General features: G+C 72.1%; 50 protein-coding genes and 2 pseudogenes (1 of these 52 only partly in view). 25 read left to right on the top strand and 27 right to left on the bottom strand.

Annotated features, from left to right (window positions below):
* On the bottom strand, positions 1-571 hold the 5' portion of the coding sequence (locus ACZ63H_RS06225; RefSeq protein ID WP_469862638.1) for a glycoside hydrolase family 27 protein. The gene continues 1,076 nt to the left of window position 1, outside the view; 571 of the gene's 1,647 nt are visible here — the first part of the coding sequence; it begins with the start codon at positions 569-571; its stop codon lies beyond the left edge, outside the window.
* A gap of 178 nt (positions 572-749) precedes the next feature.
* Between ACZ63H_RS06225 and ACZ63H_RS06220 the strand changes: the two are divergent.
* A pseudogene (locus ACZ63H_RS06220) lies at positions 750-1,091 on the top strand (DUF1996 domain-containing protein); the annotation flags it as partial.
* Positions 1,092-1,211: 120 nt separating this feature from the next.
* Here ACZ63H_RS06220 and ACZ63H_RS06215 read toward each other — a convergent pair.
* A complete protein-coding gene (locus ACZ63H_RS06215; RefSeq protein WP_469862636.1) occupies positions 1,212-2,405 on the bottom strand; it encodes a phospholipase D-like domain-containing protein in 1,194 nt (397 codons plus the stop codon).
* A 462-nt stretch (positions 2,406-2,867) separates the two neighbouring features.
* On the opposite strand from ACZ63H_RS06215, the gene ACZ63H_RS06210 reads away from it, so the two are divergent.
* Entirely contained in the window at positions 2,868-3,821 is a 954-nt protein-coding gene (locus ACZ63H_RS06210) for a YihY/virulence factor BrkB family protein (RefSeq protein WP_469862634.1), read from the top strand.
* Between the two features lie 90 nt (positions 3,822-3,911).
* On the opposite strand, the gene ACZ63H_RS06205 is transcribed toward ACZ63H_RS06210, so the two are convergent.
* Together ACZ63H_RS06205 and ACZ63H_RS06200 are read right to left on the bottom strand one after the other, a co-directional pair.
* Complete coding sequence (locus ACZ63H_RS06205; RefSeq protein WP_469862632.1) at positions 3,912-4,193, bottom strand: hypothetical protein; 282 nt, start codon at positions 4,191-4,193, stop codon at positions 3,912-3,914.
* Positions 4,194-4,499: 306 nt separating this feature from the next.
* Entirely contained in the window at positions 4,500-5,342 is an 843-nt protein-coding gene (locus ACZ63H_RS06200) for an RNA polymerase sigma factor SigF (protein WP_469862630.1), read from the bottom strand.
* A gap of 308 nt (positions 5,343-5,650) precedes the next feature.
* On the opposite strand from ACZ63H_RS06200, the gene ACZ63H_RS06195 reads away from it, so the two are divergent.
* Positions 5,651-5,920, top strand: coding sequence for a DUF4190 domain-containing protein (locus ACZ63H_RS06195; RefSeq protein ID WP_469862628.1), 270 nt, complete (start codon positions 5,651-5,653; stop codon positions 5,918-5,920).
* 340 nt (positions 5,921-6,260) lie between these two features.
* On the opposite strand, the gene ACZ63H_RS06190 is transcribed toward ACZ63H_RS06195, so the two are convergent.
* The 5 genes from ACZ63H_RS06190 to ACZ63H_RS06170 form a co-directional block, all read right to left on the bottom strand.
* Positions 6,261-7,853, bottom strand: coding sequence for an amidase family protein (locus tag ACZ63H_RS06190; protein ID WP_469862626.1), 1,593 nt, complete (start codon positions 7,851-7,853; stop codon positions 6,261-6,263).
* 157 nt (positions 7,854-8,010) lie between these two features.
* Positions 8,011-8,499: a DUF3291 domain-containing protein gene (locus ACZ63H_RS06185; protein ID WP_469862624.1), complete on the bottom strand. Its 489-nt coding sequence runs from the start codon at positions 8,497-8,499 to the stop codon at positions 8,011-8,013.
* A 32-nt stretch (positions 8,500-8,531) separates the two neighbouring features.
* Positions 8,532-9,170, bottom strand: coding sequence for a helix-turn-helix transcriptional regulator (locus ACZ63H_RS06180; protein WP_469862622.1), 639 nt, complete (start codon positions 9,168-9,170; stop codon positions 8,532-8,534).
* A 179-nt stretch (positions 9,171-9,349) separates the two neighbouring features.
* On the bottom strand, positions 9,350-9,982 hold the full coding sequence (locus ACZ63H_RS06175; RefSeq protein ID WP_469862620.1) for a TetR/AcrR family transcriptional regulator: 633 nt from the start codon (positions 9,980-9,982) through the stop codon (positions 9,350-9,352).
* 36 nt (positions 9,983-10,018) lie between these two features.
* Positions 10,019-10,894, bottom strand: coding sequence for a 3-hydroxyacyl-CoA dehydrogenase family protein (locus ACZ63H_RS06170; protein WP_469862618.1), 876 nt, complete (start codon positions 10,892-10,894; stop codon positions 10,019-10,021).
* A 135-nt stretch (positions 10,895-11,029) separates the two neighbouring features.
* On the opposite strand from ACZ63H_RS06170, the gene ACZ63H_RS06165 reads away from it, so the two are divergent.
* On the top strand, positions 11,030-11,761 hold the full coding sequence (locus tag ACZ63H_RS06165) for an acetoacetate decarboxylase (RefSeq protein WP_469862616.1): 732 nt from the start codon (positions 11,030-11,032) through the stop codon (positions 11,759-11,761).
* Positions 11,762-12,280: 519 nt separating this feature from the next.
* Here the strand turns inward: ACZ63H_RS06165 and ACZ63H_RS06160 are convergent.
* On the bottom strand, positions 12,281-13,081 hold the full coding sequence (locus ACZ63H_RS06160; protein WP_469862614.1) for a DoxX family protein: 801 nt from the start codon (positions 13,079-13,081) through the stop codon (positions 12,281-12,283).
* 242 nt (positions 13,082-13,323) lie between these two features.
* Positions 13,324-14,235 (bottom strand): LysR family transcriptional regulator, encoded by a 912-nt coding sequence (locus ACZ63H_RS06155; RefSeq protein WP_469862612.1) that lies wholly within the window; start codon positions 14,233-14,235, stop codon positions 13,324-13,326.
* Positions 14,236-14,378: 143 nt separating this feature from the next.
* Between ACZ63H_RS06155 and ACZ63H_RS06150 the strand changes: the two genes are divergently transcribed.
* The 8 genes from ACZ63H_RS06150 (at position 14,379) to ACZ63H_RS06115 (ending at position 22,022) form a co-directional block, all read left to right on the top strand.
* Positions 14,379-15,374 (top strand): fumarylacetoacetate hydrolase family protein, encoded by a 996-nt coding sequence (locus ACZ63H_RS06150; protein ID WP_469862610.1) that lies wholly within the window; start codon positions 14,379-14,381, stop codon positions 15,372-15,374.
* Positions 15,371-16,327, top strand: coding sequence for a cyclase family protein (locus ACZ63H_RS06145; protein WP_469862608.1), 957 nt, complete (start codon positions 15,371-15,373; stop codon positions 16,325-16,327). The genes ACZ63H_RS06150 and ACZ63H_RS06145 overlap by 4 nt, the downstream gene beginning before the upstream one ends.
* A 37-nt stretch (positions 16,328-16,364) precedes the next feature.
* On the top strand, positions 16,365-17,495 hold the full coding sequence (locus ACZ63H_RS06140) for an FAD-dependent oxidoreductase (protein ID WP_469862607.1): 1,131 nt from the start codon (positions 16,365-16,367) through the stop codon (positions 17,493-17,495).
* On the top strand, positions 17,492-18,493 hold the full coding sequence (locus tag ACZ63H_RS06135) for an amidohydrolase family protein (RefSeq protein ID WP_469862605.1): 1,002 nt from the start codon (positions 17,492-17,494) through the stop codon (positions 18,491-18,493). Before ACZ63H_RS06140 ends, ACZ63H_RS06135 begins: the two co-directional genes overlap by 4 nt.
* A 4-nt stretch (positions 18,494-18,497) precedes the next feature.
* Positions 18,498-19,430 carry a VOC family protein gene (locus ACZ63H_RS06130; RefSeq protein ID WP_469862603.1) on the top strand — a complete coding sequence of 311 codons (933 nt, stop codon included), beginning with the start codon at positions 18,498-18,500 and terminating at the stop codon, positions 19,428-19,430.
* A gap of 95 nt (positions 19,431-19,525) precedes the next feature.
* Positions 19,526-20,497, top strand: coding sequence for a fumarylacetoacetate hydrolase family protein (locus ACZ63H_RS06125; protein ID WP_469862602.1), 972 nt, complete (start codon positions 19,526-19,528; stop codon positions 20,495-20,497).
* Positions 20,494-21,246, top strand: a complete 753-nt coding sequence (locus ACZ63H_RS06120; protein ID WP_469862600.1) for an SDR family NAD(P)-dependent oxidoreductase — start codon at positions 20,494-20,496, stop codon at positions 21,244-21,246. The genes ACZ63H_RS06125 and ACZ63H_RS06120 overlap by 4 nt, the downstream gene beginning before the upstream one ends.
* On the top strand, positions 21,243-22,022 hold the full coding sequence (locus ACZ63H_RS06115) for an SDR family NAD(P)-dependent oxidoreductase (protein WP_469862598.1): 780 nt from the start codon (positions 21,243-21,245) through the stop codon (positions 22,020-22,022). Before ACZ63H_RS06120 ends, ACZ63H_RS06115 begins: the two co-directional genes overlap by 4 nt.
* Before the next feature lie 231 nt (positions 22,023-22,253).
* Here ACZ63H_RS06115 and ACZ63H_RS06110 read toward each other — a convergent pair whose 3' ends face one another.
* Positions 22,254-23,186, bottom strand: coding sequence for a DMT family transporter (locus ACZ63H_RS06110; protein ID WP_469862596.1), 933 nt, complete (start codon positions 23,184-23,186; stop codon positions 22,254-22,256).
* A 39-nt stretch (positions 23,187-23,225) separates the two neighbouring features.
* Here ACZ63H_RS06110 and ACZ63H_RS06105 point away from each other — a divergent pair, with 39 nt between their 5' ends.
* Together ACZ63H_RS06105 and ACZ63H_RS06100 are read left to right on the top strand one after the other, a co-directional pair.
* Complete coding sequence (locus ACZ63H_RS06105; protein ID WP_469862594.1) at positions 23,226-23,735, top strand: MarR family winged helix-turn-helix transcriptional regulator; 510 nt, start codon at positions 23,226-23,228, stop codon at positions 23,733-23,735.
* 60 nt (positions 23,736-23,795) lie between these two features.
* Complete coding sequence (locus tag ACZ63H_RS06100) at positions 23,796-24,344, top strand: GNAT family N-acetyltransferase (RefSeq protein WP_469862592.1); 549 nt, start codon at positions 23,796-23,798, stop codon at positions 24,342-24,344.
* Between the two features lie 112 nt (positions 24,345-24,456).
* Here ACZ63H_RS06100 and ACZ63H_RS06095 read toward each other — a convergent pair whose 3' ends face one another.
* Positions 24,457-24,906: an Lrp/AsnC family transcriptional regulator gene (locus ACZ63H_RS06095; RefSeq protein ID WP_469862590.1), complete on the bottom strand. Its 450-nt coding sequence runs from the start codon at positions 24,904-24,906 to the stop codon at positions 24,457-24,459.
* A 334-nt stretch (positions 24,907-25,240) separates the two neighbouring features.
* On the opposite strand from ACZ63H_RS06095, the gene ACZ63H_RS06090 reads away from it, so the two are divergent.
* Positions 25,241-26,800, top strand: coding sequence for an RICIN domain-containing protein (locus ACZ63H_RS06090; protein ID WP_469862588.1), 1,560 nt, complete (start codon positions 25,241-25,243; stop codon positions 26,798-26,800).
* Positions 26,801-27,150: 350 nt separating this feature from the next.
* On the opposite strand, the gene ACZ63H_RS06085 is transcribed toward ACZ63H_RS06090, so the two are convergent.
* Positions 27,151-28,149 carry an NADP-dependent oxidoreductase gene (locus ACZ63H_RS06085; RefSeq protein ID WP_469862586.1) on the bottom strand — a complete coding sequence of 333 codons (999 nt, stop codon included), beginning with the start codon at positions 28,147-28,149 and terminating at the stop codon, positions 27,151-27,153.
* A gap of 122 nt (positions 28,150-28,271) precedes the next feature.
* Here ACZ63H_RS06085 and ACZ63H_RS06080 point away from each other — a divergent pair, with 122 nt between their 5' ends.
* Positions 28,272-29,147, top strand: coding sequence for a LysR family transcriptional regulator (locus ACZ63H_RS06080; RefSeq protein WP_469862584.1), 876 nt, complete (start codon positions 28,272-28,274; stop codon positions 29,145-29,147).
* A 235-nt stretch (positions 29,148-29,382) separates the two neighbouring features.
* Here the strand turns inward: ACZ63H_RS06080 and ACZ63H_RS06075 are convergent, their stop codons facing one another.
* On the bottom strand, positions 29,383-29,790 hold the full coding sequence (locus ACZ63H_RS06075; protein WP_469862582.1) for a hypothetical protein: 408 nt from the start codon (positions 29,788-29,790) through the stop codon (positions 29,383-29,385).
* A gap of 168 nt (positions 29,791-29,958) precedes the next feature.
* Between ACZ63H_RS06075 and ACZ63H_RS06070 the strand changes: the two are divergent.
* Positions 29,959-30,096: pseudogene (locus tag ACZ63H_RS06070) on the top strand (alpha/beta fold hydrolase); the annotation flags it as partial.
* 537 nt (positions 30,097-30,633) lie between these two features.
* Here the strand turns inward: ACZ63H_RS06070 and ACZ63H_RS06065 are convergent.
* Complete coding sequence (locus tag ACZ63H_RS06065; protein WP_469862580.1) at positions 30,634-31,548, bottom strand: PhzF family phenazine biosynthesis isomerase; 915 nt, start codon at positions 31,546-31,548, stop codon at positions 30,634-30,636.
* 132 nt (positions 31,549-31,680) lie between these two features.
* Here ACZ63H_RS06065 and ACZ63H_RS06060 point away from each other — a divergent pair, with 132 nt between their 5' ends.
* The 5 genes from ACZ63H_RS06060 (at position 31,681) to ACZ63H_RS06040 (ending at position 36,901) form a co-directional block, all read left to right on the top strand.
* Positions 31,681-32,442 carry an ArsR/SmtB family transcription factor gene (locus ACZ63H_RS06060; RefSeq protein WP_469862578.1) on the top strand — a complete coding sequence of 254 codons (762 nt, stop codon included), beginning with the start codon at positions 31,681-31,683 and terminating at the stop codon, positions 32,440-32,442.
* Between the two features lie 301 nt (positions 32,443-32,743).
* Entirely contained in the window at positions 32,744-33,682 is a 939-nt protein-coding gene (locus ACZ63H_RS06055) for an NADP-dependent oxidoreductase (protein WP_469862576.1), read from the top strand.
* 208 nt (positions 33,683-33,890) lie between these two features.
* On the top strand, positions 33,891-34,019 hold the full coding sequence (locus tag ACZ63H_RS06050; protein ID WP_469862574.1) for a hypothetical protein: 129 nt from the start codon (positions 33,891-33,893) through the stop codon (positions 34,017-34,019).
* 116 nt (positions 34,020-34,135) lie between these two features.
* Positions 34,136-34,861 (top strand): dienelactone hydrolase family protein, encoded by a 726-nt coding sequence (locus tag ACZ63H_RS06045; protein ID WP_469862572.1) that lies wholly within the window; start codon positions 34,136-34,138, stop codon positions 34,859-34,861.
* Between the two features lie 660 nt (positions 34,862-35,521).
* The gene (locus tag ACZ63H_RS06040) at positions 35,522-36,901 is read left to right on the top strand and encodes an MFS transporter (RefSeq protein WP_469862570.1); all 1,380 of its coding nucleotides are present in this window, start codon (positions 35,522-35,524) and stop codon (positions 36,899-36,901) included.
* Between the two features lie 110 nt (positions 36,902-37,011).
* On the opposite strand, the gene ACZ63H_RS06035 is transcribed toward ACZ63H_RS06040, so the two are convergent.
* Entirely contained in the window at positions 37,012-37,608 is a 597-nt protein-coding gene (locus ACZ63H_RS06035) for a TetR/AcrR family transcriptional regulator (protein WP_469862568.1), read from the bottom strand.
* 82 nt (positions 37,609-37,690) lie between these two features.
* Here ACZ63H_RS06035 and ACZ63H_RS06030 point away from each other — a divergent pair, with 82 nt between their 5' ends.
* Positions 37,691-39,325 (top strand): class I adenylate-forming enzyme family protein, encoded by a 1,635-nt coding sequence (locus ACZ63H_RS06030; protein ID WP_469862566.1) that lies wholly within the window; start codon positions 37,691-37,693, stop codon positions 39,323-39,325.
* Between the two features lie 22 nt (positions 39,326-39,347).
* The gene (locus tag ACZ63H_RS06025) at positions 39,348-40,541 is read left to right on the top strand and encodes an acyl-CoA dehydrogenase family protein (RefSeq protein ID WP_469862564.1); all 1,194 of its coding nucleotides are present in this window, start codon (positions 39,348-39,350) and stop codon (positions 40,539-40,541) included.
* Positions 40,542-40,579: 38 nt separating this feature from the next.
* Here ACZ63H_RS06025 and ACZ63H_RS06020 read toward each other — a convergent pair whose 3' ends face one another.
* The 5 genes from ACZ63H_RS06020 to ACZ63H_RS06000 all read right to left on the bottom strand — a co-directional run bounded on the left by ACZ63H_RS06020 (position 40,580) and on the right by ACZ63H_RS06000 (position 47,838).
* A complete protein-coding gene (locus ACZ63H_RS06020; protein ID WP_469862562.1) occupies positions 40,580-41,659 on the bottom strand; it encodes a threonine aldolase family protein in 1,080 nt (359 codons plus the stop codon).
* A 57-nt stretch (positions 41,660-41,716) separates the two neighbouring features.
* Positions 41,717-43,666, bottom strand: a complete 1,950-nt coding sequence (locus tag ACZ63H_RS06015; RefSeq protein WP_469862560.1) for a metal-dependent hydrolase family protein — start codon at positions 43,664-43,666, stop codon at positions 41,717-41,719.
* A gap of 76 nt (positions 43,667-43,742) precedes the next feature.
* The gene (locus ACZ63H_RS06010) at positions 43,743-45,479 is read right to left on the bottom strand and encodes a flavin monoamine oxidase family protein (RefSeq protein ID WP_469862558.1); all 1,737 of its coding nucleotides are present in this window, start codon (positions 45,477-45,479) and stop codon (positions 43,743-43,745) included.
* Positions 45,476-47,110, bottom strand: coding sequence for a glutamate-cysteine ligase family protein (locus tag ACZ63H_RS06005; protein ID WP_469862556.1), 1,635 nt, complete (start codon positions 47,108-47,110; stop codon positions 45,476-45,478). Before ACZ63H_RS06005 ends, ACZ63H_RS06010 begins: the two co-directional genes overlap by 4 nt.
* 74 nt (positions 47,111-47,184) lie before the next feature.
* Positions 47,185-47,838, bottom strand: coding sequence for a hypothetical protein (locus ACZ63H_RS06000; protein WP_469862555.1), 654 nt, complete (start codon positions 47,836-47,838; stop codon positions 47,185-47,187).
* 536 nt (positions 47,839-48,374) lie between these two features.
* On the opposite strand from ACZ63H_RS06000, the gene ACZ63H_RS05995 reads away from it, so the two are divergent.
* Entirely contained in the window at positions 48,375-48,554 is a 180-nt protein-coding gene (locus tag ACZ63H_RS05995) for a hypothetical protein (protein WP_469862553.1), read from the top strand.
* 490 nt (positions 48,555-49,044) lie between these two features.
* On the opposite strand, the gene ACZ63H_RS05990 is transcribed toward ACZ63H_RS05995, so the two are convergent.
* The 5 genes from ACZ63H_RS05990 to ACZ63H_RS05970 form a co-directional block, all read right to left on the bottom strand.
* Positions 49,045-49,794, bottom strand: coding sequence for a triose-phosphate isomerase (locus tag ACZ63H_RS05990; protein ID WP_469862551.1), 750 nt, complete (start codon positions 49,792-49,794; stop codon positions 49,045-49,047).
* 14 nt (positions 49,795-49,808) lie between these two features.
* Positions 49,809-50,426 (bottom strand): 6-phospho-3-hexuloisomerase, encoded by a 618-nt coding sequence (hxlB, locus tag ACZ63H_RS05985; RefSeq protein WP_469862549.1) that lies wholly within the window; start codon positions 50,424-50,426, stop codon positions 49,809-49,811.
* Positions 50,427-51,068: 642 nt separating this feature from the next.
* Positions 51,069-52,379, bottom strand: a complete 1,311-nt coding sequence (locus ACZ63H_RS05980; protein ID WP_469862548.1) for a tetratricopeptide repeat protein — start codon at positions 52,377-52,379, stop codon at positions 51,069-51,071.
* 631 nt (positions 52,380-53,010) lie between these two features.
* A complete protein-coding gene (locus ACZ63H_RS05975; RefSeq protein WP_469862546.1) occupies positions 53,011-55,323 on the bottom strand; it encodes an FdhF/YdeP family oxidoreductase in 2,313 nt (770 codons plus the stop codon).
* Between the two features lie 37 nt (positions 55,324-55,360).
* Positions 55,361-55,981 (bottom strand): SRPBCC family protein, encoded by a 621-nt coding sequence (locus ACZ63H_RS05970; protein WP_469862778.1) that lies wholly within the window; start codon positions 55,979-55,981, stop codon positions 55,361-55,363.
* Positions 55,982-56,355: the final 374 nt, after the last annotated feature.

Genomic DNA, 56,355 nt, shown 5'->3' with positions numbered 1-56,355 from the left:
CATCACGCATCAGGGTGAACCGTGCGACCTGCTCCTCGCGCGTCCCGCTGGACGAACACCAGTCGTACTTCAGGTAGTCCACGCCCCAGGACGCGAACACGGCGGCGTCCTGCGCCTCGTGCCCCCTGCTGCCCGTCGACCCCGGGTAGCCGCCCGTGGCCTGCGCGCACGTCCGCTCCCCCGGCACCTGGTAGATGCCGAACTTCAGCCCCTTGCCGTGGATGTAGTCCCCCAGCGCCTTCATGCCACTGGGGAACTTCGCCGCGTTCGCCCGCAGATTGCCCTGCGCGTCACGCTGCGGATCGAACCAGCAGTCGTCCACCACCACATACCGGTACCCCGCGTCCCGCATCCCCGAGGACACCATCGCGTCCGCGGCCTGGCGCACCTGCGCCTCCGTGACCCCGCACCCGAAACTGTTCCAGCTGTTCCAGCCCAACGGCGGAGTCAGAGCCGGACTCCCCGGCGCCGCCGAGGCAGTCGAACCCACCGAAGCCGTCACACACGCGGCCACCGTCATCGCCACGGCCGCCACAAGGCGAAACAGCCGCCCACCTGATCGTCTGAACACCGAAGCTCCTTCGCCGGGAGGGACCCGAGAAAACGGGTCCGAAATTTCGGACGCCATTCGGAAACTCGTGCCCCCCGGATGGTAGAGAGTCGGCCGGGCATGTCAACCTCCCCGCCGCACCATCCGCCACAACAGGACGTCCGGGCGGTTGCGCACAGGAGTATCGGCAAGGCGATCCGGCGAAACTTTCGACACACCGGACCGCCAGAGCCACATGGCCTACCCGGTCGTCAAGCCCGGCACCAACGACAACATGTGCCCCGCCGACCACCCGGTCGCCGTCCCGATGATCGAGTTCAAAATGGCCTTCCCGGTCAACGGCGACATGAGCCAGGTACGCCTGGCCAGCGGCCGCGGCTACTCCTTCCACTACGACTTCTTCAACGCGTGGGAGGAACGCACCCTCAAGGCCATGGTCGACCACTGCATCGTGGGCGGCCTCCAGTGCGACGCCCGCGGCTACGACCAGACACACCCGGAGGCCGGCGCGGCCCTCGGCCCGGACTACCGGCTGCCCTGACCGCAGGCCCGTCCCAGTGCGTCACGCGCGGGGGCGGGTCGCCGCTCGGCGGACGGGACCCGTGCCGCGGCCGTCCTGCGTGCCGCACCGGGCCACGGGGCCCGGACCGCGCCGTGACGCTCACAGGAAGCGGCGGACCGGGGTGACGGCGGCTTCCTTGGCGCGCTGGAGCACGGTCCGCCGTCTCCACCGGTGCAGGTCGATCTCGACGCTGCGCTCCAGGTCCGCGTCGTAGTCTCGGTCGAGGGCGGCGGTGAACTCCTCGTCCAGCACGGCGAGCATGACCTCTTCGTCGTGGTCCATGGAGCGGCGGTTGAAGTTGGTGGAGCCGATCAGGGCGGCGACCGAGTCCACCGTGATGATCTTGGCGTGCATCATGGTCGGCTGGTACTGGCGGATGTGGACGCCCGCTTCCAGCAGCCGTGTGTAGTGGTGCTGGCCGGCGAGCTGACAGGCGCGCTGGTCGGTGTGGGGGCCGGGGAGGAGGATCTCCACCCGCACGCCCCGGCGGGCGGTGCGGCACAGCAGGTCGATGAAATAGGTGTCGGGCGCGAAGTAGGCGGTGGCGAGGCGGAAACGCTCCTCGGCGGAGGTGAGCATGACCCTGATGAGGGTCTGCATGTCCTGCCAGCCGATGCTGGCGGAGCCACGCACGACCTGCACGATGGACGAGCCGGGCTGCGGGTGCTCGGTGAAGCGGTCGCGGTCGTCGAACAGTTCGTCGTGGCACTCGGCCCAGTTCTGCGCGAACGCGGCCGCGATGCCGTCCACGGCGGGCCCGCGCACCTGGACATGGGTGTCGCGCCACTCCCCCGGATCGCGGGCGTCCCCGCACCATTCCTCCGCGATGCCGACGCCCCCGGTGAACGCGGTCTGTTCGTCGACGACGAGGGCCTTGCGGTGGCAACGGTGGTTCTGCTTGAACGGCGACAGCCAGACCGGCTTGCGGAACCAGGCCACCTGCACACCCGCCGTGTCCATGAGGTCCAGCAGTTGCCGCTCGATCTCCTTGGCACCGAACCCGTCCAGCAGCAACCGGACGCGTACCCCCGCCCGGGCGCGCTCGGCGAGCGCGAAGGCGAAGTCGCGGGCGATCTGACCACGCCAGTAGACGAACGTCATCATGTCGATCGTGTGCCGGGCCGAGCCGATCGCGTCGAGCATCGCGGGAAAGATCTCGTCGCCGTTGCGCAGCGGGACGAGCTCGTTCCCTTCGGTGGCGGCGATGCCGATCAGCCGCTCCAGGCGGCGGCGCAGACGCTGCTTGCGCATCGCCGCGTCCGTCGCGGTGCCCTGGGCCGGGGCCGTCGGCATGCCGTCGAGTATCACGTCGTCTCTCCCGTTCGATTCATGCGGCCGGATCGGTCGGGCTGCCGCAGGAGCCCGAGAACCAGGATGCCCGATGGGCACCGCGGCACTCCCCGCCGGTGGCGCCGTCCGCCCGGCGGCCCGGGACGGTGAGCAGGGTGATCGCCGACCGCACCGAGGCGGAGTGCGGCGCGTTGCGGCCCGTCTGCTTCCGGGCTCAGCGGGCATACGGCGAGGGGCCGGGGGATTCCGCCTCCGGCCGGGCCTCGCGGCGTGATGTCGATCAGGGGAGTACGCATGCCGACCGCTGTATCCGGGACACCTGCCGGGCCGCCCGGCGAGAGACCGGGGGTGGGTCCCGGCGTCCGCCCGCCGGGCACCGTGGCGGTGGACCGTCACCGCGCGGACGGGCGCCGTACGGCCCGGTCCGGGGCTCCCGTCACGTGGTCGCCGGAAGGAGGGAAGTGAATGGGTACCGCGACGAAGGTGCCCGAGACACGGGACATGAGTGGGGAGGAACTGTCCGGCGACGAGGCGTGGGCGGCGCTGCGCCGCTACGGAGGCTGGCCGCTGCTCAGGGACGCCTTCGTCCGCTTCCGTTACGCCGACGGGTTCAGTCACTCCCGTGCCCTCGCCCTGCAGACGGTCCTCGCCGTCATCCCCTTGGCGATCGCCTTCGTCGGCCTGTCCACCACGCTGCACACGGAGAGCATCGGCAGGCTGGCGGAACTGACGATCCACAGGATCGCCCAGGGCCCCAGTGCCGATGTCGTCGACGACGCGCTGGAGCGCAGCCGGCGCACGGCGGGCGACGGCGCCGCGATCGCCCTCTGGTTCGGCGCCGTCTTCTCACTGGTCAACGTCACCACCGCGATGTGCCAGATCGAGCGCGGCGCCAACCGGATCTACGGCAACGAACGCGACCGCCCCTTCCACCGCAAGTACCTGCGCGGCCTGATCATGGCCGTCAGCGCCGGGCTGCCCCTCGGACTGGGTTTCGTCGTCATGGTCGCCGGGGACGACCTCGCCTCGGCGGCGGTGGCCGTCTACCACCTCGACGACAGCGCCCAGCGGGCGTGGGACATCCTTCGCTGGCCCTTCGGCCTGCTGCTCGCCCTCCTGTCGGCCAGCACCGTCTTCCGCCGCGCACCGCGCCGCAAGCAGCCCGGCTACACCTGGCTCGCCTTCGGCGCCGCCGTGTACCTGGTGCTGTGGATGACACTGACCTGGCTGCTGAGCCTCTACCTCGAACTCAGCGGTTCGTTCGACACCGTCTACGGTCCCCTGAGCGCCTTCATGTCCCTGCTGCTGTGGGCCTACCTGACCTCCATCGCCCTGTTCCTCGGCCTGTCCTTCGCCGCCCAGCTGGAAGCGGCTCGCGGCCGGCGTCCCGGCCCGGTCCACGCCGATCCCGGGGTCTGACGGGCCGAGGGGTCGTGGCGGTTCTCGCGCTCATCGGCTCGGGCGCCATGCGGTACCACCGCGGCGTGGCAGTCGCGGGCGCGAACGTGGTCAGCGACACGATCCTTCCTCCCCGACCGTGCCGGCCGGATGTACGCGCTTCTCCGGCATCTCGTCCTGCCCGGTCGCGTCCCCTGCGTCGATCGCCCCGTAGTCGACGGTCGGGCAGTCCGAACCGGCCTCCAGAGCGGGACAGGCCGGTTCTCGTTCGCAGCCGCGCCGGCCCGTCAGGTGCCTGACGGGCCGCTTCTGCCGGGCCTCACCGGACCGGGCGACGAGGTCGTGGAACCGCTCGAAGGTGTCCGGGCTGTCGGCGATCCCCGCCGGCGGCATGGTGACCTGCCGGGGCTCCGGCCGGGCGGGGGCCGGTGAACCGGCCGCCGCGGTGTGCCTGGGGCCGGACCCGGCCGCCGGCCTGCCCGCGGTTCGCCGTCACCGGCGCCGCATCCGCTCGCCACCGGGCGGACGAGGACGACGGCCACGAGGCGCTCCGCCTCGTGGCCGTCCGGTTCCCGCTTCTGTTGCTGTCCGCGTACCGATCCCCGCGCCGAAGGGGCCCCTGCGGTCAGGAGCCCCTCGTCCACCGGCGCGTGATCGTACGTGTGCCCGATCGGAGCGGTATGCCGCTCCCCCCGGTCGTCAGTCCGTGGCCAGCATGCCCTCACGCAGGCGGCCCAGGAGGCGGGAGATCAGGCGGGAGACGTGCATCTGGGAGACGCCGAGGTGTTCGCCGATCTGTGCCTGGGTCAGCTCCTCGACGAAGCGCCAGTGGATGATCTTGCGGTCGCGCTCGTCGAGTTCGGCGATCATCGGGGCGAGGGAGCGGAAGTCCTCGATCAGGCCGAGGGCGGCGTCATCGGCGCCGATGAAGTCCGCCAGCGCGGCTTCGCCGTCCTCGCTGCCGTTGATCGCCGCGTCCAGGGAGGCCGACTTGTAGCCGTTGGAGGCCAGCTGGGCCTCCACGACCTCGTCCTCCGGCAGGCTCATCAGCTCGGACAGCTCTTTGGTCGTCGGCGTCCGGCCCAGCCGGCTGCGCAGTTCCTCGTTGGCGCGGGCGAGCTGCACACGGGCTTCCTGAAGCCTGCGCGGAACGTGCACGGCCCAGGAGGTGTCACGGAAGAACCGCTTGATCTCTCCGACGATGTAGGGCACGGCGAACGAGGTGAACTCCACCTCACGGGATATCTCGAACCGGTCGATGGCCTTGATCAGTCCGATCATGCCGACCTGGACGATGTCCTCCATCTCCTCCGGCCCCCGGCTGCGGAACCGGCCGGCCGCGAAGCGGACGAGGGACATGTTCATCTCGATGAGCGTGTTGCGCGCGTACTGGTATTCGGGGGTCCCCTCCTCCAGCACCGCCAACTGGTCGAAGAACAGCTTCGACAGCTCCCGCGCGTCCTTCGGCGCGACCTTGGAGGGATCCGCGATCTCCGGTACGTCCGTCACGTGCGCGGTCCTCTGCACGGTCGTCGTCGCCATGGTGCGCCCTTCCAATCGGTCGTTACTGTCCTTGGCCGGTTGTCCGGCAAGCCAGCGTCTACCCCGGCGCCCGACCGGCATGCCCCGGAACTCTCCGGTTTTTTTCGAGGTCTCCCGGCTCCGTACCCACGGTGCGGGACGGGCCGCTCCCGGCGGATCACTTCAACAGCCCGTGTGAACCGTCAACTCCGCGCCGACCGCGATGACTTGTGTGCGCATCCGGCAGGCATGACCCGGCTGTGACGGGCAAGCAGAGGAGAACCGAAGGAGATGAAAGCAGACAGTAACGGCGGTTAGGGAGATAAGTAATGACGTCCTACAGCACAGGCGCCCACAAGACGAGCCGGACCAGCGGTCTGGCCATCGCGGGACTGGTCTGCGGCATCGTCGGCCTGTTCATCCTGCCGATCGTCCTGGGGCCGCTGGCCATCGTCTTCGGCGCCGTGGCCCTGCGGCAGACCGGTTCCACGATGGCGAAGTGGGACATCGGCCTCGGCGTGGCCGACCTCGTCCTCATGATCGTGATGTTCGCCGTCGCCGCCCAGAACGGGGGCGCCTTCACCTGGCACGTCGGCTGACCCGCCGCACCAGCGCCCGCACCGGTCACCCGGCGCGCACCGCCCGGAAGGGGCAGGACATGCCCGCGGCGCCCCCGGCTCCCCCGCCGGGGGGGGGGCGGGCGTGTGCGTGGTTCCCCACCCCCCCCCCCCCCCCCCCCCCCCCCACAACCACCCCCCCCCCCCCCCCCCCCCCCCCCCCCCCCCCCCCCCCCCCCCCGCGGCCGTGTACGTGGTCCCACACCCGCCACCCCGGAGCCGCCCTCGGGAACCGGCCCGTGCGGGAAGGCTTTCGTGACTCCGGGGTCGCCGGGGAAGGCCGCTGTTCCCGTGGGGCCGGTGCGGCGGCGGGGCGGCCGTCTCACCGCGAGGTGCCGGGTGGCTGGGAGGGCAGGTACCGGGGCGCCCGCCAGGCGGCCAACCGCTGCTCCACCAGCGCTCCGAGGGACAGCAGTTCCGCGTCCTCGCGGTCACCGGCCATCAGGAGCAGACCGACGGGCAACTCTCCGACGGATCCCGCGGGCACGGACAGCGACGGGTATCCGGCGACGGCGGCCGGCGTGGAGGACGGAATGACGTCGTTGTCGCCCCGGGCACAGTCGGTCGTCCAAGCCGGCGGATTCGCCGGGGAAGCGATGGCGTCCAGGCCGTGGGCGGCCATGGTCTCGTCGATGGACCTCCGGGAGAGATCCTTCAGCTCCGCCCGCATGGCCCGGTACCGTGGATCGGTGGTCGAAGGCGCCGCCAACGCCTGCTCGAACAGTTCCTGGCCCGCGAAGCAGGTCCGTTCGGCCGGGTGCGTACGGTTGAACTCGACCAGCCCGGCGAGGCTCCGCGGTCCGCTCCGGGTGGCGAGGTAGGCGTCGATGTCCCGGTGGAACTCGCTCAGCAGCGCCGGGAACTCGAGTTCGGCGAGCCGGTCCTGGTAGGGCGGGGTCACGTCGACGACTTGTGCGCCCGCGCCGCGCAGCCGGTCCGCCGCCTGCGTCATCACGGCGTCCGTCTCCGGACCGAGCGAGGGCAGCCGCCACAGCCCGATCCTCTTGCCCCGCAGACCACCGGGTCGCTTCGCCGCGTCCGTGAGGCGCGGGCCGCCGGCGCGCACGGTGTCGCGGCCGCCGAGCACGGAGAGGGTGAGCGCGGCATCCGTCACGTTGCGCGCCATCGGCCCGGCGGTGTCCTGCTCGGCGGAGATCGGGACGACGCCCGACGCGCTGACCACTCCCAGGCTGGGCTTGTGGCCGACGACCCCGTTCATCCCGGCCGGGCACACGATGGAGCCGTCCGTCTCGGTCCCGATCGCCACCTGCGCCAAGGACGCGGCGAGCGCGGCGGCCGAACCGGACGACGAACCGCACGGATTGCGGTCCAGGACGTACGGGTTGTTGGTCTGTCCTCCCACGGCCGACCACCCCGACGTCGGCTTCGCCGCCCGGAAGTTGGCCCACTCCGACATGTTGGCCTTGCCCAGGATCACCGCGCCTGCCGCCCGGAGCCTGCCGACCAGCACCGCGTCCGTGTCCGGGGGGCGCGTGGCCAGCGCGAACGACCCGGCGGTCGTCGGCATGTCGCGCGTGTTCACGTTGTCCTTGAGCAGTACGGGGATGCCGTCGAGCGGGCCGCGGACCGTCCCCCGGCGGTGCCTGGCGTCGCTGGCGGCCGCCTGGCGCAGGGCCGTCGGGCTCGTGCGCAGCACCGCGTGCAGCTTCGGATCGACGGTCTGGATCCGTCGCAGGTACGCCCGTGTCAGCGCCGACGACGTGAGCGACCCGCGTTCCATGCGCCGCTGCAACTCGGGGATCGTCACCGTGTCGAGGTCCAGTCCGGCCGCCGGGGACGCGCCGGCCCGCTGCGCCACACCGTCGGCGGCGTCGGCCCGCTGGCCGGGCGCGCCCGCCAGAAGGGGCACCACGACCAGGGCCGCGGCGAGTACCGTCCTGCTTCTTCTCTTCATGGCCGCACAGCCCACTACACGCAGCCGTCCGGCACAAGAGCGCCCCGCCCACCCGCCCCCACGGCCGGATCCCGCACCGGCCCGCCCCGGCGCCGGACGCGTCGGCGAGGCCGGAAACCCGGCGCGGTCCGGCCCGCGACATCCTGTTCGCCCACGGTCAGGGCCGCGTGCAGGCGGGGAGTCGCGCCTCTTCGCCCGGGGCCGGGTGCGGGTCGCGGAAGGTGAACGCCTGCGGACCGGGTCCGTTCTCACGCAGCATCGCGACCCGCTCCAACGCCTCGGCGACGGTCGGGCGGTGGCCCGCCGGGATCCACCACATGGCATGGTGAGCCTCGGTCATGCGGCGGAACCACTCCCGGCGGCGGCCCAGTACGCGAAGGTGATCGCTGCGGTAGGTGAAGTTCCGGAGGGCTTCGACCGATTCCCAGACCGAGCAGTTGAACAGCAGTTGCGCGTCGTGCCCGTCGGGGCGGATGCCGGTCGCGTCCATGCCGCCGGCGTCCACCATGCGCCAGACGAATCCGGGGCTTTGGTCGGCAAGCGCGTTGATCTCCGGTTGCAGGGCGACGAAGTCGGCCAACTCGGGGCTGTCCAGCGGGGCGACGATGCGGCCGATGTTGACCTGGGCCAGGTGCGACTCACTCATGAGCACAGCATGACCTGGCCGGACTTCTATCGTCAATCATTTTTGTTTTTAGAAAGAGCCACGCAGCAGCCGCCGGGGCACGGATCCATCTCCGGTGACCACTGCCCGGGCGCCAGGCCCTCGATGAGCGCCAGGTTCATCCCGCAGATCAGGGCGGGGAACTCCGTGGCCAGCGCGTGGAAGGGGCAGTTGCGCAGCCGCAGCGTCTCCCCGTCCCAGAAGGGCTCGTAGCCGCGGGCCCTCAGCGCCGCCTCCACGTCGTCGGCACGGGCGTGCGGATGGGACGCACCCGCCGCCCTCGCCGCGGCCTGCAGCTCCCGGTCCAGCCCGGCGTTCTCCAGCACCTCGGCGAGCAGCCGGCCTGCCTCGTCGTACGACCGCGGCGGCACGGAGACGGAGTGCTCCGCCTCGGCGCGCCGGTACAGCTTCGCCGGCCGCCCCGCCCCGGGGCCGGTGCGTCCGGACAGCCGGCGGAAGGAGACGGTGAGCAGCCCGGCCTCGACCAGCTTGTCCAGGTGGAAGGCGGCCAGCGACCGGGAGATCCCGGCCGCTTCCGCGGCTCCGTCACGGCCCACCTCCTCGGGGGCGGCGGCGACGTATCGGTAGAGGCGGCGCCGCACGGGGTCGCTCAGCACGGCCAGCACGTCGAACGAGGAGTCTTCGTCAGTCACACGCCGACTCTATGACCCGTGTGAGCTCGTCACCGATGCCGAGGGAGCCGGCAGCACCGCTCGTCGGGCCGTCCGGCCGGCGGTGCGACCGGTGACGGCCGGGCGGCCGGCGGTCCGATCGGCCCGTCGCGCCGGCGGCGGGAGGTGGACCCGGCACGTTGCCGCCGTCGGCCGTGCGGTCAGGATCCTTCGGACGCCCCGCTGCCACCCAGGGGCTCGGTCAGGGCGTCCAGGATGCGCGGTGCGACGCGCTGGGGCAGCTGCTGGGCGTCGGGGCGGGCGCCGTGGCTGGCGCGCAGGGCGGCCAGGCCCTCGAACAGCGAGATCATCAGCCGGCTCAGATCGGTGACGGCGATCGACGGCCGGCGGTCCAGCCGGGCCAGCGCCGCCGTCAGGAGCGAGGCCAGGCCCTCGACGAGCCGCTCCTCGCGCTCGGCCAGCGCCTCGGCCAGTTCCGGGTGACGGGCCGCGTGAAGGGTGAACTCCATGGAGGCGAGGAACCACTGCGGCTCGTGGGCCCGCTCGCCGATCCGGGCGAGCAGCCGGTCGAGGGTGTCCGGCCCGGACTCGGGCCCGGCCGCCGCCTCGCGCAGGGAGGCGAGCAGGTTCTCGGTGTGGGTGTCGTAGAGGGCGAGGAAGAGTTCTTCCTTGTCCCGGTAGTTGGAGTAGAAGGCCCCCCGGGTGAGCCCCGCGCGCTCGACGATGTCGCTGATCGACGTGGCGTGGAAACCCCGCTCCGTGAACAGCGCCTGCGCGCTGTCGATGAGCGCGGCGCGGGTCACGGGGCGGCGCTTGGTCGGAGTCCTGGGCACGCGGAACCTTTCCTTGGGGGGCTGGACCGGATCAGCCTACGCGGCGGCGGACGGGTAGTCGTCGTAGAAGCCCCGCCCCGTCTTCACCCCCAGGCGTCCGGCACTCACATAGCGGCGCAGCAGCTCACGCGGGCCCTCGGGCAGGTGGGGGTTCTCGGCCGCGTAGTGGTTCTCGATGTCGAGCACGACGTCCAGGCCGACCTGGTCCATCATCCGGAACGGTCCCGCTTCGAGGCCCATGTTGATCTCCCACATGCGGTCCACGTCGCGCGGGGTGGAGACGCCTTCCGCGACCACGGCCAGCGACTCGCGCTTGATGGCGGCCCAGATGCGATTGAAGATGAAGCCGGTGCTCTCCTTGTGGGCCTCGAAGGGGTGGACGCCGTACCGGGGCAGCTCCCGGAGGAGAAAGTCCAGGACCGCGCGGTCGGTCCGCCCGTCCGACATCAGGTCGACGGCGGCCTGCCGGGGCGGCATGTAGAAGTGCATGTTCACCACCCGCTCGGGGTGCGCGACGCCGTCGATGAACCGACTGGTCGGGTAGGACGAGGAGTTGCTGGCGAGGATGGCGTCGGGGGCCGCGTCCTCGTCGAGCCGCGCGAAGACCCGCTTCTTCAGGTCGAGGCGCTCGGGCACGGCCTCCACCACCAGCCAGGCGCCGGCCAGGGCAGCGATCCGGTCGGTGTGGGCCACGGCGGTGCCGGGGCGGCCGCCCTCGATCGTGGCCGCGACCTCGCCCACATGGTCCGCGACGAAGGCGGCGGCCTCGTCGGCGGCGGTCCGGTTGGGGTCGTGGATCCGCACCTCGCCGCCGCGGGTGGCGAACATCAGGGCGATCCGGCGGCCGAGCGTTCCGGCGCCGATCACGGCGACGGGGCGGGATTCGATGCCGGTGGGGAGGGCGAAAGCCATGGTGGTGCTTCTTCCGGGAGATCGGGACGCGGCGCCGGCAGCCGCTCGGGTTGCCTGACACCGCCCATCGGATACAGGATGTATCCGATACATGATGTATGCAAATGGGTCCCCACCCGAGAGAGCGAGCCCCTCATGCGCGCCGAAACCGTCCGCCGCCGGATGAGCACTCCCCTGCACACCCCCGTCTTCCCGCCGCGTGCCACCCGGTTCACCGATCGGGAGTACTTCAACGTCGTCTACCGCACCGACCCGGACGCCCTGCGCGAGGCCGTGCCGGAGCCGCTGGAACCCGGCCCCGAGCCATTGGTGCGGTTCGAGGTGATGAAGATGGGCGATGTCGAGGGCTTCGGTCCGTACCTGGAGTGCGGACAGGTGATACCGGTCCGGTACGGCGAGGAGCACGGCGAGTACCTGCACGCCATGCACCTCGACCACTTCGGGGCCACCGTCGCCGGCCGCGAGCTGTCCGCCTACCCCAAGACGATCGGCAGCCCCGCGCTCTTCGCCGACCGGGGAGCCCTGGTCGGCACCCTCGACTACGGCACCCAGCGGGTGGCCACCGCGACGATGGCCTACCAGTGGGAGCCGCTCGACACGGCCGAGGCCCGTGCGCAGATCGGCGTACCGACCTATGCCGTGAAGATCGTCCCCGGCCGGGTCTGCGAGCTGGTCCGCACCCGCATCACGGACCTCACGGTCAAGGCCGCCTGGGCCGGCCCCGCCAGGCTGCAACTGTTCGAGCACGTCATGGCACCCCTGGCGGACCTGCCGGTACGGGAGGTCGTCTCGGCCAGCCACATCGTCACCGACCTCACGCTGTCCCCGATGACGCCCGTGCACGACTATCTCGCGGACTGGCGGTAGGAGCGCCCCGGGCATCCGGCCGGACGCTCCCTAGGACGTCATGCCGGGCCCGCGCTCCCGTTCAGCGACCGGAGCAGGGCGTGCCGGCGGCGGACCCGGTCGCGGCCTCGGTAGGGTTCGTTGTCGTCCCTCGGACTGGGCTGTTCCGTGCCAAGGACATCTCCCCGACGACCGCGTCGAGTTCACCGGCACCGCGGCCGACGCCCACGGGCTGCCCGCCCCGCGCGTCCACTACCGCTACAGCGACCGCGACCTGACCACCGTCGAACGGGCCGAGAAGGCCGTCGCCGAAGCCGGAGCCGGAGCCGGAGCCGGCATCCCCCTCGACGACGCCCCACTCCTGCTGCCCACGGGCAGTTCGCTGCACTACCAGGGCACCACCCGCACGGGGCCCGCCGACGACGGCGCCAGCGTCTGCGACAGTCACAGGGCGGAGCACGCCGGCCGGTCAGGCGGGTCCCGGCACCGGCTGAACCGTTTCCCACCCGGACACGGTGCGGATGGCCAGAGCCTTCGTGTTCACGCGGAGTCCCCCGAAGCCCGCAGATCGACCGGCAGCGCCGGAACGGCGGGTGCGGGCGGGACGTCACCGGCCGTGGGCCGCGCCCGGGGGCCGTGGCGTCGCTGGTGCGTCAGCAGCCCGAGGAACCCGGCGAGAAAGCCGCTGATCAGCCCGGACACGGCGTGGTTGGCGGCGTTCACCCCGGCGCTGGAGGGCACCCCGACGACCACGTAGTTGGCCAGCGCGCTCATCACCGCGCCGATCACGCCTCCGATCACGCCGCTGACGACCGAGGCGCGCACCGCGGACGGCCGCCGGTCGCCGGCGGGCCCGGGACGCCTCGGCGCGACCGCTTCGACTCCGAGGACGCGGTCGAGCGCGAGTGGGCCCGGCCCGGCCAGCAGGACGACGAGCAGCCCCGCCACCGTCACCAGCGGGAACTCGGCCCCCGTCCCGCTCGCGGCCCCCTGCTGGGATGTCATGAACCCGGTGTCCGCGTTGACCAGCACCGTCGCCAGACACACGTGGACGGTCAGCAGCAGCGCGGTCAGCCGTGACAACAGCCCGAGGACGAGGAAGACCCCGGCGACCGACTCCCCGACCGTGACCGCCCATGCCGTCACGGTCGGCGCGGGCACACCCCTGCCGCCGAGGAACGCGCCGAACCCGGCCGGTCCGTCGACGAACTTGTCGAGACCGTGGACCGTCATGACGGCTCCGGCGACGAGCCGTGCGACAGCCGGCGCGACATCCTCGAATCGGTGGGCCGGGGCGACGCCGACGGCGCGCCTCAGGCTGTCCGGCCGGTGAGCGGGCATGGCGGATTCCTCTCCCACAGGTGACGGGTGCGCATGTCATCGCCGGTCCGCGCGGCCGGCCGTGCCCTGCCGAGCCCGGCGGTATCCGTCGCGACGGCACCGGCCGATGACGTATGCGCCACTGTGCGGCGCGCCCCCGTCCAGCGGAATCCCCCGGTTCATCGAAAGCGCCGATGCCCCCCATCCACGCTGTGGATGGGGCCACGCCGCGGGTTGCCCCGCGCCGTCCCCGGGCCCTTCTTCTACGACACGCCGGGCAGGCGGCTGCCGACCCGCTGGGCCGTCTCCCGCAGCCAGATGTGGGCCGCGTCGTGGGTGTGGACCGGGTGCCACCACAGCGCCTCGCGCAACGGCACCGCCTCGTAGGGCGGCTCCACCACCCGGACGGCGGCGATCGGCGTCAGCATCCGCGCCAGCCGCGCCTGGATCAGGGCGATGCGCCGGGTGCCGGTGACCAGCAGCGGCAGGAGCTGGAAGCTGTCGACGGACACCTCCACGCGCGGTTCGATGCCGAGCATGCCGAGCTGGCGCACGGCCGGCGCGTCGTAGGTGCGCTGGTACGTCACCCACGGCAGCCGGGCGAGGTCGTGCCGGGTGAGCCGGTCCTCGACGGTGGGGTGGTCGTCGGCGACGAGGAAGACCCAGCGGTCGTCGTAGAGGTCGGTGGCGGGGAAGTCGCTGATCACGCCGTACGGCATGAGCAGGCCGTCGGTGGCGCTGAGCAGGGTGGCGGTGTCGTCGACCACGGCCGGCTGGGTCTGGGTGAAGCGGAGCCGGATGCCGGGGGCCTCCTCGTGCACGACGCGGGCGAGTTCGGTGCCGAAGACGGCTATCGCGTAGTCGGACGCCAGCAGCCGGAACTCGCGGCTCTCGTTGGCCGGATCGAAGTCGGCCTGACTGGAGAAGAGGCGTTCCAGCACGTCGTAGGCGGTGGCGGTGCGGTCCAGGAGGACCTGGCCGAGGGCGGTCAGCTCGTAGTGGCCGCCGACGCGGGCGAGCAGGTCGTCGTCGAAGTGGCGGCGCAGCCGGGCGAGGGCGGCGCTCATGGCGGGCTGGCTGAGGCCGACGCGCTCCCCGGCGCGGGTGACGTTGCGCTCCTCCAGCAGGGCGCGCAGGGCGACGACGAGGTTGAGGTCGAGGCGGGTCAGGTTCACGGATCGGTCCTCGCGCTGGGCAACGAGCAGGGACGTGAGCGGCGGGAATAAACCCGGTGGATGCCGACCATCCACAGAATCTATTTCCCTGATCACGAGCGGCGGGTCCAGATTAGTCGCACCGCAACCAGGAGGACACGTCCGTGAAACCCGAACCCGCGTCCGCGCTCTTCGCCGGACCCTTCGCCCTTGCCACCCTCTCGGCCCCGGACGGGCCGGAATTCCCCGCCCTGGTCACCCCGGACGGCTTCGCTCTCGACCTGCGGGACGCCTTCGGCGAGGACCGGCTGACCACGCTGGACGTCCTGGACCGCTGGGAGACGGCGCTGCCGCGGCTGCGCGCGCTCGCGGCCGACCCGAGCCAGGCCCGCACGTCCGTCACGGACCTGCGCGTGCACGCCCCCGTGTCGCCGCGTCAGGTGTTCCAGTCAGGTGCGAACTACCGGCAGCACGTGATCGACCTGCACGTGGCCCACCGCGCGCCCGGTGACGACCGGCCGGAGAGCGAACGCCGCGCGGAGGCCGCGGAGATCATGGACCGGCGGGCGGCCGAGGACCTGCCGTACGTCTTCATCGGGCTGCCGAGCGCGATCACCGGGCCGTACGACGATGTCGTGCTGCCCGCGTGGGCCGAGCAGCCGGACTGGGAGCTGGAGCTGGCCGTCGTCATCGGCAAGCCCGCCCACCGGGTGCCGGTGCGGGACGCGGCGCGGTACATCGCCGGTTACACCATCGCCAACGACCTGACCGACCGGGCCACGGTCTTCCGCCGGGACATGCCGCAGATCGGCACCGACTGGCTGCGCAGCAAGAACGCCCCCGGGTTCACCCCGCTCGGACCCTGGATCGTCCCGGCCGAGTCGGTCGCCGACCCGGACGACCTGCGCGTCACGCTCACGCTCAACGGCGAGACCATGCAGGACGAGTCGACCAGGGACATGATCTTCGAGGTCGCGCGCATGGTGTCGTACGCCTCCCAGACCGCCCGTCTCCTCCCCGGCGACCTGGTGCTCACCGGCTCCCCCGCCGGCAACGGCATGCACTGGGGCCGGCTGCTGCGCGACGGCGACGTCATGGAGGGCACGGTCACCGGGCTCGGTGTGCAGCGCACCCGGTGTGTCGCCGAGGCGGCGTCGTGAACCGGGACGACGCCGAGGGCGCGATCGCCGAGGCCGCCGAGGCGTACTCCAACTGGGGACGCTGGGGCGCGGACGACCGGCTCGGCACCCTCAACTTCCTGGACGAGGGCAAGCGCCGTGAGGGCGCCGCCCTGGTGCGGCGGGGCGTCAGCTTCTCGCTGTCCCAGTCCTTCGACATGACCGGCCCGCAGAAGGGCTGGCGGCGGCGCACCAACCCGGTGCACACCATGCTGGACACCGGCACGGACGCCGCCCTCGGCAACCAGGGCTTTCCGCACGGATTCGGCGGCGCCGACGACGTGATCGCGATGCCGCTCCAGTGCTCGACCCAGTGGGACGGGCTCGGCCACATCTTCGACCACGGCAAGGCGTGGAACGGCCGGGACGCCGAGAGGGTCGTCACCTCCGACGGCGACCTCGTCACCGGCATCGAGCACATGGCCCCGTACGTCGCCGGCCGCGGCGTCCTGCTCGACGTGGGCCGGATCGCCGGCGAGGACGGCGAGCTGCCCGACGGGTTCGCCGTCACCGAGGAGCATCTGAGCCGCGCCGCCGAGGCGCACGGGGTGAGCGTCGGCCGCGGTGACATCGTCGTGGTCCGCACCGGGCAGCTCGCCCGGGCCCGCCGCGAGGGCTGGGGCGACTACGCCGGCGGTCCCGCGCCCGGCCTGTCGTTCACCACCGCCGGCTGGCTGCACCGCACCGAGATCGCCGCGATCGCCACCGACACCTGGGGCTTCGAGGTCCGCCCGAACGAGTTCGCGCACGCCTTCCAGCCGCTGCACCAGGTCGCCATCCCGAACATCGGCCTGCTGATCGGCGAGATGTGGGACCTCGACGCGCTCGCCGAGGACTGCGCCGCCGACGGCGTGTACGAGTTCTGGCTCACCGCCGCGCCCCTGCCGATCACCGGAGCGGTGGGCTCCCCCGTGAACCCCGTCGCCGTCAAGTGACCGCCGTCAACCCACCCGAGGAACGAAGGAGTTCCCCATGAGCACACCCCGTACGGTCCTGGTGATCGGCGGCGGCGCGGCCGGCAACACCGCCGCGGTCCTGCTGCGCCGCGGCGGGATCGCGGTGGACCTCGTCGAGGCCAAGGACGACTGGAACGCCACCGCGGGCTCCGGCATCACCCTCCAGGGCAACGCCCTGCGCGTCCTGCGCGAACTCGGTGTCTGGGAACGCGTGAAGGAGTCCGGCTTCGGCTTCGACTCGGTCGGTATCACCGCTCCCGACGGCACCGTCCTGCACGTCGCCCGGGACGTCCGCACCGGAGGCGACGACCTGCCCGCCACCGTCGGCATGCGGCGGCCCCGGCTCCAGCAGATCCTGATCGACGCCGTACGCGCCTGTGGCGCCCGCGTCCGGCTGGGCACCCGTGCCACGGAGTTCGAGCAGGACGCCGACGGCGTGACCGTGCGCTTCACCGACGGCACCGAGGGCCGCTACGACCTGGTGATCGCCGCCGACGGCCTCGGCTCGGCGACCCGCGCGGCCATCGGCATCGCCGACGAGCCGGAACCGACCGGCATGGCCATCTGGCGCGTCGCCGCCCCCCGCCCGGCCGGCGTGGTCCGCACCGACCTCACCTACGGCGGCCCGGCCTACATCGCCGGCTACTGCCCCACGAGCGACAGCACGATCTACGCGTACGTCGTCGAGGCCAAGCGCGACCGCGCCTCCATACCCCCGGAGACCTACGCCGACGAGATGCGCCGACTCGCCGTCGGCTACGGCGGGCACTGGGCGGACATCGTCCCGCACATCACCGACCCGGCGAAGGTCAATTACACGTGGTTCGACCGGCTGCTGGTGGAGGGCTCCTGGCACCGCGGCCGGGTCGTCCTCGCCGGGGACGCGGCGCACTGCTGCCCGCCGACCCTGGCGCAGGGCGCGGCGATGTCCCTGGAGGACGCGCTCGTCCTCGCCGAACTGCTCACCGGCGGCCGGGAGTGGGACGACGCGCTGCTGCGGGAGTACCACGCGCGCCGGATGCCGCGCGTGCGGGCGGTGGTCGAGGCGTCCGTGAAGCTCGGCCAGTGGCAGCTGGACGGTGTGCGGGACGCGGACGTGCCCGGCCTGATGGGCCGCACCATGACGATGCTGCGGGAGCTGCCGTGACGACGACACCCACGGTGGACGTGCACGCGCACGTCCTGCTGCCCGAGGTCGAGGCGCTGGTGGCCGGCCTGCCGGGCCTGGCCGGGGCCAGGGCGCTCGACGCCCGCCGGAGCGGTCCGGCCGCCCTGGAGGTCAACGGCCCGATGGTGCGCGAACGCGCCCCGAGGATGACGGACCCGCGCCTGCGGCTGGCGGCGATGGACGGGCAGGGCGTGGACGTGCAACTGGTCAGCCCCTCGCCCTCCCACTACCACTACTGGGCCGACGAGGCGACCGCGGAGAAGGTGTACCGGCTCGCCAACGGGGCGACCGCCGCGCACTGTTCGGCCGCGCCCGACCGGTTGCGGGGACTCGGCCTCGTCCCGCTCCAGCACCCGGACCTGATGGTGCCCGCCCTGGAACACGCCCTGGAACAGGGCCTGTCCGGCGTGGAGATCTCCAGCCACGCCCCGGGGCGGGAACTGTCCGACCCGGCCTACGAACCCTTCTGGTCCCGGGCGCAGGAGACGGACGCGCTCGTCTTCCTGCACCCCTTCGGCTGCACGCTCGACGAGCGGCTGGACCGGTGGTATCTGTCCAACACCGTCGGCCAGCCGGTGGAGAACGCCGTCGCGCTCTCCCATCTCGTCTTCTCCGGTGTCCTGGACCGGCACCCGGGGCTGACGCTGATCGCGGCTCACGGCGGCGGTTACCTGCCGACCCACATCGGCCGCGCCGACCACGCCTGGGCCACCCGCTCCGACGCGGGCGCCGGCTGCGCCCACCTCCCCAGCAGCTACCTCAAACGCCTGTACTTCGACTCCCTCGTCCACGACCCGCACGTGCTGCGGGAGCTGGTGCGGGTCGCGGGCGCGGACCGGGTGCTGCTCGGCTCCGACTTCCCCTTCGACATGGGCCTCGGGGACCCCGTCGGCGCACTGCGCGCCGCGCGGCTCCCCGAGGCCGACTTCCACGCCGTCCGGGGCGGCAACGCCTCCGCCCTCCTCCGGAAGGACTGACACCATGCGCCTGCTCACCCACCTGCGGCACGTCGACCTCGCCGTGCCCGACTACGACAAGCAGCTCGACTTCTACGCCGGTGTCTGGGGCTTGACCAAGGTCGCCGAGGACTCCGGGATCTCCTTCCTCGCCGCCGAGGGCTCCCCGGAGCAGTACGTCGTCCGCCTCCGCAAGGCCGACGAGAAGCGCCTCGACCTCGTCTCCTACGGCGCCGCCTCGGCCGCCGACGTCGACACGCTCGCCGAACGGCTCCTCGCCGGGGGTGTGCGGTTGATCAGCCGGCCGGGCGAGGCCGACACTCCCGGCGGGGGCTACGGCTTCCGTTTCTTCGACGTCGACGGCCGCACCATCGAGGTCCTGGCCGACGTGGCGGTGCGACAGCACCGCAGGATCGAGGAGAAGGAGGCGATCCCGGTCAAGCTGAGCCACGTCGTCCTCAACTCCCCCGACCTGAATCGCACCCGCGAGTGGTACGAGACCCACCTCGGCTTCCGGCTGTCCGACACCCTCGGCTCGCCGCACATGGGCGAGGTCATGCACTTCATGCGGATCAGCAACCAGCACCACTCCATGGCGCTGGCCAAGGGCCCGCACACCTCCCTGCACCACGTCTCCTTCGAGATGCGCGGCATCGACGAGTACATGCGCGGCTCCGGCCGCGTCATCCGCGCCGGCTTCAAGAAGATCTGGGGCCCCGGACGGCACATGGCCGGCGACAACACCTTCACGTACTTCCTCGACCCGCACGGCAACACCGTCGAGTACACCACCGAGCTGGAGTGCCTCGACGAGGACACCTGGCACCCGCACGTCTACGACTTCTCGCAGCCCGAGGTCACCGACCAGTGGGGCACCGCCAACCCCATGAACGAACTCATCGCCAAGGAGTCCTTCAACGACCCCGACCGCGGCGTCTTCGTCGCCCCGCCGGTCTGATTCCCCCCTCTCGCTCCCGGGGGCGCGGCGGGCCCTGTCACCCGCCCTGATCCAGACCCGCCACGCCCCGGGCCTCACCGGCCAGGAGCCACACCATGCGTTTCGCCGCCTACGAGCACCACCACCGCGTCCGAGTCGCCGTCGTGCAGGACGACGGCACGCTTCTCCCCCTGCCCGGCGTCACCTCGCTCACCGGCCTGCTGCGCGAGTCCGGCGGTCTGCCCGGCCTGCTCGCCGCGGGCGCGGCGGCGCTCGACGTGCCGCCCGGTCCCCACGTCCGCGAAGTCCGCCTGCTGCCGCCGCTCCAGCCCGCCTCCGTCCGGGACTTCGTCACCTTCGAGGAGCACGTCGAGGGCGTACGACGGTCGGTGGACGGCGCGGTGGGCGTGCCCGACCAGTGGTACGCGGCACCGGCCTTCTACTTCACCAACCCGCACGCGATCCACGCGCCGGGCGACGGCATCCCGATGCCGCCCGGCTCCGCCGTCCTCGACTTCGAGCTGGAAGTGGCCGCCGTGATCGGCCGTGAGGGCCGCGACCTCACCCCCGAGCAGGCCCGCGACCACATCGTCGGCTACACCGTCTTCAACGACTGGTCGGCCAGGGACCTCCAGTCCGCCGAGATGAAGGTCGGCCTCGGCCCCTGCAAGGGCAAGGACACGGCCACCACGCTCGGCCCGTACCTGGTCACCGCCGACGAACTGGAGCCCTACCGGGACGCCGACGGCTTCCTGCGCCTCGCGCTCACCGCGGAGGTCAACGGCGAGACGGTCGGGTCGGACCTGCTGTCGAACATGAGCTGGACGTTCGAGGAGATGGTGGCCTACGCCTCGCGCGGCACGCGGGTCGTCCCGGGCGACGTGCTCGGCTCGGGCACCTGCGGCAACGGCGGTTGCCTCGCCGAGCTGTGGGGCCGGCGCGGCGAACGGACACCGCCCCCGCTGAAGCCCGGTGACACCGTCACCCTCACCGTGCAGGGCATCGGCACCCTCACCAACACCGTCGTCCCCGGTGCCGCCCCCGTGCCGCTGCCCACCGGCCGGCGCCGTGACCGGGAGCGGCCGTGACCGGCCCGCGCCCCGAGCGGCTGCTCGGCAAGGTGGTGGTCGTCACCGGTGCCGCCCGCGGCCAGGGCGCCGCGGAGGCGGAGGCGCTGGTGCGCGAGGGTGCCCGCGTCGTCGCCACCGATGTGGCGAAGGCGCCCGGCTGCCGGCACCTGGACGTGACCAGCGCTGAGCAGTGGGCCGCCCTGGCCGCCGAGCTGAAGGAGGCGTACGGACAGGTGCACGGCCTGGTCAACAACGCCGGCATCACCTGGCGCGCCCGCCTCGGCGACATCCGGGGCGCGGACTTCGACCGGGTGCACGCCGTCAACGTCACCGGCCCGCTGCTCGGCATCCAGCACCTCGCCCCGCTGATGCCGCCCGGCTCCTCGATCGTCAACGTCGGCTCCTCGGCCGCCCTCACCGCCCACTACCCGGTCGCCTACACCGCCAGCAAGTGGGGGCTGCGGGGCCTGTCGAGGACGGCGGCGCTGGAACTCGGCCCGCGCGGCATCCGCGTCAACACGATCCACCCCGGCTACATCGAGACCGACATGACCGCCTCCGCCGCCCCCGCCTTCCGCGAGGCCAACATCCGTGAGACACCGCTCGGCCGCACCGGTACCTCCGACGAGGTCGCCCCCCTGGTCGCGTTCCTGCTGTCGGACGAGTCGTCGTTCATCACCGGCGCCGAGATCCCCGTCGACGGCGGGCTCACCGCGCACGGCGGGGTCAAGTCGGTCGCCGACGCGGTGCGCGAGGGGGCCTCGTGAAGCGGCTGGAGGGCAAGGTCGCGCTGATCTCCGGTACGGCCCGCGGCCAGGGCCGGGCCGCCGCGCTGCGGTTCGCCGCCGAGGGCGCGCTCGTGGTGGGCGGTGACCTGCTGCACGAGGAGGCCGTCGAGACCCAGCGGCTGATCGCCCGCGAGGGCGGCACCGCCCTGACGCCCGGCCCGCTGGACGTCACCGACGGGACGTCGGTGGGCTCGTGGGTGGCCGAGGCCGTCGATGCCTTCGGCGGCGTCGACATCGTCTACGCCAACGCGGGCGCGGTCCGCTTCGGGGGCATCGGCAGCCAGCCGTACGAGGACTTCGCCTTCACCGTGCGCGCCGAGCTCGACTCGGTGTGGCTGACCGTCCGGGCGGCCTGGCCGCACCTGGCCGACAGCCGAGGCTGCGTCCTCACCGTCGGCTCCACCGCCGGCCTGACCGGTTCACTCACCAACCGGCGGGCGGCGCACTCGGCGTCCAAGGGCGGGGTGATCGCCCTGAGCAGGCAACTGGCCGCCGAGGGTGCGCCGTACGGCGTCCGCGCCAACTGCGTCAGTCCCGGAATGATCGACACGGAAGGCTCCCGCGCCGACCTCCTCGCGGACGACCACCCGATGCGCGGCATCGCCCGGCACATCCCCCTCGGCCGCACCGGCACACCCGACGACGTGGTCAACGCGACCGTGTTCCTCGCCTCCGACGAGGCGTCGTACATCACCGGCGCCAACCTCGTCGTCGACGGTGGCTGGTCGGCGGTCCTGCCCGGCGCCCCCACCTGAAAGGAAGGCCCCGCACGCGCACGGGGCCGGCGACAGCTCCGCCGGGGCCGTCGCCGACATCCCCGACGGCGGGTTCGGTCTCGGCGGCGTGCCGGAAGCCGTCATCCGTGCCCCGGGAACCCCTTCGCCCGGCCGGCATCGAGGACCGGGGAACCGGTGGGGGCGGAGGCCGGCGAGTGGGCGGACACACGGCCCGGCCCCAGGTCCCGGTGCCCGGTCCCGTCGCCGGCCTCATGGGGTGCTCCGGGGCGGTGCCTCACGTCCGGACCGGCCTTCTCCGACAGGCGGGGCCGGCGCGCGACCACGGTCACGTCGTTCCGCGCGGGTGGGCCGGCCGAGGACGACTCCGGCCAGGACCAGGGCGAGTCCGGCCAGTTGCCGGACGGTCAGCGTTTCCGAGGCGACCGCCGTGCCCAGCAGCACGCCCGTGACGGGGTTGAGCAGTCCGAGCAGGCCCACGGTCCCCGCCGGCAGGTGCCGCAGCCCGGTGAACCAGGCGGTGAAGGCCAGTGCGGTGGCGACCAGCGCGATGTAGGCGAACGCGAAGAGCACCGGTGCGGAGGGTGCCGGGGGCGGCCCCTCCGCGAGGGCCGCCCCCGGGAACAGCAGCAAGCCGCCCGCGGTGAGCTGCCAGGCGGTCGAGGCGAGCACGTCGGCGCCATCGCTCCACCGTCTGCTCAGGATGTAGCCGAAGGACGACACGAGCATGGCGGCGGCCGAGGCGGCCACACCACCCACGCTCACCTGTTCCGCACCGGTGAGCAGCATGAGGCACACGCCGGCGAGCCCGACTCCGGCACCGGCCAGGTGGGTGGTCCGGGGCCGTTCGGATATCAGGAGCCAGGCCACGAGCATCATCGTCAGCGGAGACACCGCCATGACGGTCGAGGCGAGGCTCGTGGGCAGCGCCTGGGAGGCGATGTAGACGAGGACGAAGAACACGCTCACGTTGAGCAGGCCCAGCACGGCGGACCTCCACCACCACGCGCCGCGCGGCCGCCGTCGGCACAGGGCCAGCAGGACGAGGCCGGCGGGCAGCGCCCGGCACGCGGCTCCGTAGAGGGGACGGTCGGCGGGGAGGAACTCACGGGTGACGAAGTAGTTGGTTCCCCAGGTCACCGGCGCGATCGCGGTCACCGCCACCCACCGCAAATTAGCTTCCATGGAAGTCAATATACCTTCCAGGGAAGGTACTATGGCCGCATGGACGACCGGCAACCGCTTGACCACGTAGCCCGCATCCAGGCCGACTGGCGCCGAGAGCGGCCTGACGTGGACGTTTCCCCGCAGGGAGTGATCGGCCGGCTGCACCGTCTGGCCGCCCGGCTCACCGGGGAACTCTGTCGCGTCTACGGCGGCTACGGACTCGGCGAGGGGGAGTTCGACGTCCTGTGCGCGCTGCGACGCGCCGGCGAGCCCTACGAACGGGCACCGGGCGAACTCGCCGCGCACACCATGGTCACCACCGGCGCGATGACGAAACGGATCGACCGCCTGGAGCGGGCCGGACTCGTCACCCGCCGGCGCTCGGACGACGACCAGAGGGGCCGGATCGTCGCCCTCACCGCACCCGGCCGCGAACTGATCGACCAGGCGTTCACCGACCACATGCGCAATGAACGCCGCCTGCTGGATCTGCTGACACCCGACGAGGCCAAGACGCTCGAATCCCTGCTCACCACCTGGCTCTCCCGCGTCGAAGAGGGAGGATGAGCACGATCGGCGACGCCGGCGTCGGCTTCGAGTGGATCTTCGGTCGATTAGAATCGCGCAATGTTCGAAGGAAAGCTGGTAAGGCTGCGCGCACTGCGCTCGGAAGACGCGGAGCATCATCTTCGGTGGCGCAACGACCCGGAAGTGGTGCACTGGGCCGCGGCCGGCGATCCCTGCTTCGGCCCGGTCACGGCGGAGGCGATCGGACTCGGCTTCGACACCATGCTGCGCCTGAACCCGAGGGAGTCGGCCGTGTTCACGGTCGAGGACCTGGCCGGCGGAAGGGTGATCGGCATGGCCGACTACCGGGACTTGGACCCCTACGCCGGCGTGGCCACACTGGGAGTCACCATCGGCGAGCGGGAGTTCTGGGGCAGCGGCCACGGCAGTGACGCGGTGCGGCTGCTCGTGGACCACCTGTTCGGCGCGTACGGCCTGAACCGGCTCGAACTGGACACCTGGAGCGGCAACGAGCGCGCCGTGCGCGCCTTCACCAGGCTCGGCTTCCGCGAGGAGGGCCGCCGCCGGTCGGCCGTGCCGCTGAACGGGAAGCGCTACGACCGCGTGCTCTTCGGGATGCTCCGCGAGGAATGGGCGGACTTCACGTGACGCCGTAGAGGGTTCCCGGGCACTGCCCGCGGCCGGAGCGGGCGACAGCGGCCCGGCGGAGCCCTGTTCCGACCGGTCCGGCACGTCGCACGGTGAGCCCTCCCCCAGGTCGTCAGTCGGGGGCGGTGGGACCGCGGTAGGGCAGGGTCTGGCTGTAGACGACGTTCGTGGTGGTGCTGCCGAAACCGGCCAGTTCGTCCATGAGGGTCTCCAGGTGCGCCATGGAGGTCGCGGCCACCTTCAGGGTGTAGCAGTCGTTGCCGGTGGTGCGCAGGCACTCCAGGATCTCGCGGCGTTCGGCGAGGAGGCCGCGCAGCGGTTCGTGGCGGTTGCCCGGATATTTGAGGCGGACGACGGCGAGGACGGGGTAGCCGACCTTGGCCAGGTCGATCTCGGCACGGTATCCCGTGATGACGCCCAAGGCCTCCAGATTGCGGACGCGTTCGGTGGTGGCCGACGGGCTGAGGTTCACGCGGCGGCCCAGTTCGCTGAGGGAGATGCGGGCCTCCCGTTGCAGCTGTTCGATGATCGCCCAGTCGACGTGATCAAGGTTCCCGGCCATGCGGCGAAAGTACCAGCAAAAACACGGAGAAGCAGCGGCTGCGTAGGGAAGTCCCGTCCCGTACGCCATGATCACCGGGATACCTCGGGCGGGCGTCGGCTGGGCCCGGCGGTCCGCGCGTGCGCCGGGCGTGCACGCCCATCCGGGAACGCGCGTTGTGACCCCATGCGCCCCTGGCGGGCGGCTGGCGGGTGGCACGGCGCGAACCGACGATGGCTCACGGCGCAGATGGCCCGTCGCCCGACGGTGCCCATAAGCCGCAGCCGGGAGTACCCCGGTCTCATCCAGGCCCGGGTCTGCCGGTCGCGGAATTCGGGCCTCCGGAAGGACGTCCATGTTACGCCGGTCCACCGTCCTGTTGCGCCTGCTGGTGCCGACGGCGCTCGCCACAGGCGTCGTCGTGCCCCTCTCGGCAGGCGTCGCCTCCGCCGCGCAGCCCATATGCCTGAGCGGCACCCTTCAGTTCGACTACCAGTCCGCCGAGGCGGGACCCACGAAGCCGACCCTGACCCGGGCCGCTCGCAACGCCTCGGTCGAGCTCTGGGGCCGGGAGAAAGCGACCGACACCGACCACAAACTGAACACCGACGCCCAGCTGACCAGCGCGGCCGACGGCTCGTTCAACCTCTGCTACACCCCGGTCAACACCACCGCGATGGACCACCTGTTCGTCCGCTTCGCCACCCGCAACAACCAGGTGTGGCGGGTCGCCGACTCCACCGGCACGGTCTACACCTACAACACTCCGACACAGTCGAACATATCGGCAAGCGTCAACCTGGGTACCGTCAAACCGACCACGGCGGCCCGCGCCTGGCACGCCTTCGACACCGTCAATCTGCTCTGGTCGCGCCGGGTCAACTCGACCACCCCGTGCTGGACGGCCGCCGAGACGAGCGCCGCCGGCTGCACCACGCTGACGCTGCGCTGGCAGACCGGATCCTCCGACGGCCCGTGGTACGACCTGTCCAACACCGTCCACCTCGCCGATGCCGACCCGGACTCCGAGCACACCGTGTTGCACGAGTCGGGGCACTTCTTCCAGCACCGGCTGTACAACGGCACGTTCCCGAACGTCACCAACTGCTCCCCGCACTACATCGAGAAGGCGTCGTCCGCCACCTGCGCCTGGACCGAAGGGTTCGCGGACTCGGTGGCCGCCTACCTGCTGGGCGACGCGCGCTACGTGTGGTCGGACGGCTCGTCCTACCCGTTCACCGCCGCCGCGGGCTGGCAGACCGGCGACCAGGTGCAGGGCAACGTGGACGGCGCGCTGCTCCAGCTGTGGAACCAGGTGGACGGCAGCTGGGACCGTTCCGTCACCACCCTGGCCTCGCACACGCCCTCGACCTTCTCCGACTGGTTCAAGAACGTCCGCCCGACGGCCGTGCCGCCGCTGTCCACCACCGGCGCCGCGCTGACCGCACTCGACACGCACGCCGTCAACTACGGTCCCACGGTGGTGGGTGACAACGCCTACCACGCGCTGAGCAACGGCGGCGGCGTCGCCCTGCAGCGCGGCGGGACCTGCAGCGGCAGCGTCCCGTCAGTCGCGGAGTTCGCCGCCCTGGACACCTCACGCGCCTCACAGCGCTGGAAGTTCACGGCCAACGGCGACGGCACCGTGCGGATCTACGACAGCTGCCTGGTCCCGCTCTACCTGACCGCACCGACCACCGCCGGCGGCCAGGTATCCCTCCAGGCCGTCTACCTCGGCGGAGCCAACCAGCGCTGGCAGGTGACCCAGAACGCCGTCGGCACGTACACCCTGACCAACCCGGCCACCGGCTTCGCCCTGGACGGCAACGCGACCGCGGGCCAGGCGGTCACCGCCAACACCGCTTCCGCCGGATCGACCAGCCAGAACTGGGCCTCGGTGTTCTCCATCTCCTGACACAGCGCCCTGCCGGATGGTGAAGCAACGATCCGGCACAGCCATCGGTTCACGGGAGGGCCGTCGCGCTCCCCTCCGAGCAGCAAGAGCGAAGGCCACGGGTGATCCGGCTCACCTGGCGTCACGCGCTGGGCGATCTCGCCGACCGGCCGCGCGCAGCGCCGTCGTCCGGGTGACCGTGCGCAGCCATCCGGCAGCGTCGCGGCGGCCCGGCAGCAGCGTCTGCGGCGACGCCGGGGAGCCGGTGATCCCGGCGAGGACCAAGGGGCCGACGACCGCTGTGTTCGCCCTGTGGTCCGTCGCCCCCGGGGCGTGAGCGTGGTTCGCCACCGCCTGCTGCGGTTCGGCGATCAGGAGGCCACCGTCAGCACGATCTTGCCTTGGATGTGACCCTGCGCGGCTCGCGTGTGTGCGCTGACCGCTTCGGACAGCGGATAGACGCTGTCCACCCCGACCTGGAGTTCGCCCTCGTCCAACAGGCGCCCGATCTCGGCGAGCTGGGGGCCGTTGGAACGTACCTGGATGTTCGACACGGTGATGCCCAGACGCGCCGTCTCTTCCGGGTCGTACTGCGCGAAGAACACCGGGAGCATGGTGCCTCCGCGCTTGAGCACGGTCAGGAAGCGTGAGCTGTCCGGGCCACCGACGGTGTCGATCACCAGGTCGACACCGCTGACCACGTCCGCGGCCCGCGTCGTGGTGTAGTCGATGAACTCATCGGCGCCCAGCCGGCGCAGGAACCGCTCGTGCCGGCTCGAGGCCACCGCGACGACGTGCGCCCCCTTCCACTTCGCCAGCTGCACCGCGAAGTGGCCCACCCCACCAGCGGCCCCGTTGACCAGCACGGTCGTCCCCGGCGTGATCGGCACCGGCCGGTGCACCCGGCCGGTGAACGGAGACGGCACGTCGTGGCCGAGATCAACCAGGTACTGCCAGGCCGTCAGCACGGCCATCGGCGCCCCGGCCGCCTCGACGTGGTCGATGCCGGCCGGCTTGTGAGCCAGGTCCGAAGCCGGCGCGGCCACGTACTCGGCGTACGTCCGGCCGTCGAATCCCGGGAACCTCAGCATGCCGAAGACCTCGTCACCGACGGCGAACCCGGACACGTCCGGAGCGACCGCCTCGACCACGCCCGACATGTCCGTTCCGGGGATCAGGGGGAACTCCAGCGCCGGCCTCATGGCGGCCGGCATGACCTTCATCCCCTCACGCAGGTACCAGTCCGGCGGGTTGATGCCCGCCGCGTGCACCCGGACGAGCACCTCGCCGGGGCCGATCCCGGGAACCGGCACCTCGTCGTACCGCAGAACGTCCGGCCCGCCGGCCTCGTGGAACTGGATCGCCTTCATCGCGCCTGCCGCTTTCTCGGGGAAACGTTGCTCCTCCAGTCAAGGCCCGGGGCGGCACGGCCGTCCAAGACCGGTTCGGCAACCCGCTCATTCCGGAACGGCATGACGCTTACCCTGCAAGGGTGAACGATCTCGGACAGGACCTGGAACTGCGGCTCGTGCGCTACTTCACCGTGGTGGCGGCGCACCAGCACTTCGGCCGGGCCGCCGCCGACCTGCACGTAGCCCAGCCGGCGCTGAGCCGCCAGATCCAACGGCTCGAGAAGTATCTCGGCACACGACTGCTGGACCGCACTCCCCGGGGCGCCCGGCTCACTCCGGCCGGCCAGGCGTTCCTCCCCCGAGCCGAGGCCCTGCTGCGGGCCGCCCGCCAGGCCGAACTGGCCGTGCGCCAACCAGCCCGGACCGAACGAATCGCCATCGGCTACGTCGAAGACCTGGTGATCACCGCAACCGTACGGGAACTGCGCCACCGTCACCCGGACGCCGAGATCGCCACCCGGCACCTGAGCTGCCGCGACGTCGGCGCACTGTCCGACGAGCGCGTCGACGCCCTGATCGCGCGGGCCCCCCTGCCGCTCGCCGCCGACGACGTGACCACCACCCCGCTGTACCAGGAGCCCCGGATGCTCGTGGTCCCCCGCGGCCATGCCTTGGCCGGCCGCGCGTCGGTGACGGCGGAAGAACTGGCCGGCGAAGAGGCGGCGCCGTGCGCGTTCGAGACCGCGGACTGGGCCTCCTACCGGATCCTCGGGGCCGGCGTGCCGCCGATCGAGAGCTACGAGGACAAGCTCGAACTCGTCGCGAGTGGCATGGCGATCGCCGTCCTGCCCGTCGGCGATCGGCGCAGCTCGCTGCGTCCCGACCTGGTCACCGTTCCGATCGAAGGCGCTCCCCCCAGCCGGATCGTCCTGGTCAGCCGCAAGGGAGACCCGAATCCGATGATCAGGAACCTCCGGCTGGCCGCCAAGGCCGTCCTGTCCGGCCCGCCGCCCTGACCGGAACCAGGCCCGGGCGATGAGCACGGGCGGCAGGCCCGTGGAGCCGTCCGATCCGCCGATGGTGCCCCAGGATCCGTTGATGGTGCGCCAGATGGTGACCGCGGTCTACGACGGACGTGATCCGATCGCCCGGCGGGACCGGGCCGGGCCCCGACAGCCGCACGGACGCGCCGGTACACCGGCCCCGCCGCGCGTAGCCCGCTGATCCCTTCACGCCCTCACCGACGTCCCGTCAGACGAACCAAAGGAGCTGGACCCTGATGGCGAGTTCCTCAGGCCATTGCACTTCCACCCGGACCATCACGTGTCCCGCCTCCAAGGGCACCAAGTTGTGCAGCGTGACGACCGCGCTTCCCATGATGGGCTTCTGCGTGGCGGGGTCGAACTCCGTGACAGCGCCCAGCACGAAGGCGAAGGGCCCTTTGAAGCCAGGCACATCCAGGGTCTGCTCGAAGACACCCTGGCCTCTGATGTCGAATGTCTGAGCGGCCAGTTCCGGGCTCAATCCCCCACTCGCCTGCCCAGTACCTGCCTGCCCCGAGCCGCCGCTCGCCGTGTTCCCGGTCACGGCGTCACCAGGATTACCGTGATTCATTTCCGTTCCCTTCAGTGCGGAGAGAGCCCGGACCGGCAGAGACATGCCGGCCGCCCGCACATCGCGCCCGTGCGGCGATCAAGGCGCTGTGATCCTCGCGCGACGCCAGGACGGTAGCCGTTGTTCCTGCCGACTTCCGGGCAAGCGAGGGCATATACCATCAAATCGCTGCACGCACATCCAGTGTGTGCTCCACATGGGTGGTCCGCAACAGGGCATGGGATGGGCGGTAAGGTCGCACAGCCGGCCGCTGCCACCAGACCCGCCGGCCTGCGCGGCCTCGTCCTGGTCGGCTCCGGACCGGCGAAGCCCGCCGCACAGATCACCGCCGAGTACCGGGAAGCTCCCTCGTGATCGCCGGGGAGGGCCGCCCGTAGCGGTACATGACAGGCTCGCGACCGCCGCCGCCGGTCTACCGCGGCAGTCCCAGGCCACACCAGGTGCCGGACGGGACGCACCGCCCCTCGGCTAGGTCCACGGCGGAGCATGGTGCTTGTCAGGGCCGAGTCCGCCCCCGTCCGCACCACTCCCGGAGGCATCGCCGGCCCGGGCACCGGAAGCGCGGAGGTGCCCCCGTGTCCGCTCCACCGCAGACGCCTGGCACCCGAACTCCGCCGTCGCTGAGGGCAGTTCCCGGCGGAGCAGTCAGGCGTCCGCGGTGCCGCCGGCCGCCGGCAGGACACCGACCGGCATCCGACGGGACCGGCCGGCATCCGACGGGACCGGCCGGCCCGCGTTCGCCTCCGCCGCACGACTACCGGCGGCCCTCGGCCGCGACAGGAGCCGCTTGACCCGCGGCGGCCGGAAAGCGTCCCACGCCTCCTCGGCCGCCCGGCGCCCGGCTTCGGACACCCGGGCCACGGGCGGCTCGCCCGGCTCGATGACCCGCTACGGCCGCGGCGCCGCCGGCCGGACGGCGATCGCGGCCCCGGTGACGCGTACCCGCGGATCGCCGGCCCGCAGGGCGACCTCCAGCAGCGACGGGCGGCCCATGTCGTGGCCCTGGTGCAGGGTGAGCCGCGCGTCGGCCGGAACCAGGCCCAGGTCGCGGGCGTAGGCGCCGAACGCCGCGGCCGCGGCGCCCGTCGCGGCGTCCTCCACCACACCGCCGACCGGGAAGGGATCGCGGACGTGGAAGACGGTCGCCGTCTCGCGCCACACCAACTGCACGGTCGTCAGGTCGAGCCGCCGCATCAGCCGCAGCAGCCGGTCGAAGTCGTAGTCCAGGTCGGCAAGCCGCTCACGGGTCGAGGCCGCGAGGACCAGGTGGCGCACTCCTGCGAAGGCGATCCTCGGGGGCAGGGCGGCATCGAGCTCGCCGGGCTGCCAGCCGAGCGCCGCCAGGGCCTCGGCCACGTCTGCCGGATCGGCGGCGAGCACCTGGGGCTCGACACTGGTGAGGGTGGCCTTGAGTGCGCCGTTCTCTTCCCGGACGGTGACGGGCACGTGGCCCGCGGCGGTGTGGAAGCCGAAGTCGCCCTCGCCGAGGCGCTCGGCGAGCGCCACCGCCGTGGCCACGGTGGCGTGGCCGCAGAAGCCCACCTCCGCCTTGGGGCTGAAGAACCGCAGTGTGAACGAACGGTCGTCGTCCGGGTCGGGTCCGGCGGTGACGAAGGCGGACTCCGAGTATCCGAGTTCGGCGGCGATCGCCACCATCTGGGCTTCGTCCAGAAGGGAGGCGTCCAGGACGACCCCGGCCCTGTTGCCGCCGGCCGGGTCCGTGGTGAAGGCCGTGTAGTGCAGCACTTCGGCAGTCGGACGCGGAGCCGGTTCACTCGCGTCGGTCCTCGTCGGGTTCGCCATGGCCGGTCGTCCTCTCCGGTGGGGTCCCCTTGCGGACCTGCCCGGGCGGCAGGCCGTGTTCCCCTCCTACAGACATGATCGGAGCCGATTACTTCGTCGCGCGTCGAAGTGTCGACGTCGTACGCTGCGCGCATGATGGACGAGCCGCTCAAGCAGCAGACCGACATCGCCCGCGCCGCGGCGCTGATCGCCGACCCTTCCCGGGCCCGGATGCTCAAGTGCCTGGGTGATGGCCGCGCCCTGCCCGCCGGCATGCTCGCGGACGAGGCCGGTGTCGGTGCGGCCACCGCGAGCGCGCACCTGGCCAAGCTGGTCGAGGGCGAACTCGTCACGGTCAGCCGGCAGGGCCGGCACCGCTACTACCGGCTGGCCGGGCCGGACGTCTCCGCCGCCCTCGAAGCCCTGGCCCTGATCGCCCCGCCACTGCCCGTCACCTCGCTCAGGCAGAGCAACCGCGCAAGCGCCCTGCGCCGCGCCCGCACCTGCTACGACCACCTGGCCGGACAGCTCGGCACCGGCTTGATGGGCGCACTGCTCGGCCAAGGCGTGCTGACCGGCCACGACGGCGTGCACCGCCCCGAGGAGGCCGTGCGCGACCGCCCCGCGTCCCACGGACGCGACATCCGCTACGAGCTCACCGACAGCGGCCGGACACGCTTGCGTGAACTCGGTGTCGATACCGACCGGTTGCCGCCGCGCCGCCCGGCGGTGCGCTACTGCGTCGACTGGAGCGAGCACCGCCACCACCTCGCCGGCGGGCTGGGCGCGGCCCTGACGTCCCGGCTGTTCGAGCTGGAGTGGGTGCGCTGGGGAAAGGCGCCGCGCGTGGTGCGGGTGACCGACGAGGGGGCCGCGGGCCTGCGGCGTACGCTCGGGCTGACTCTCCCGCGATAGCGCAATGACCCGGGGCCGTGTCCGGCCGACCGCCGGGTCGGCCCGGACGTCGGCGCCCACGAGCCCGGTCACCGCCCGCGCACGGCCCACGGCGATCGCAGCCCGGGCGGACCCACGCCGGCCTCCCGAACAGCGGTGGGGCTCCGCTCGCTTGGGCTCGCCGTCGCGTGCCGGCAGGCGGATCACGCGCGAGGGGCACCGCCGGGCAATTACTTGGCCAGCCACAGAATCGGTGCTACTTTTATGTGGCTGGCCACAGAAATGGCCGGCGCAACGAACACCACCCGAGGGGACAACAGCCATGAAGGCCATCGTTTTCGACACGTTCGGCGGCACCGAGGTCCTGCACGAAGCGGAGATCGACCTGCCCCAGCCCGGCCCCGGCCAGGTCCGCGTGCGCCTACACGCCGTCGGCGTCAACCCGGTGGACGGCAAGATCCGCTCCGGCGGCATGGAGGCCATATTCCCCACCACCCTGCCCGCCGTGCCCGGCGGGGAGATCGCCGGCGTGGTCGACGCGCTCGGTGCGGGCGTCGACCACCTGAAGGCGGGCGACGAGGTGCTGGGCTGGTCCGACACCGGCTCCTACGCGCAGTACGCCCTGGCGTCCGCGACCGTCCTCGCGCCCAAGCCGGCCGGCCTGGACTGGAAGCACGCCGCCGCCCTGCCCGTGGCGAGTGACGGCGCCGAACGCGTCCTGGACCTGCTCGGCGTCACCGCCGGCGACACGCTGCTGATCCACGGCGCGTCCGGTGCACTCGGCACCATCGCCGTCCAGCTCGCCGTCGCCCGCGGCGCCCGCGTCATCGGCACCGCCGGACCGGCCAACCAGGAATACGTCACCTCGCTCGGCGCGACCGCCCTGGTCTACGGGGACAACCTGGTCGAGCGGGTCCGCGAAGTGGCCCCCGAAGGAGTGGACGCCGTCTTCGACGCCGCGGGCAAGGGCGCGCTGGAAGACTCCATCACCCTGCGCGGCACCACCGACCGGATCGTCACCACCGCCGACTTCCGCGCCGCCGAACTCGGCATCGTCTTCGCCGAGGGCCCCCAGCGCCGCTCCGCCACCCGCCTCGCCGAGATCGCCCGGCAGGCCGCCGACGGCACACTCGTCACCACGATCAGCGCCGCCTATCCGCTCGCCGACGCGGCCAAGGCCCAGCAAGCCAGCGACGCCGGCCACAACCGGGGCAAGATCGTCCTCACCGTCGACCACTCCACCACCCCGCTCTCCGTGTGACGAAGGGGCGGCAATGACGGACACCACCTCATCGAAGCCGCCGAAGACCGCGGGCGCGGGACCCTTGAGCTCGCCCGCGCCCACCGCGGCCACGCCGCCGCCACGCTGCGCGCCATGAACCTGCACCCGGGGCAGGAACTGCTGCTCATGCAGCTCTTCGACCGCGCTCACCGACGCCGGCCGCGCACTCGAGGAGCCCATCGCCGGCATGTGGCGCTCCCTCAAGGAGATCTCCGTACGCGACCTGACACCCGAGCGGGCCGAAGCGTTCACGACGTGCGCCCACCTCATCGAGAACGCCATCGGGAACCACGACCGCCGGCCACCGGCCGGGTGAGGAGGGACCGCCACCCCCAACCGCTGACGGGGGTTCCGGAACCCCCCGGAGACCCGCCTTCTGCCGGCGGCAGAACACCGGCCCGACCGGGCTCGGCGATCACTACAGTCCAGGTCATGACGACCGTTACCACGCGCACGATCGAATACGCGGCCGACGGCCTGACGATGGTCGGGCACCTCGCGCTCCCGGCCGGCGCCGACCGCCGGCCCGCGGTCCTGGTCGGGCCCGAGGGGGTGGGGCTCAGCGACGTCGAGCGCCGCCGGGCCGAGGCGCTCGCCGAGCTGGGATACGTGGCCCTCGCCTTCGACCTCCACGGCGGGCGCTATCTGGGCGACCCGGAGGAGATGCTGGCCCGTTGCCTGCCGCTGCTCGCCGACCCCGACCGGATGCGCGGCATCGGCCACGCGGCGCTCGACGTGCTCCGCGCCGAGCCGCGGACCGACCCGGACCGGATCGCCGCCGTCGGCTACGGCACGGGGGGCGCGGTCGCGCTGGAACTCGGGCGCGACGGCGTCGACCTGCGCGCGATCGCGACGGTCAACGCGCTGACCACGGGCCGACCGGGCGAGACGGCACGCATTCACTGCCCGGTGTGGGCCGGGGTCGGGTCGGAGGACCCGATCATGCCGCCGGCGCAACGGGACGCGTTCACCGCCGAGATGCAGGCCGCGGGCGTCGACTGGCGCCTCGTGGTCTACGGCGGCGCCTTGCACGCCTTCCACCACCCACCGGTCGGCCACACCGTGCGCCCCGGCGTCGGCTACCACCCGCAGCACGCGCGGCGAGCTTGGCGTGACGTCGTCGACCTGCTCGCCGAGTGCCTGCCCATGGCGGAGTGATCCGCTCGGCGACCACGCCCCCGGAGGGCTTCGGAGCGGTGGGGGTGGGTTCCGTGGTCGCGGGCGAGGCGGTGGTGGCGGCGCGTGCGTAGCGCCAGAGCGCGGCGACGGCGTGGACGGGCAGCGTGCGCAGGGCCGGGTCGGCGAGGTCGCAGCGCGCTCGCTCCAGCCGCTAGCCACGGATCCAAGCCGCGACTGCCTTCCTGCTGGAAGAGACGGTGAAGACAACCCGCGGACGTACAAGGCCCCTTTGAGCGGGAGCGTGAGGTGCGGTCCGGGCCTCACGACGGCCCTCGGCTTCAGCACCCGGCGCTCGGGGCCGGCCGGGCTCGGCGGGGAGGGTCCGGGCGGGGTAGGGCCGCGTCGCACGCGGCGGCTCGGGGAGAGTTCGCGGCCGGCCGAGGTGAGGCGGCGGGTCCGGCCGGGGCCGGGGCAGCCGCGGGTCCGCAGCAGGTCGCCCAGCCGGGTGTCCGTGTCGGTCATCTCAACTCCGTCTACGCAAAGGTCTTGAACGAGGACGCCGTTAACGTACAACCTGTTCGGCAACCAGGACAGCGCACGGCGCCCGCCCTCCCGCTTTGGGGCGCCGTGCGAGTCCGGAGATCCCCGCCCCGCACCGGGGACGCCGTCTCCACTCCCTCCCGAGCCGCAGGAGTCCCCATGGCCGAGCCGTCCTCGTCCGCACCACCCCGCCGGGACGCCGCGGCGGCCTCGCCGCGCGCCGGAAGACCGGACCGCCGGCACGCGTGGCTGATCGCCGCGATGATCGTGACGTTCATGCTGGTCAACTACGCCGACAAGTCCGTCCTGGGGCTGGCGGCCGTGCCGGTCATGGACGAGCTCGGCATCAGCAACAGCACCTACGGCATGGTCTCCGGTTCGTTCTCGCTGCTGTTCAGCCTCTCGGGGCTGGCCGTCGGCTTCGTCTCCGCCCGCATCTCCAGCCGTGTGCTGCTGTTCGGCATGGCCGTTGTGTGGGCGGTGGCCCAGTTGCCGGTGCTGTTCGTGGCGTCGGTGCCGGCACTGGTCGCCGGGCGCGTGCTCCTGGGGGCGGCCGAGGGACCGGCCGCGTCGATGTCGATGCACGCGCTCTACAAGTGGTTCCCGGCGGACCGGCGGGGGCTGCCCTCGGCGTTGCAGATCGCGGGCGCGGCGCTCGGCACGCTGGTGGCCGCGCCGGCCGTGACGGGGCTGATCGGCAGCTTCGGCTGGCGGTCCGCGTTCGGGGCGCTGGCCGTACTCAGCCTGGTGTGGGCGCTGGCGTGGTGGCGGGTGGGGCACGACGGCCCCCACGGCGAGCCCCGGACGGCGACCGCCGCGGCGGGCGGACAGCGGCTGCCGTACCGGCGTGTGCTGCTGAACGGAACGGTGCTGGGCAGCATCGCCGGGGCGTTCGGCGCGTCCTGGGCCCTGGCCCTCAGCCACGCGTGGCTGCCCGCGTACCTGCGCACGCAGCTCGACATGACGCCGGGCACGGCGGCCACGCTGATCAGCGCGGTCTCGGCGTTCAGCCTCGTGCTCCTGCTCTCGGTGCCGCCGCTGCTGGACACGCTCCGCCGCCGGGGACTGTCGGACCGGGGGTCACGCGGCGTCCCGCAGGGGATCGCGGTGGCGGTGGCGGCACTGGCCATGACCGCGCTGCCGTTCGTCGACGCCCAAGGCGCCCATCTCGCGCTGCTCACCGTGGCGTTCGGGGGACACGCCATCGTCTTCCCGCTGCACTACATGACCACCTCGGCCGTGGTCCCGCCGCTCCAGCGGGGCGCGGTGTTCGGCATCGTCGCGGCGTCCGGCACCCTGCCGGGGCTGGTGGCTCCGTATCTGACCGGCCATCTGCTGGACTCCGCGCCCTCGCAGCACGCCGGCTACACCCACGCGTTCCTGCTCTCCGGCGGGGTGATGCTGGTGTGCGGGATCATCGCGCTGCTCACGGTCCGGCCGGACCGGGACGCGCGACGGCTGAACCCGGACACGGAGCAGCCGGCCGGGGACGTGCGGCGGTCGTGCCCGGGCGCACGGCGACCGGGCGGGGACGCGTAAGCGCGGAGCGAGGCACGGGGCGGTCCTCCGCCCCGGACGACCGGGCCCGCCCCCGGGCCACCGCGGTGCGGACACCCCTCCCCCGGCCCCAAAGCGCCCGGTCCCGCCGCTCAGGCCGGCGGCTCGAAGCCGCTGGCCCAGTAGCGGCCGCGCATCGCGAGGTCGAGCAGCATGCGCACGACCTCCTCCGCGGGCAGGGACGGCGCGTCCTGCTCGACCCACCAGCGCAGCACCGCCAGCTGCTCCCCCACCCACACCCGGGCGAGCAGCTCCGGGTCGATGCGCGGCTTGACGGCGTTGCGCTCCGCGCGTGCCCGGAACTCCTCCGCGGTGGCGCGCGCACAGGCGTCGACGAACATCCGCAGCGGTTTGCCGTCCCCCTCGCCGCGCAGCACGATCCGGTACAGGTCGCGTTCCTCGCGCGCGTGCCGCAGCATCTCCAGGACCGGCTTCCCGGTGAAGCCGACCGCGCTGTCGGCGACGGCCGGGGCCAGCCGTTCGCCGAGGGCGGCCAGCAGGTCGGCCGTCACCCGGGCGAACAGGTCCTCCTTGTCCCGGAAGTGGGCGTAGAAGGTCGCCCGGGCCACGTCCGCGCGCTCGGTGATGTCCTCCACGGTCAGCGCGGTGAAGCCACGCTCCAGGACGAGTTCCACCAGGGCCGCCCCCAGGGCGCGCCTCGACCGTCTGGTCCGTCTGTCCTCGGCCATGGAGCCCTCCTCGTTCCTCGCGCCTCGGTGCGCGCCCAGTGTAGGAGAGCCTTGACAGGCGAACAGTTACTGAACAATCTGTATGGCACTGATCAGTCGGTCCGGCAGTGGCAGGCCGCTGACCGCCGTCGCTCCCGACACACGCCTCGGAGAGGTCTTCATGAACCTCGGCACCTACTTGTCCCGCAGCGCCCGCTACTGGCCCGACGCCCCGGCACTCGTCTGCGCGGACCGCTCCTGGACCTTCACCGAACTCGACCGCGCGACGAACCGCCTGGCCTCCGCCCTGGCCGCCCGCGGCCTGCGCCCCGATGACGCCGTGGCCTCGCTCGCGTGGAACCGCGGCGAGCTGGTGGAGGTCGAATTCGCGCTGTACAAGGCGGGATTGACGCGCGCCCCCGTCAACGCCCGCCTCGGACGCGGCGAGATCGAGCACATCCTGCGCTACGCACCCGTCCGCGCCCTGGTCTTCGACGCGCCCCACCGCGAGGACGCCCTCGCCGCGATCACCGCCGCCGGCACCGGTTGCCTGCCCGTCCCGCTGGACACGGGGCAGGCGGACGGTGTCCCCTACGACGCCCTGCTGGCCGAGGGCACGGAGGCTCCGTTCCGCGTCGAGGTCGACGAGTCGCAGCCGTGCGTCCTGAACTTCACCTCCGGCTCCACCGGGTCCCTGAAGGCCGCGGTGCAGACGGTCGGCAACCGCCTGGCCAACATGCGCAAACTGCTGATGGCCGACGCGTCCCGGCCCCGCCCCGGCACCCGCTACCTGGCCTGCGGCCCCATCACCCACGCCACCGGGATGGGGCTGCTGGCGGGAGTGTTCGGCGGCTCCACGACGTACGTCCTGCCCGCCTGGAGCCCCGAGGGCTTCCTGGAAACGGTGGAGAGGGAGCGCATCACCGCCACCTTCCTGGTGCCCGCCATGGTGAACATGCTCCTCGCCCACCCCGGCGCCGAGCGCTACGACCTGTCCTCCCTGACGAGCGTGCGGGTCGGCGGCGCGCCCATCTCACCCCGGCGGCTGCGCGACGCGGTCGGGTTCTTCGGTCCGGTCGTGGCCCAGGGCTACGGGCTCGGCGAGACCACCAGCGTGGTCGCGGCCCTGAGCGGCGAGGAGATCGCCCGCGCGCTGGAGGAGGACCCCGAGTTGCTCCAGTCCTGCGGACGAGCCGTCTACGACACCGAGATACGCGTCGTGGACGAGGCGGGCCGCGAGCTGGGGCCCCGCGAGGTCGGAGAGGTCGTCGTGCGCGGACCCGACTGTGTGCGCGAGTACTGGAAGGAGCCCGCCCTGTCCGCGGAGACCTTCCGCGACGGCTGGGTGCACACGGGGGACCTCGCGTGGATGCGGGAGGACGGCTACCTGTTCCTGGTCGACCGCAAGAAGGACATGATCATCTCGGGCGGATTCAACATCTACTGCACCGAGGTGGAGGCCGCCCTCTACGAACACCCCGCCGTCCAGGAGGTGTGTGTCGTCGGTGTGCCCGACGAGCGGTGGGGCGAGGCGGTGAAGGCGGTCGTCGTACGCCGCGCGGACACGACCGTCACCGCCGAGGACCTGATCGCGTTCTGCGCGGACCGCCTCGACCGCCTCAAGAAGCCCCGCTCCGTCGACTTCGTCACCGGGCTTCCCCACAACCGCAACGGCAAGCTCGACCGCAAGGCGGTACGCGAGCCGTTCTGGGCGGACACCGCCCGCCGCGTCAACTGACCCCTCGTTCACGGAGCTACCGGTGACCTTCTCCCTGCGTCCCACCTACACCGACGCACGAACCGCCGGACTGGTGGACCGTCTGCGCGACTACCTCGACGGCGAACTCGCCGACCACGAACGCGAGCACGGCATCACCCGGGCCACCCGCCTCACCCGCGCCGACCTCGAACCGGTCTGGCGCCGCAGCCGCGAACTCGGCTTCTACGGCATCCACCTGCCCGAGGAGTACGGCGGCCAGAACCTCAGTCACTCCCAACTCGCCGCGCTGAAAGAGGAACTCGGCGCGAGCGGGCGCGTCCTCGCGCACAGTGTGCTCGGCGACATGGGCGGTCCCCTGCGGGCCGGTGACATCCTCCGGCACGCCACCCCACACCAGTTGGACACCTACCTGCTCCCGCTCGTCCGGGGCGAGCGGGCCTGCTGCTTCTCCCTCACCGAGACCGACGCCGGTTCCGACGTCCGCTCCATGCGCACCGTCGCCGTACGCGACGGCGACGGCTACCGGCTGACCGGACACAAGGTCTTCTCCTCCGCCGGCCCCTTCGCCGACTTCGCGATCGTGGTGGCCCGTATGGCCGGCACCGGCGAACGCGAGCGCGACAAACCGAGGTTCTCCGCCTTCCTCGTGGACCTGGACAGCCCCGGCTGCCGGGTCGAGGACGGGGCGACACCGATGTCCGGCGAGCACATCGAGAGCGACATCGTCCTGGAGGACTGCCACGTCCCCGCCGCCAACCTCCTGGGCGAGGAGGGCAACGGCATGCGCCTCGCGCTCGGCAGGGTCACCACCAACCGCCTGCTGCACTGCCCGACCGTGCTCGGCGCCACCCGCCGCGCCCTCCAGCTCACCCTGGACCGCGCCCGCACCCGTCAGGTCTCCGGCAAGCCCCTGCTCATGCTCCAGGCCATCCAGCACAAGGTCGCCGACATGGCCACCGACTTCTACGCCGCGCGTTCCATGACGTACGCCGCGCTGGCGGCGCTGGACGAGGGGCGCGAGGTGACCGCGGAGGCGTTCATGTGCAAGCTGTTCGTCGCCGAGTCCGCCTTCCGCATCCTCGACGAGGCCGTACAGATCCACGGCAAGGAGGGCCTGACCCAGGGCAACGAGATCGAGTACCTCTTCCGCAAGGTCCGCATGTTCCGGATCCTCACCGGCACGTCCGAGATCCAGCGCAACGGCATCGCCGGGCTCCTGGCGTTCCACCACTGACCCCGGCCGGCCGTCCCGGCCGGTCGGGAGTGGTCGGCTCAGGCCGGTCCGACCGCCGCCTCGGCGGCGGCGGCGAAGTCGTCGACGTCTCCTTCCGTGGTGTCGTAGGAGCACACCAGCCGTACCTCGCCTCGGCTTTCGTCGTTGAGGTACAGCGTGTACCGGTCCGAAAGACGGGCGCGGGCCACGTGAGGCAGCGTCGCGAACACCGCGTTGGCCTCGACGGGACGGCTGACCGTCACTCCCTTGATCCGTGACAGGAGGACGCTCAGCCGTGTGGCCATGGCGTTCGCGCGCCCCGCGTTGCGCTTCCACAGGTCCCCGTCGAGGAGCGCCTCGAACTGGACGGAGAGGAAACGCATCTTGGAGGCGAGCTGGGCGGAGCGTTTGCGCAGATACGGCATGCCCGAGACACGGGACGGGTCCAGGACCACCACGCATTCCCCGAACAGCAGGCCGTTCTTCGTGCCGCCGAAGGAGAGGATGTCGACCCCCGCGTCCGTCGTGCAGGCGGACAGGGGGACTCCCAGGGACACGGCCGCGTTCGCGAGGCGTGCGCCGTCCATGTGCACGGCCAGGCCGTGGGCGTGCGCGCGGGCGGTCAGGTCGCGGATCTCCGCGGGGGTGTAGCAGGTGCCCAGCTCCGTGGCCTGGGCCAGGGAAAGGGTCCGGGGCGGAGCGGAGTGCACGCCGCTCGCCTTTGCCACCGCCCGGTCGATCAGTTCCGGGCTCAGTTTGCCGTCCGCGCAGGGCGTCCCGAGCAGCTTCAGCCCTGCCATGTGCTCCGGGGCGCCCCCCTCGTCCTCGTTCAGGTGGGCCTGCTCGGCGCAGATCACCGCTCCCCAGCGACTGGTGACGGCCTGCAGCGCGATGACGTTGGCTCCGGTCCCGTTGAAGACGGCGAACGCCTCCGCGTCGGGCCCGAAGTGACGGCGGAAGGTGTCCTCCATGTGAGCCGTGTAGCAGTCCGTACCGTAGGCCTGCTGGTGGCCGCCGTTGGCCACGTGGAGCGCGGAGAGGATCTCCGGATGGGCACCTGAGCAGTTGTCGCTGGTGAAATCCCGCCGTCCGGGGTCGTGGCGCCGGACGGCGGCGCCGACGGGCAGCGTGAACGGCATCCAACGCTCCGTCACCGCGGCCTTCCGAGGCCGTGCCCGCGACGGTGTCCGCTCCCTTCAACCCCCGGCGACATAGGACCAGTACGGTTCGACGATCTCCCCCAGCTGCCGGGCGGTGTGGAGGATGCGGTCCGGTTCCTCTCCCCGGGCCAGGCCGTACTCGAGCACCTTGAGGGTCCCCTCCGCGACCTCGGGCGGCGGCCGGTCGCCCCAGCTCTCCATGTAGGTGAGCACGGGGCGGGGGGCGTCCGGCAGCCGGCGTGCGGCGGAGACGAGGCCGGAGAAGAGGGTGCACCAGGTGGAGAGGTCCGTGTGGAGGTAGAGGGCGGCTTCGGCGGGGCCTGCCTGGGTGCCCATCCAGGTGAGGTCGCGCACGACCCGGAAGAGGCCCTGGTCGACCGGTACCGGCGGTACGTCACCACCGGTGAGGCCGACGGACGGGGCGGCTTCGCGCAGCAGTGCGCGAGCGGTGGCGATGGTGTGCAGGACGAAGGAGAACAGGGTGGCCGGAATCTCGTGGCGGTGCCGGGACACCAGCAGTGCGTACGTGGAGAGTTCGGCTTCCTGGCACTGGTACTCGGCGAGCACGATGCGCTTGAAGTGGTCGGTGTCGATCTCACCGGTCCGGGCGAGTTCGACGAGCCGGTTGCCGCTGACGAACCGTTCGACGTCCGGTTTCATCGCTTCGACGAGCTGTTCGGCCTTCATGTGATCTCCCGTGTTCGATCGCAGAGGTGAGGGTGAGGGGCGTGGCGCCGCCGAACGCGGCGCCACCCGGACGGGGGCGGCTGATCCGGTGATCGACCGCCCCCGCTGGAAGACGTACCGGCTGCGGCCGGTGGCGGTGATGTCGTGGAAGGGGTCGCCTTCGAGGGCGACGAGGTCGGCAGTGGCGCCGGGGGTGATGGTGCCCAGGTCGGGGCGGCCCAGAAGGTCCGCGGCGACGCAGGTGGCCGCCCTCAGGGCACGCAGGGGGGTGTATCCGTGGGCGACCAGGGTGGGGAACTCACGCCAGTTCTCGGCGTGGGGGAACATCCCCGCGTCGGTGCCGAAGGCGGTCTTCACGTTCGTCCGGGCGGGACGCAGCAGTCCTTCGCGCAGTGCCTCGGCGTGTTCCCGGTAGTTCGCGCGGACGACCGCCGTGGAGCTGTCCCAGAAGTCGTCGTCGTCGAGCCGGTCGAGGAAGTTCGTCTGGGCGTAGTGGGTCGGCACCAGGAACACCCCGGCCTCCTCCATGACCTGGTAGGTCGACGGGGAGGCGAAGCAGCCGTGTTCCACACTGCGCACCCCGGCCTCGACGGCGCGCAGGATGGCACGGTCGGTGAAGAGGTGCGCCGCGCAGGGAAGTCCCAGATCGTCGGCGGTGGAGACGATGGCGCGCATCTCCGTGCTCGAGTACGCGGTACTGGTGGGGCTGTCCACGGGTGAGGAGAACCCGCCACCGCCCGCGAACTTGATCCAGTCGGCGCCGGCCCGGGACTGCTCGCGCACGGCGCGGCGCAGCCCTTCGACGCCTTCGGCCAGCGTGCCGATCCGGTGCCCGTACCGCAGGGCGAGGTCGGGCTGTTTGTCCCCGTGGCCTCCGGGGGGCGACAGGATGTTGGGCGCCGCCAGGATGCGGGGTCCCTCGATGAGGCCGTCCTCGACCGCCCGGCGCAAGGACACGTTGAGCGGCAGGTGGGCACCGCCCAGGTCCCGCACGGTGGTGAAGCCGCGGTGCAGCAGGGCGCGCAGGACGGGCACCGCGGTGAGGGTCTGGTAGGCGGCGGGTGCCGTCTCCGCGGCTTCGTCCAGGAGGTGGACGTGGCAGTCGATGAACCCGGGCAGGAGGGTGCAGCCGGGCATCTCGACGATGTCCGTCTCCGGACCGGCCGGAAGGCCGTGTCCGATCTCGGCGATCCGGCCGTCGTGCACGAGGACGGACAGGCCGTCCACCGGTGCGTCCGCGACCGCGTCCCACACTCGGTCGGGTCGCAGGAGCAGGTCTCTGCCAGGGGATGGGTGCATGGATACCTCCAGAGCGGCGGTGCGGGGGCGGGTCGGGCGGGGGCCGGGGCGCCTTGAGGGCCTGCGGTGTTCTGGGTCAGGACACGGTGAGCGGTGTGTACCGGGGGTCCTCCCACAGGTCTCCGGGCCCGGGATTGCCCGGCTCGGGCCGGGCACCGAGCTGCCGCAGGACCCCCCAGGCGGCGTTCAGGCCGGACGCGAGCGCGTGGTCGAGCCAGCCCGGAGACCACGAGGTGTCGTCACCGGCCAGGAAGAGGGCGTTCGGTGTCTCCCCGGGTACGGCCGCCGCGCCGCTGAAGTCCTTCATGAAGTGGGCGAACAGGTCGCGTTGGTAGTGGTGATCACCGGGACACGAGAAACGGTTCAGACCGCGGAAGTTCCGTTCGTTCTCCCACGACACCGTGACCGTCGCAGCCGTGTCTGTGCGGGCGCGCAGCTCGTCCGCCACCCGCGGGTGGATGGCGGCGAGATCGCGCAGGAAGAGGGCGATGCGTTCCTCCAGGGCGGAGGGCGCCACCTTCATGGCGTCCTGCGCCCAGGTGAAGCTGAGGTCCAGCACACCGCGCCGGCCCCCGGGTCCGCGCGGGGGGCCGTAGTCCAGGGTGTAGACGGCCCTCGGCAGCCGGTCGGTGAGGGTGACCCCGTCCATGGACGTCCCCTCCCAGAAGGGGCTGTCCACCACGAGCGCGGTCTTGGAGGACTGCCAGTAGTGCAACCGGCGGATGGCCCGCCACAGGCGCGGGCCGAGCGCGGGGGTGTGGGCGACGGTGGAGCGCACCTCCACGCCGGTCTCCAGCAGACGCAGCTGGGGGGTGAACACGGCGGCCGCGTAGTGTTCGCTGCGCCCGTCCTCGCTGTGCACCACGACCCCGCGGGACGCGTCCGGTTCGACGTCGATGGCGCGCACCGCGGGGCGCAATGCGCCCTCGTTGGCGGCTTCCAGGCTGTGGGCGCGCCCGTCGGGGCCCGTCGTGCGGTGCGCCCAGAAGCCCTCGGCCAGCCGGCTGATGCCGTCCGGCGCGTACAGCAGAGTGCTTCCTTCGGTGCACAACAGCAGGCGCAGGACCTCTATCACGCTGAGCTCGAAGAAGGAGTCCCAGGCCGCGGGCCCTATCCCGGCGGTGCCCAGCAGCCGTGCCTGGTCATGGCTCAGACCGGCGCCCTCCGGGTCGCGCAGGAAGCGGTAGAAGGACCACATCTCGAACCTGGTCAGCACCGTGCGCCAGCGGCGGCGCACCGCGGTGAGGTCGCGGGCGGCGACGTCTCGCTGGATCTGGAGGAAACCGATGCGGGCAAGCGCCCGCTGCCAGCGCGTGTACGCCTCGCGGAACTCCCCGTGGAGGCCGCACAGGTCTTCCAGGCTCCCCGCCGGGTACTGCCGTCCGTCGACGTCGAGCACGGTCAACGGCGTGGGAGCCGCGTAGTTGTCACGGAAGGGCTCCAGCCGTACGCCGAACGTGTGGGCGTACTGGCGCAGCAGCCGTGCGGATTCGGGAAACCGCAGACAGCCCAGTTCCACGACGGCGCTGTCCGCCTCGTCGAGTCGCCGGCTGTACATGCGGCCGCCCAGACGGCGGCCCCCTGGTCCGTCCTGGCTCCGTTCGGCCTCGTACACGACGGGCCGGCAGCCCGCCCGCAGCAGCTCATAGGCGGCTGCCAGTCCGCTGCCGCCCGCTCCGATCACGGCGACGCGCGCACCCGCGGTCCTCTCGGGCAGCCGCCCCATGCGCCGGCCGCCACCGACGTGCGCGGCGTAGTCGAAGGGGAAGTCGACCTGCAAGTCGCTGGCGGGCGGGGGTGCGCTGGGGCTCATCGCTGACTCCGTCGGGAAGGGGTGGGGAGGTTCCAGGTGTGCACGGGGCGGGCGCCCTCGGCGAGCTGCGCGTAGCGCACCGTCAGCTCCTCCAGGAGCGGGTCGGGCCGGCCGGCACCGTCGACGCGTGCGCCCCCGTCAGCGGTCCGCCCGGCTCGGCCGGCCGTCCCTGTCCCGGTGACGCCTTCCGGTGCCGGCGGGATCACGCCTCGTTCCGGTGCCGTGGCACCGGGGCCGGTCGTCTCCGGGTCCGCGCTTCCCGCGCGCCCAGATCGTCGGCTCAACGCCTCCAGCGTCCGCTGCTGCCACCACGCCCCGGTACGGCCCGACGCCGTCCGACGGCCCAGCAGGTCCAGTACGGTATCCGCCTCGGCGGCGTCCACCCCGGCCGCGACCAGTCCCTCCCGTGCCTGCGGCAGCAGCTCTTCGACCAGGGCGCCGGCCTCGTGCCTCCGGGGCGCGGAGCCGGGTGCGGGCCACCACAAGCTCGCCCGCAGGCCGTCACGCGCGGCCCGGTAGAAGTTCTCCCTGGCGTGGGCGAACGGCAGCTCCCGCGCCACGTCGCGGCCCTCGGCGGTCAGGGACAGGGTGAGACCGACCAGGAACGCCGTGTTCGCCGCCATGTCCAGCGAGGTCGGGCCGGAGGGGAGTGCCCTGAATTCGATCCGCAGGTGCCCGAGCGGGTCGTACACCGGCCGGTTCCACGGCCACACGGTGCTCACGTGCAGGCGCAGTTCCTCCAGCGACGGGCAACCGTTCGGCGAGACCTCGTCGTCCCCGGACGAGGACGCCGCCGGCAGCAGGACGTCGTAGCCGCGCACGGTTTCCTCGAACGCCGCGAGAGGACCGTCTCTCAGCCACGCGTGCCCGAAACCGACCCGCGGTCGTGAAGTCCCGCGACGGCCGGCGCCACGCTCCCCGAAGCCCTGTTCGTACACCGCGATGCGGGCCTCCTGCCAGCCGCGCCGGCCCAGCGGGAAGGGCGAATTCCCCGCGGCGGCCAGAGCCGGTCCGGTGGCGAGCTGGGCGGCGTTGTACATGGGGCAGAAGAGGTCCGGGGCCACTGTCAGGTGCACCTGCCAGGAACAGGCCGCGCCCTGGACCGCCACGGACTCGGCCCGCAGCAGTCCCTGGTCGCCCTCCCCCACGCACAGCGGGAACGGCGCGGGGCGCCGCCGGGCCCAGGCGCGTTCCAGCGCGTGGTAGCGCGGCAGATCCGTCAGCGCCCGTGCCGAGAGGTCGGCCGGTGTCAGCGTGGGCAGCGTCCCGATCGGTACCGCCCGGGCGCCGTAGCGCGGCAGTGACCACGCGGTGATCCGCGCCAGCGCCCGGGATGCCTGCGCGGCCAGCTCCGTGAACGGACGCCCCCGCAGGGAAACCGGCTCCAGGTTGGCTTCGAGGTTGAAACGGGCCACTTCCAGGGCGAGACCGTCGTCACCCAGTCCCTCGCGGACGGCCGCGTTCACCGGGGCGGGACGGCCGTCCGGCCCGACCAGCGACAGCTCCAGTTCCGCGCCCAACGTGCTCGGCACCTGCCCGAATCCGGGCCGGGCCACCAGCTTCTCCAACGCGGCGAGGCAATGCGCCAGGCGCACGCGGAACCGTGCGTACTCCTCTTCCGTGAATGCCACTCGTCCGACCTCGCGGCCCATATCCACTTCCTCCCGTACCTGACCTCACCCGGTCGCACTCGTCCCCGCGGCCCTCATTCGGCCGTGGCGACCGCCCGCCACCAGGACCGCAGCGCCGGCTCCATCCGCACCGCACTGCGAGTGATCCACTCGTCCGGTTCGTCGCGCGCCCTGCCGTACTCGATGACCTCCAGGACGCCGTCCGCCACCTCGGGAGGGTTCTCGCGATAGGCGCCGATGTACTCGACCGCGGCCTCGGGAACCTGCTCCGCCTCGCCCAGCACGTCGGCCAGAACGGCACAGGTGTTGCACCACAGGGTGAAGTCGGTGCGTGCCACGAGGGCCGCTTCCGCCGCTCCGGCGTGCAGAGCGACCCAGGAGATGAACTCGGTGAAGCGGCGCACCGGTTCCAGGCGAGGAGCACGGCGCATCTCGTCGGGCGAGAGGCCCAGCGCGGGCGCGAGGCCGCTCACCATCCGGTGCCGGGCCCGCATCAACTCGTGTGCGACGAAGGAGAAGAAGCCGCCGGGCACCTCATGCGAATAGCGGGCCAGCAACAGGCCGTACGCCGTGAACTCGGCTTCCTGTGACTGGAACTCGGCGAGGGCGAAGCTCCGCAGGTGCTTCGCCTCGATCATCCCCTCGCGGGCGAGGGAGAGGAACTCGTTGGCGCTGAGATGCTCGGGGAGGTTGATCCCCACGGTGTCGATGAACTCGGTGGCAGGCATGGAGGGGACTCCTCGGATCGGCAGATGGCATGTCGGGACGGGCGCCGGTCGCGTCAGGCACGGCGCCGACCGTCCGGGCCGGGTGCGCGGACCGGTGGGGCCGCGACGGGCCGCGGCCGCGCCGGAGTGCCGGGTGGCGGTCCGTACACCTCGTCGCCCGGCCGCCGTCCGGCGGGAGCGGTGCGCGCCGCCGGGCCCCGCTCCCGCATGTCCCGCGCCGTTCACGTGTGTTCCGTGGTCATGGCTGGTGCTCCGTTCTGGACGCTCCGTCACGCCGGTGGCAGGACACCGCCGTGTCCCTTCGGAGGTGTCGACGCGTCACCCGCGCCGCACTCGGCTCCCGGCACCTCACGGAGTGCCGGGCGGCACTCCCTCGGGCCCTGTACCGGCTCCCCGGGTGCGCGTGGTGCACACCCGCCCGGTGCCGGTGAAGCGTGAACGCGTTGAACGGCGGCCCGCATCGGTCCCCGCGCGTCCCCTCACTCGGACGGCCTCCCCGCCGTGCGTCCACTCGTCCGCGATCACAGGGTGGTCCCATGAACGATCCGCTCTTCGACCATGTCGCCGGTCTCGCCCTGCGTGCCGCCGCAACGGAACGGGCGTGCCCCCGCGCGAAGGCCGGCCCGCCCGCGACCGGACAGCGGCAACCCTGCGGGGTGCGGGCGGTGTCGGACGCGGAAGGCGAAGCGGTGGCCGGCTCCGGCGGGTCCGCGTGATCCGTGTGCTCCGCCTCGAACCGTCGTCGGCGGACGACGCCGCGTCGGGCGCGGTCCGGTGACCTCCGGCGCCGGCGGGTCACGCGTCGGTACGCCCTACCGGTCCACTCGTCCGGGTCGTCCCGCGCGTGCCACGGCGGAGTTCCCCCGAAGCGCAGTCAGGGACCGGGCGTCGTGCGGGCGGGCGGGCGGGCGGGCGGGCGCCGCGAACCGCTGCGGCAGGTCCCCGCGTTCCCACCGCTTTGCTGTCGGGCTGCGGGAGATGCGGGCGCGGCCGGTGCCGTACCGGCGGGTGCCCGGGGCGGTGTGGCGTTCGCCCGCAAGAGCCCGCAGGCGGGTCTGCCGGGAAGGCGGGTCGGTGCACCCCTGCGGAGGGGGAGTCCGGACTCGGTGGCCCGGAGCGCACGTTGTCACACGTACGCCTCCTTCGTCGGGCCTGTGTCCCCCGGCCCACTCCTCGGCTGTCCGTGCCCCCACGGTCGTCTTCCGTTCACGGCTCTCGCGGTGCCGGCTCCAGGAGTTCGGCGAGCATGTCGTCGAGCATCGCGGCGTCCTGGGCGGCCCTGCCCAGTGCCACTCCGTCCCACGGGGCCAGCCGGCGCAGGGCGGAGTAGGTGCCCGGGGTGACGGCGCCGCCGTAGATCAGGGTGAGGGCGACGCGGCCGGATGCCGCGTGACGCAGGGCGTCCAGTACGCCGGCGGCCTGATGGGGTCCGGCGCCCCTCTCGGAGCCGATGGCCCAGACGGGTTCGTAGAGAACGGTGGCCGCGGCGCCGGCGGGAAGGAGGTTCAGGGCGGTCGACGCCTGCCGGCGGACGTGGGCCACGGTCTCGGCAGGGCCAAGACGCTCGTTCTCACCGACACAGATCACCGGAGTCAGCCCGGCGAGCGAGGCCGCCCGTGCCTTGCGGCCGACAAGCAGGTCGTCCTCGGCGAACAGGTGGCGTCGCTCGGCGTGTCCGACCATGACGTGCGTGCAGCCGATCTCGGCCAGCAGGTCGGCGGAGACCTCTCCGGTGATCGCTCCGGCCTCCCACCACACGTTCTGGGCTCCGATGGTCATGCCGGTTCCCTGGATGCGGCGTACGCCGAGGGGGAGGAGCGGGTGGGGCAGGCAGACGCAGAAGCGGAGCCGTCCCAGGGCGTCGGCCCTGGGCAAGAGGACGCCGTCGATCCATGCCTCGGTCCGCCGCAGACCGAGGTTCATCTTCGTGCTGGTCAGCGAGACGGGCGTGGCCATATGCGTTCCTGTTCCTACTCGAGGTTGGTGTGGAAGGCGAGCATGTCCTGCGGGTCGACCTCGTGCAGCCGCTCGTAGGCGAGGATCAGGGAGTCGAAGAACAGCAGGGCGCCCTGTTCGAAGAGGGTGCCGACGAACTGGACCGATCGGCCGGGTTCGTGGTCCTGGCTGTACTCGCCCAGGTGGACCACCAGATCGGCCTGCCGGGCCAGCCGCGAGCCGGCGTTCGCCGTCACCGCGACGATCCGGGCTCCCGCACCGGCGGCGTTCTCCGCCATCAGCACCGACGTCGGGGTCTCACCCGACCCGCTGCACACCAGGAGCAGATCACCGGGGCCGATGGCGGGAGTGGTGACGTCACCGACGGCGTGGGCGTGCATCCCCAGGTGTGTCAGACGCATCGCGAACCCCTCCGCGGAGAGCTTGGAACGGCCGGCTCCCGCGACGAAGATCCTCCCGGCGTCGCGGAGGGAGGCGACCAGGGCGGCGGAGACCTGATCGTCGACGTGGGAGAGCAGGGCATCGAGTTCCCGCACGATGACGCGCCGGGCCGAGGCGTAGGGACCGTCGACGCCCACGGCCACCTCGGCAGGGGGTACGTGGGTTTCGGCAGACTTGTCCTGGTCGACCATGTGGTGTCAATCCTGTTCAGACCGATGGGCACTGTTTGCTGACTCCTGTCCAGCCGATGAGCGGCGGGGAAGCCGGGAGTCCCGAGGCGCGGCTTCCGCGCCGGCGCGCGGGGCCGGGCGGAAAGACGTGCCTTCCGGGCGTGCCACGGCCAGGAGTTCGGGGGGTGCGGTGAGGGGTTCGCGCGTCCGGGCTTCCCGGAGCCGGTGGGCCATGACGCGCGTGTACGACGACGATCGGGCCCGCCCCGTGGAGCCTGGTGCCGGCTCCGCGCCTACGCCGCCGGACATCGGTTCACTCCGGATCCCCGGCGGCCTGGACCGCTGCCGTCTCCGGAAGAGGAAGGGGCGGACGTCGACGGCGTTCGGCCGGTCGGCGTCTGTGCCCGGGATCCGTCACCACGATCCCCTGCCCCGGCTGGTCAACGGAAGTCACGTGTCTTCTTCGGTGCAGCGGATCGTCCACAGCCGTGCACCACCTCTCCGTCGTTTCGATCAGCTCTTCTCCCGGACCACGCTTCACCCGGTGGCCCTGCCCTGCGATTCTCCGGGAGAAGGCTGCTCACGCCTCCAGGCGTACAGGGATGCGTGAACGTGTTGAACGGCGTCCGTCCGGCTGCCGCCCGCGCACCGCTCGTCCGGTTCTCAGAGCGCGCCTGGCGGGGAGGCGAGGTGTGAGAGGCTGCTCAGCAGGCGAGCAGCCTCGGGAACGCGCCGGAAGCGCACCAGCCCTGCCCGTAACTCCTTGACCAGCAGCGCGGATCGCTGGGAGTGCAACAGGGCGCACTGCTCGGTGAAGTACCGGCCGTGGACGCAGGCTTCGTCGACTCGGCCCACGTCGAGCAGGACGAGCGCCAGGCGCGCCTGGCTGAGGGCCCTCCTGCGCCGTTCGTGGGCAGGGCGTTCGTCGGCCGCGTACCTCAGCGCCTCCAAGGCCGCTTGGGTGTCCCCGAGCCGATGGAGCACCTGTCCCCTCCGATAGGCCAAGCCGGCCCTCGGATAGGAGGTGAAGAGCCCCGGGCAGGGCGTGGTCCGGCCCAGACACCTCTCGGCCGTGTCCAAGTCCTGGTAGGCGGTGCGACGTTCGCCGGAGAGCGCCCGTACGTGGGCCCGCTGGGCCAGTACGAACGCCTGCAGGTCGTCGCTGTCCCCGGTGCCGGTGGCGGCGACCGCCGCGTCGGCGAGGTCGGCCGCGTAGCGCAGGGCTCCCAACCGGACCGCCTGGACACTCAGCGCTCGGAGCGTGACGGCACGGGTTCGGGGATCCCCGTTCTCGGCCGCGATTCCCAGCGCGGCGTAGTAGTAGCGCTGTGCCAGCGCCTGGTGACCCGCGTCCGCCGACATGTCGCCCAACAGGTGCGCCAGTTGCGCGGTCACCGACAGAAGCCGGCGTCGTACGATCGGCGGTGTCGGTCTCGTCAGCAGTCGCCCGACGTCATCACCGAGGTACGAGGCGGGCAGTGCCCGGGCGTGCGCGCCCCCGAACCGGGACCAGTCGGCAGCCATCTGGTCCAGCATGAACTGGACCCTCTCGATGTCGGCGTCACCGACCCTGCCGCGACGTGCGCCGCTGCCTGAGTCCTGCCGTGCGGACGGCGGTTCGCCGCCCGGCAGGGGCAGTTCCCGGAACACCGGACCCAGCAGCTTCGGGCGACGGGCGGGATCGGCATCGGCCCTGGCCAAGGCGACGAGACCGCGGATGGAGTCCTCCTCCCCCTGTTCTCTCGCCGCCTCGCCGGTTCCGTCCCGGTCGCCGTTCCCGACCAGTCCCGTCTCAACGGGACTGACGGGGCGGCCCGTTCGGCGCGTCAGTACTTCGGCCACCAGCTCGGGTATCGGTTCCCTGGGTCGGGAGCCGCCGAGCCAATGGGCCACCGCGGTGCGGTCATACCGCAGTGACCTCCCCTCGCCGACCGCGAGGCGGTTGACACTCCTCGCCAGTTCCGCGGCGCTCATGTCCGCCTCAGCCAGTAGTTGCGCGAGCGCATCGTTGCGTCTGCGACGGCGCGGCACCCGTCCCTCCTCCGCATCGGCCTGCCTGTCGGTACGTGCTCCTGTCGTCGTGCGGTCCGTCCGCCTGCCGAGGCCGAACGGGACGGAGCGCTGTCCATCGTGCTCGCGGTGCAGGCTGTGCCAATGGCCCCGACGGGGCAGTACGCACACTGCCCCGTGTGACGAGCACCCGCTCGTGGGCGTGCACACCCCGTGCGCGCGACCGCGCGCCGCTCGGCAGGCAGCCGGAACACCACCCGATGGGCTGCCGGGGCCCGGAAAGAGTCTCGTCGTGACAGAAGAAGTCCGGGCCTTCCGCTCGTACGTCCCCTTACCTACCCGTCTTTTCCACTTGCCGCCTGTTCACGCTCCAACTGACCGATTCTTTGAAATCTATGGCCTTTATCCACTGCCATCAGGCGTTCATCCGCAGGGAATTGCGATACGACCGCTTTGAGGATCCGAGTGGTGGATCACGGCGTCGCGAGACGTCATCACGAACTCGTCGATCTGGAGTGGAAGTTGCCCGATGCACACCGGCGGGGCCCCACTGCTGTCGCGGGGCCCCGCCGGGGTGCGGCGTCGTCGGTTCCGGTCAGACGGGAGCCGGCCGGTTCCGGTCGCCCGTGGGTTCCAGGCGGACGACGATGCCCTTCGACGTGGGCTGGTTGCTCATGTCGGCGACGCTGTCGAGCGGCACCAGGACGTTCGTCTCCGGGTAGTAGGCGGCTGCCGAGCCCTTGGCCGCCGGGTAGGACACGACCTCGAAGTTCTCCGCCCGGCGCTCGGTGCCGTCCTCCCAGACGCTCACCAGGTCCACCCGGTCGCCCTGGGCGAGGCCGAGTTCGGAGAGGTCGGCCGGATTGACCAGGACGACGTGGCGGCTGCCGTGGATGCCGCGGTAGCGGTCGTTGTTGGTGTACGGGACGGTGTTCCACTGGTCGTGCGAGCGCAGGGTCTGCAGCAGCAGGTGCCCCTGGGGAGCCAGGGGCACCACCCGCTCGTTGCAGGTGAACCGCGCCTTGCCGGTCTCGGTCCTGAACACGCCCTCGTTGACCGGGTTGGGCAGCTGGAAGCCTCCCGGACGGGTCACCCGGGCGTTGAAGTCGTGGAAGCCCGGCACGATCCGGGAGATGCTGTCGCGGATCGTGTTGTAGTCGCCCTCGAACCTGGCCCAGGGGATGTCCCCCACGCCGTCGACGGTCAGCCGGGCGAGCCGGCACAGGATGGCGACCTCGCTCAGCAGCATGGACGAGGCCGGTTCGAGCCGCCCTCGGGAGGTGTGCACCTCGCTCATGGAGTTCTCGACGGTGACGAACTGCTCGCCGTCGGCCTGGACGTCACGCTCGGTGCGCCCCAGCGTCGGCAGGATCAGGGCGGTGTCGCCGCAGACGGTGTGCGAGCGGTTGAGCTTGGTGGAGATGTGGGCGGTCAGCCGGCACGAACGCATCGCCTTCTCGGTGACCTCGCTGTCCGGTGCCGCGCGCACGAAGTTCCCGGCCAGGGCGAGGAAGACCTTGACGCGGCCCTCCAGCATCGCCTTGATCGAGTTCACCGAGTCCAGGCCGTGCGGGCGCGGCGGGTCGAAGCCGAACTCCTCCTGCAGGGCGTCCAGGAAGGTGTCCGGCATCTGCTCCCAGATGCCCATGGTGCGGTCGCCCTGGACGTTGCTGTGGCCGCGCACCGGACAGGCGCCCGTGCCCGCGCGCCCCAGGTTGCCGCGCAGCATCAGGAAGTTGACGATCTCCCGGATGGTGGGCACGCCGTGCTTGTGCTGGGTGATGCCCATCGCCCAGCACACGACGACGCGTTCGCTGCGCAGGACCTCGTCGCGGACCTTCTCGATCTCCTGGCGGGTCAGTCCCGTCGCCGCGTGCACGTCGTCCCAGTCGACGGTGCGGGCGTGCCGGGCGAAGTCCTCGAAGCCGGAGGTGTGGGCGTTGATGAAGTCGTGGTCCAGGACGGTGCCGGGACGCGCGTCCTCCGCCTCCAGCAGCAGCCGGTTCAGTGCCTGGAACAGGGCGAGGTCCCCGCCCGGTTTGATGTGCAGGAAGCGGTCGGCGATCTGGGTGCCCCGCCCCACGACCCCACGCGGCTTCTGCGGGTTCTTGAAGCGCCGCAGCCCCGCCTCCGGCAACGGGTTGACCGCCACGATGCGGCCGCCGTTGCGCTTGGCCTCCTCCAGTGCGGAGAGCTGCCGCGGGTGGTTGCTGCCCGGGTTCTGCCCCACCAGGAAGATCAGGTCCGCGTGGTGGAGGTCGTCGAGGCTCACGGTGCCCTTGCCGACACCGAGCGTCTCGTTCAGGGCGAAGCCGCTGGACTCGTGGCACATGTTGCTGCAGTCGGGCAGGTTGTTGGTGCCCAGGGCCCGGGCGAAGAGCTGGAAGACGAAGGCGGCCTCGTTGCTGGCCCGGCCGGAAGTGTAGAAGACCGCCTCGTCGGGCGAGTCCAGCCCTTCGAGTTCCTGCGCGAGGACGCCCAGGGCGTCGTTCCAGCCGATGGGCTCGTAGTGGTCCGATCCGGGTCGTTTGATCATCGGCTCGGTGAGCCGGCCCTGCTGGTTGAGCCACATGTCGGAACGGGCGGCCAGATCGGACACGCTGTGCTCGCGGAAGAAGTCGGCGGTGATCCGGCGCGTCGTGGCCTCGTCGTTGATGTGCTTGGCACCGTTCTCGCAGTACTCGTTGCGATGGCGCCGGCCGGGGGCGGGGTCGGCCCAGGCGCAGCCGGGGCAGTCGATCCCGCCCACCTGGTTCATGGTGAGCAGGTCGACCCCGGCCTTGCGCGGGGAGGTCTGCTCCAGGGAGTACTCCAGCGCGTGCACGACGGCGGGCACCCCGGCCGCCCACTTCTTCGGCGGTGTCACGGAGAGGGAGGTCTCCGGCTCCTGACCGGGCGGGTTCTGCATCGCTTGGCCTTTCTCTTGCCGTGTGCGGGTGGGCGGGTCAGCCGACGGGCCACTGGGCGACACGGCTCCTGGGCGGTTCCGGGGTGTCGTGCTGGACGCGGCCGTTGCGGATGGTGCCGCGCCAGGCGCCGCCCTCCTGGCCGAGCCCTTCGATGAAGTGCTTGAAGTTGACCAGTTCGGCGCGCACCAGCCGGGCGGTCAGCCCCGTGACCCCGGGGGTGCGGGTGAGGACCCTCGCGGCCCCCTGCGGCCGCAGGAGCACCCGGACCGTGATCGCGGTGCCGCCGGACCCCGTGGGCCTGAACTCGACCTCGCCCTCGTGGGTGGGGTGCTGCCCCAGGCCGCGCCAGGCCAGGTAGGCGTCGGGGTCCTGCTCCACGATCTCGACCGGGAAACGGTGGCGCAGCAGGCCGTAGCCGATGGTCCACGCGGTGACGGTGGGCCTGACCTGCTCGACGTCGCGCACCACGGCCGAGAAGCGCGGGAACGCCTTGAACTGCGTCCACTGGTTGTAGGCCGTGCGGACCGGCACCGCGACCTCGGCCCTCTCCTCGACGTGCCACTCGCGCACCGGACGGCGGCGCTTGACGCCGTCGCCGTCGGAGCGCATGCCCGGGGTGTTCGGCACGGCCTTCCCGCCATCGTCTTCGTGCACCATCATGGTCCTTCTTCCGGCGAGGGAGCCGGGCGTCCGGAGACCCGGCCCTCCCCTCATGGATCAGGGCACCACTTCCGGTTCCCCGATCACGGGATTCGAGTCACCCGAGCGCGCAGGCGTACCGGGCGGCCCCGAGCACGGGAAGGTGCGGGTCCGCCCGGGGCGTGGTAGCGGCGTTGATCACGGACTTCTCCAGGTGGCCGACGGTCACCTCCCAGCTTCACCCCTGGACGCGGCCGCCCGCCACTCATCGTGACCCGGTAGGCGGAGCGGCGACCGGGCCCCGGTCGCCGCTCCGCCGTCCCCTCGGGGTCCCTCCCTCCTTTCCCCCGTCCCCGCCGCCCCTGGCCGTTGGAAACCCCCCCCTGCCCACA

It is taken from the genome of Streptomyces sp. NPDC104831, from assembly GCF_055583025.1.
The sequence above is the reverse complement of the archived record's forward strand: the minus strand, read 5'-3'. Positions and strand labels throughout refer to the sequence as shown.

Bases quoted from the DNA above. Each gene is read 5' to 3' on its own strand.
- ACZ63H_RS06215 (WP_469862636.1), bottom strand. From the start codon at position 2,405: ATGCCGACGGCCCCGGCCCAGGGCACCGCGACGGACGCGGCGATGCGC.
- ACZ63H_RS06210 (WP_469862634.1), top strand. From the start codon at position 2,868: ATGGGTACCGCGACGAAGGTGCCCGAGACACGGGACATGAGTGGGGAG.
- ACZ63H_RS06205 (WP_469862632.1), bottom strand. From the start codon at position 4,193: ATGCCGCCGGCGGGGATCGCCGACAGCCCGGACACCTTCGAGCGGTTC.
- ACZ63H_RS06200 (WP_469862630.1), bottom strand. From the start codon at position 5,342: ATGGCGACGACGACCGTGCAGAGGACCGCGCACGTGACGGACGTACCG.
- ACZ63H_RS06195 (WP_469862628.1), top strand. From the start codon at position 5,651: ATGACGTCCTACAGCACAGGCGCCCACAAGACGAGCCGGACCAGCGGT.
- ACZ63H_RS06190 (WP_469862626.1), bottom strand. From the start codon at position 7,853: ATGAAGAGAAGAAGCAGGACGGTACTCGCCGCGGCCCTGGTCGTGGTG.
- ACZ63H_RS06185 (WP_469862624.1), bottom strand. From the start codon at position 8,499: ATGAGTGAGTCGCACCTGGCCCAGGTCAACATCGGCCGCATCGTCGCC.
- ACZ63H_RS06170 (WP_469862618.1), bottom strand. From the start codon at position 10,894: ATGGCTTTCGCCCTCCCCACCGGCATCGAATCCCGCCCCGTCGCCGTG.
- ACZ63H_RS06165 (WP_469862616.1), top strand. From the start codon at position 11,030: ATGCGCGCCGAAACCGTCCGCCGCCGGATGAGCACTCCCCTGCACACC.
- ACZ63H_RS06160 (WP_469862614.1), bottom strand. From the start codon at position 13,081: ATGCCCGCTCACCGGCCGGACAGCCTGAGGCGCGCCGTCGGCGTCGCC.
- ACZ63H_RS06140 (WP_469862607.1), top strand. From the start codon at position 16,365: ATGAGCACACCCCGTACGGTCCTGGTGATCGGCGGCGGCGCGGCCGGC.
- ACZ63H_RS06130 (WP_469862603.1), top strand. From the start codon at position 18,498: ATGCGCCTGCTCACCCACCTGCGGCACGTCGACCTCGCCGTGCCCGAC.
- ACZ63H_RS06125 (WP_469862602.1), top strand. From the start codon at position 19,526: ATGCGTTTCGCCGCCTACGAGCACCACCACCGCGTCCGAGTCGCCGTC.
- ACZ63H_RS06110 (WP_469862596.1), bottom strand. From the start codon at position 23,186: ATGGAAGCTAATTTGCGGTGGGTGGCGGTGACCGCGATCGCGCCGGTG.
- ACZ63H_RS06105 (WP_469862594.1), top strand. From the start codon at position 23,226: ATGGACGACCGGCAACCGCTTGACCACGTAGCCCGCATCCAGGCCGAC.
- ACZ63H_RS06100 (WP_469862592.1), top strand. From the start codon at position 23,796: ATGTTCGAAGGAAAGCTGGTAAGGCTGCGCGCACTGCGCTCGGAAGAC.
- ACZ63H_RS06095 (WP_469862590.1), bottom strand. From the start codon at position 24,906: ATGGCCGGGAACCTTGATCACGTCGACTGGGCGATCATCGAACAGCTG.
- ACZ63H_RS06090 (WP_469862588.1), top strand. From the start codon at position 25,241: ATGTTACGCCGGTCCACCGTCCTGTTGCGCCTGCTGGTGCCGACGGCG.
- ACZ63H_RS06085 (WP_469862586.1), bottom strand. From the start codon at position 28,149: ATGAAGGCGATCCAGTTCCACGAGGCCGGCGGGCCGGACGTTCTGCGG.
- ACZ63H_RS06075 (WP_469862582.1), bottom strand. From the start codon at position 29,790: ATGTCTCTGCCGGTCCGGGCTCTCTCCGCACTGAAGGGAACGGAAATG.
- ACZ63H_RS06065 (WP_469862580.1), bottom strand. From the start codon at position 31,548: ATGGCGAACCCGACGAGGACCGACGCGAGTGAACCGGCTCCGCGTCCG.
- ACZ63H_RS06060 (WP_469862578.1), top strand. From the start codon at position 31,681: ATGATGGACGAGCCGCTCAAGCAGCAGACCGACATCGCCCGCGCCGCG.
- ACZ63H_RS06055 (WP_469862576.1), top strand. From the start codon at position 32,744: ATGAAGGCCATCGTTTTCGACACGTTCGGCGGCACCGAGGTCCTGCAC.
- ACZ63H_RS06050 (WP_469862574.1), top strand. From the start codon at position 33,891: ATGTGGCGCTCCCTCAAGGAGATCTCCGTACGCGACCTGACACCCGAG.
- ACZ63H_RS06045 (WP_469862572.1), top strand. From the start codon at position 34,136: ATGACGACCGTTACCACGCGCACGATCGAATACGCGGCCGACGGCCTG.
- ACZ63H_RS06040 (WP_469862570.1), top strand. From the start codon at position 35,522: ATGGCCGAGCCGTCCTCGTCCGCACCACCCCGCCGGGACGCCGCGGCG.
- ACZ63H_RS06035 (WP_469862568.1), bottom strand. From the start codon at position 37,608: ATGGCCGAGGACAGACGGACCAGACGGTCGAGGCGCGCCCTGGGGGCG.
- ACZ63H_RS06030 (WP_469862566.1), top strand. From the start codon at position 37,691: ATGGCACTGATCAGTCGGTCCGGCAGTGGCAGGCCGCTGACCGCCGTC.
- ACZ63H_RS06020 (WP_469862562.1), bottom strand. From the start codon at position 41,659: ATGCCGTTCACGCTGCCCGTCGGCGCCGCCGTCCGGCGCCACGACCCC.
- ACZ63H_RS06015 (WP_469862560.1), bottom strand. From the start codon at position 43,666: ATGCACCCATCCCCTGGCAGAGACCTGCTCCTGCGACCCGACCGAGTG.
- ACZ63H_RS06010 (WP_469862558.1), bottom strand. From the start codon at position 45,479: ATGAGCCCCAGCGCACCCCCGCCCGCCAGCGACTTGCAGGTCGACTTC.
- ACZ63H_RS06000 (WP_469862555.1), bottom strand. From the start codon at position 47,838: ATGCCTGCCACCGAGTTCATCGACACCGTGGGGATCAACCTCCCCGAG.
- ACZ63H_RS05995 (WP_469862553.1), top strand. From the start codon at position 48,375: ATGAACGATCCGCTCTTCGACCATGTCGCCGGTCTCGCCCTGCGTGCC.
- ACZ63H_RS05990 (WP_469862551.1), bottom strand. From the start codon at position 49,794: ATGGCCACGCCCGTCTCGCTGACCAGCACGAAGATGAACCTCGGTCTG.
- hxlB (WP_469862549.1), bottom strand. From the start codon at position 50,426: ATGGTCGACCAGGACAAGTCTGCCGAAACCCACGTACCCCCTGCCGAG.
- ACZ63H_RS05980 (WP_469862548.1), bottom strand. From the start codon at position 52,379: ATGAGCGCCGCGGAACTGGCGAGGAGTGTCAACCGCCTCGCGGTCGGC.
- ACZ63H_RS05975 (WP_469862546.1), bottom strand. From the start codon at position 55,323: ATGCAGAACCCGCCCGGTCAGGAGCCGGAGACCTCCCTCTCCGTGACA.
- ACZ63H_RS05970 (WP_469862778.1), bottom strand. From the start codon at position 55,981: ATGGTGCACGAAGACGATGGCGGGAAGGCCGTGCCGAACACCCCGGGC.